Genomic DNA, 55389 nt, shown 5'->3' on the forward strand with positions numbered 1-55389 from the left:
CCCTCGCTCCGGTCCTGCTCCGTGGGCCCGCCGCCATCGGCCATCCATGGCCGGGGGCGGCTAACCCGGCATCCATGCCGGGTTGCCCACTGCGCAGAACCTGCGCTCGGCCTCTCGAGGGGGCGCTTAGATCAAAAGCGGAAGGCGAGCTAACGCTCGGCCTGATGAGTGGTGGGAATCAAAAGCGTATGCGATTCCCTGTAGGAGCGAGGCTTGCCCGCGAAAAACGACCGGACAACGCGTTAATTCAGACAGCACGCGTTATCGTTGACGTCCATCGCCGGCAAGCCAGCTCCTACAAGGGATTGGTGTCATGTCTAGGTAGCCAGTCCGCTTGAGGTGCCGCCCCACCGGGATCGGTGCGCAGTTCAAACTCGATATCACCAGCGCTTTTAAGTTGCATCAACCTTCACGCTCAGTGATGGGGTGGCAAAAAAACACGGGTTACGCTGGTCGTTGCAGCGGGAACTTCAGGCTGCCGGGCAGGTCAGTTGGAGCCCTGTATCGAGTGCTGTGGTCGGTTGTACGATCGTGCCACGAGAGATCAATCGAGTTCGCCCGCTGATGCCAACCAAACGTTTTCTGACAGGTTTCATCCTGGCGTTATGCGCCAGCGCGTCGCTTTATTCGGTGGCTGCTGAGCGAAGAGCGACAGCGCAAAGCAACAGCGCATCAACCACCTTGATCGAAACGGCTTCGCGGCAGTATGAAAATGGCCAGTTGGACCAGGCTGCTGCCACGCTGGAGCGGGCCCTGCATATCCAGCCGAACAATCCCGCGACGCTGCATTACCTCGGTGTGTTGCGTCTTCAGCAGGGGCAGTACCAGCAGGCTGAAACCTTGGCGATGCGCTCGAACATTCGGGTGGGTCGTAACGTCGAGCTACGTAACCGCAACTTGCAATTGATACAGGCTGCGCAGCGGGCCCAGGCTACCGGTATCCCACCCAGTGCCAACGCAGACAGGGTCGCCGTACTGAACAAGCCGGAAGTGGAGACCCAAAGGCGCAGCGAAGAAGAAATCAGCATTGCCGAACAACCTGCACCGAACACTGGGCGCGACGCTGGCAACTTCGCTCGCGCAGAGGCAGCGCCGGTATTGGACTCGCCTATGGTTGGCAGGCCGGGACCCGAAACAAACATGCAAATGGCTTCCACCGAGCCTGCGGGTACAAACGATGCGGTCGAGATTCCCCGCGGCCATTGGCCGCCGCCGGGCAAATGCCGAATCTGGTTCCCGGATCGCCCACCGGGGCATCAGCCCGCACCCGGCAAATGCAAGAAGCTGCGACATCGGGTTCCGCCAGGGGCCTATTTGGTCCGCGGTTGAGCTTCTGGGCGTCTGTATATGGACTCTTGAAGACAGGCGGGTGAGCCATTCACTGCATTTGCCATCACCAATGGAGGGCCAAAACCCTCAATCTCGAATCGCTGAATCCTGGTCGATGGCACGTTGAAAACGCTGCTGCGAACAAACTGAAAATCTGCCTTTCCAGCGCTTGACCTTAAAGTTCAGTTTAACGTTAAGGTGATTTCAAGCCGGCCTCAGAAGCCGGCCCTGGCCGACGCCATCAAGCAGATGCAATCACCTGGAGAGAGACAGATTGAAACTCGCAAGCGCCGTTTTAACAGGATTGCTGTTCAACACGTTCGCCAACCATGCGTTGGCGGGGATGCCTGAAATGCCCAGCCCGACCGACACAACCATGATCGATATCGCCGGTCACCAGGTGCCCGTCGTCAAGGGCGGTTTGTACGATCGCTTTCGCTCCAACCCTCCTTTGTCGGTGATTGCAGCAGAAGTACCAGGCGTTGATTTGAGCTGGTTCAAAGGGTTGGAGAAGAACAAGGTCGACATAGGCTTTGAATCGTTCTCGCCAAACTTTTACTACCAGAACAGTCGCGTAACGGCTGTCTATACGGCAGATCTGGACAAGCTCCGGGCACTGATGCCACCCGAAGTGTTGGCAACCGTCCAGCCTCTGCAAATCTGGCCTGGTCGAGGCCTGATTGCGTTTACCGCGTACACCTATGAACACTGCGATAACGACGCCTATAACGAAGTCGCGGTGTCGATCATCACCAACAAACCGGGCAAAGCCAATCTGGGGCCGGTTACGCTGATTGGCCAGTCGATGTCTGGAGACTTCTGGGGTTATGTACTCAAGTTGCCGGTCAATACAGAGCTTGCGAGGGTTCGTGGTGCCGTCGGTTATAACCTGCCGAAATGGCTGACGGGGATTGACCGCAAAGAAGATGCCCAATCGGTGGTCTATGACATTACCGATAGCGAGACCGGCAAAGTGGACGTGTCCTTCAAAGCGCAGAAGCTCGACGACCTGTCCAGTGACGTCGATATCGTCACCAGCAGTTTCACCAATCTTGATCACCAAGGCCGGTTAGCCTATGGATATGCTGTTTCCCGCCAGCTCAGCCACGGCTCCAGCACGAGCGCGGATTCGGCAACTCTCACGCTGGGCGACGGCAGCCTGTCGAACTACATCCGCTCCTTGAAGCTGGGGAAAATGATGAAGTACGAATACGTGCCAGCGTTCCAAAGTGCGCTCTACGCGCCGAAGCCGTTGGCGGTACTGGCTGACACGCACTGATTTAACGAACAGGCAAATATCTGTCAGGCCTCAAAAGCCTGACAGGTGACGCCTTACTTGGACGATGCGGTATCACGGCCGCGCGGTGCGGCCGCCACACCTTCCTCGCGCAGACGATGCAATAACAACTGCGTGTTGTCCACGCAACCCATGCCTTCCGGCTTGCTTTCAATGCCCTCGATAACCAGAAGAAGTTGTGCCTTATTCTGGGCCAGCCGTTGCTGCAAAACTTCGATTTCCTCAACCTTGCGTTTGAGCCCGCTGAGCAACTCTTCATGCTGCCAACCGTTCGCATTCATCGGCAGCAATTGTCGGATTTCTTCCAATGAAAACCCCGCTGCCTGAGCGCCCGTGATGATCTCCAGAACCCACTCTGTGTCAGGGGCGTAGTCCCGATACCCATTGGCTTTGCGCACGACAGATTTAATCAGGCCGCTCGCTTCGTAGAAACGAATACGTGAAGGCGCCAATCCGCTGATTTTCGCCAGTTCGCCTATTCTCATATTCCCCCCAGAAAACCATTGACCTTAAAGTTGACTTTAAACCTAAAGTGATTTGGTGGCCAAGCGGCGCGGATGTCATGCGTTGCTCAAACGCCATGGAATGCAGGGATAGGCGAAAGCCGGACCAGGACCCGTCTCAGAACCGCCTATGGGGTGGGCTGCACTTGTTCAACAAGGGGCGCGATCAGTACACGATTCTGGTCATGGTCTCCATTTCATTCGGGAGATGCGAACATGGGTTATGTCACTACGCAGGACGGTGTTGAGATCTTTTATAAAGACTGGGGACCACGCGATGCCCCAGTGGTCTTTTTCCATCACGGATGGCCGCTCAGCGCGGACGACTGGGATGCGCAAATGCTATTTTTCCTGGCGAACGGCTACCGGGTGGTTGCACACGACCGACGCGGTCATGGGCGATCCAGCCAGGTCTGGGACGGGCACGACATGGATCACTATGCCGATGACGTCGCGGCCGTAGTCGACCATCTTGGCGTGCAGGGCGCAGCCCATGTGGGGCACTCCACCGGCGGTGGTGAAGTCATTCATTACATTGCTCGCCACGGCGAAGACCGAGTGTCCAAGGCCGCCATCATCAGCGCCGTGCCTCCGCTGATGGTTCAGACCCCGGCTAATCCTGGTGGCTTGCCGAAGTCGGTTTTCGATGACTTGCAGGCACAGCTCAAAGCCAACCGTGCACAGTTCTACCACGACGTTCCAGCGGGACCTTTCTACGGTTATAACCGCCCGGGTGCCAAACCGTCCGAGGGCATCATCCTGAACTGGTGGCGCCAAGGCATGATGGGCAGCGCAAAGGCACATTACGACGGGATCGTAGCCTTTTCCCAGACCGACTTTACCGACGATCTGAAGAGCATCAAGATCCCCGTGCTGGTGATGCATGGTGATGATGATCAGATCGTGCCTTATGAAAAATCCGGGCCCTTGTCAGCCAGACTCTTGCAGAACAGCACGCTGAAAACCTACTCGGGCTACCCACACGGAATGCCTACAACGAACGCCGATACGATCAACGCCGATTTACTCGCTTTCCTGCGAGGTTAGGCAACCGGAGGAGGGCGGGTGAAAATCCTGCCCTTATTTATGTATGGACTCGCCCCCACTGTCTACCAGCTTTATCAAACACTGCTACCCGACCACAAGGCAAACCAATAGGAAATGTCGCCCAGGTTAACGAAATGGATCGTGACGCGCTCTTCAACGCTGAGTTCGTGATAAAACATGGCAACACCCTACCGAAGCGGTCAGGTGTTGCACTCAGTTTTTGCCGCTGCCAACCAATTAAAATCACCGGCCCAGCGCCGGCGTTATCGTCACGCAGCGTACAGCTAGCCCGTCAGGCTCATTGGCCTGGCCGCTATTCACTGCGCAGAGCCGCCACCGGATGCAGGCGGGCCGCCCGCAGTGCCGGAGCCAGGCCGGCGAGAATGCCGAGCACCGCCGCCAGCAGCAGCGCCAGTAGCAGAAACAGCGGCTGCAGCGCCAAGGGCAGGCTCGGCATGGCCAGGTGCAGTAGCCCGAGCAGGAGGCCCATCAACAGCAGACCAAGCAGACCACCGGCCAGGGACAGCAGTGTCGCTTCGGCGAGAAACAGCCCGAGCACCTGCCGCGGACTGGCACCAATCGCCCGCAACAGGCCGATTTCCGCCGTGCGCTCGCCCACAGTGGTAGTCATGATGGTGAGAATGCCGACGGCGCCGACCAACAGGGAAATGCCCCCCAAGGCACCGATGGCCAGGCTCAGGGTGCCGAGAACGCGGTTGAAGCTGCGCAGCATGTCGTCCTGGGTGCTCAGACTGAAGTCCTCCACGCCGTGCCGTTCGCCGAGCACCTGGCGAATCTGCCGACTCAACGCCTGCGAAGTGGTGCCGGCGCCGAACACCACATGGACTTTGACCACCCCGGTGCGGTTGAACAGGCTTTCGGCCCAATCCACCGGGATGTAGGCGATATCGTCGAGGTTGAAGCCGAGCAATTGGCCCTTTTCCGCCATCACGCCTATCACTCGGAAACGCACGCCCCCGACGCGGATCAGCTCGCCCAGCGGATTGCGTTCACCGAACAGCTCGACACGCAACTGATGGCCGAGCACCACATAGGGCGGCGAACGACCGTCACGGGCCACGGGCAGGAACTCGCCCAGGCTCAGTTGCATGCGCCAGGCCTGCGCCAGCTGATGGCCGCCACCGAGAATGTCGCTGCGCCGGCTCAGTTGACCGAACTGGATATCCCCGCTGCCCTGAATGATCGGCACCGCCGCCTCGACATGCGGCAAGCGCCGCAGGGCGTCGGTATCACTGATAGTCAGTGGCCGTACGCTGCCGAGCAGACCGCCGAGGCCGCTGGTCTGGGTCTTGCCCGGGCGCACAGTGATGATCCGCGTACCAAACTGCGAGAAGTTCTCCAGCACATAGCCGCGCACGCCTTCGCCTATGGCCGTGAGCAGCGTCACGGCGGCTATCCCGATCGCTACCCCGAGTAGGGTCAGCAGGCTGCGCAAGGGGCGACAGGTCAGCGCCGAGCTGGTCAGCCGGAAACCATCTTGCCAGCGCATCAGTGCGCTCCCGGCGGGCGTAGCGCCGCCACCGGCTCCAGCGCCGAGGCCCGAGCGGCCGGCAGCCAGGCGAACAGCAGCGCCGTGCCGAGTGCCAGCAGCACTGCGCTAGCCCGCGCCCACCAGGGTGCATAGAGCGGCAGATCGAACGCCAGGCGCCCCAGCCAGAGCAAGGTTTCGGCCAGAAGTAGCCCCGCCAGCGCCCCCGTCAGTGCGAGCAACGCCGCCTCGCCGAGGAACAGCAGGCGCAGCTGCGCCGCCGTCACACCTATGGCTTTGAGCAGGCCGATCTCGGCGCTGCGCTGGCTCACCGCAATCCAGGTCACGTTCATGATCAGGATACCTGCCACCAGCAGGCTGATCGCGGCAATCCCGGCCACTGCCAGGGTCAGCACCCCGAGTATCTCGTCGAAGGCGCTGAGCAGGCTGTCCTGACTGATCAGGGTGATGTCTTCCTTACCCTCGTGGCGCTCCTTGAGCGCGGCGAGTATCAGCCGCTTGCTACGGTCGAGAAAGCTTGGACCACGCACCTCGACAAACACCCGCAACAACCCCTCGCGATTGAACAAGGCCTGGGCACTGGCCACCGGGATGATCAACATCTCGGCGAAATCCATCCCCAGGGATTCGCCCCGCTCACCGAGGATGCCGACCACCCGGAAGCGCCGGTCGCCGGCGCGCAACCATTCACCCAGGGCCGGACGCGCACCGAATAGCTCGCGCCGGAGTTTGCCGCCGATCACGCAGACGGCCTCGGCCTGCTCAGGGTCCAGCGCCGGCAGGGGTTGGCCCTGGACGACCGTCAGTTGGCGAATGGCGAAGAAGTCCCGGGTGGTGCCCAGGGTCAGCACCTCACGATTGCGGTTGCCGACTATCACCTCCATCTGCCCGGCCTGCAGCGGCGCGACCCGGCGGATGCCCGGCAACTGGGTGATGGCCTGGACGTCCTGCAAGGTCAACTCGTGCGGCGTCAGGCCGGTGAGCGGCGGCATGCGCCCCGTGGTTTCCTTGCGGCCCGGGAAAACGATCAGGATGTCGCGCCCGAGCAGCGAGAACTCGTTCAGGACGAAGGCCCGCGCCCCCGCGCCGAGACCGGTGAGCAGATTGACCGCAACCACGCCGATAGAGATGGCCAGCAGCAGCATCAAGCTGCGCGAGCGATGCCCACGCAAGGCGCCGAGCCAGAAGCCCAGGGCATCGGCAGCGCGCATCAGGTCAGCGCCCGCTGCGGCGCAGCAGTGTGGATCCGCCCGTCACGCATGTGTAACTGGCGCTGCGCGCGGGCGCCCAGGCTGGCGTCGTGGGTCACCACTATCAGGGTCAGGCCCTCGCCGTTGAGCTCCTCCAGCAGGCTGAAGACCTCGGCGCCGGCCTGGCTATCGAGATTGCCGGTGGGCTCGTCGGCCAACAACAGCGCCGGTTGCATGACCATCGCCCGGGCGATGGCGACGCGCTGGCGCTGACCACCGGACAGCTCGGCTGGGCGGTGGGCAATGCGTTCGCCCAGCCCCAGGCGCGCCACCAATTGGCTGCTGCGCTTGTGCCGTTGCGCCGCGCCGATGCCAGCGAGGACCATCGGCAGCTCGATGTTTTCCAGCACCGTCAGCCGTGCGATCAGGTGGTAGGACTGGAACACGAAACCTATCAGTTGGCTGCGCAATTGGGCGCGCCGCGCCTCGCTCAGCGTCGCCGTGGCCTCGCCCTGCAGCCAGTATTCGCCGGCGCTCGGCGCATCGAGCAAACCGAGGATGTTCAGCAGGGTCGACTTGCCCGAGCCCGACGGGCCCATCACCGCCATGTAGTCACCGGCGGCGATGTCCAGATCCAGGCCGTCCAGCCCCATCACCTGCTGCTCGCCCAACTGGAAACTGCGGCTACCGCCGCGCAGACGGATCATTGCTCAGTCTCCGCCGCATCCACCGGGATCACCGCCACGTTGTCCTTGAGCCCTTCCTGCTCGAGGCTGGCGACTATACGCGCGTCCTCGTCCAGCCCTGCGAGCACCTCGGTCCAGCGCCAGTTGCTCAACCCGGTTTGCACCTCCACCTCGCGTAACACCCGGGTGGTCGGGTCATATCGCAGCACGTGCTGCCCCTCCAGCAGGGTCTCGGTGGGGATGCGCAAAGCACGTGCGCGCTGCTCCAAGAGGATCTCGACATCGGCGCTATAGCCGGTGAGCAGGACCAGATCGGCCGGCGGCTGGTCGAAGCGCACCTCGACATCGACGGTGCGCGCCTGCTTCTCCAGTTCACGCACATAGGGCGCGATGCGGCTGACGCGGCCGGCGAAATGCTGGCCACGGAAGGCATCCAGGCTGATCCGCACGGCGGTTCCGGGGCGAACCCGGGCAGCGTCCACCTCATCGATCGGCGCCTCGACATACAGGCAGCTGTCGTCGATCAGGTCGATCGCCGGCGGCGTGGGAATACCCGGCGGCGAAGGGGTGACGAACTCGCCGAGTTCGCCGTTGATTTCTGCGACTATGCCGGCGAATGGCGCACGCAGGGTCGTCTGCTCCAGCAGTGAACGCTGCAACTGCAGGCTGGCGTCGGCCTCGCGGATCAGCACGGCAGTGGCACTGCACATCAGCTTCGCCAGGTGAGCCTTGGTCTCGGCCTGATCGAGACGATCGGCGGCAACCAGCTTGCGGTCGGCCAGAAGGCCCAGGCGATCTAGGTCGCGCCGGTCCAGATTAGCCTGCTGGCAGCGCTGTTCGCGGGCGTTGCGTTGGGCCTCCAGCCGCGCCTCGGCCTCCTGCAGCCGGGCCTGTTGCTCGTCCTGTCGCAGGCGCATGAGCACCTGTCCCGGCTGAACCCGCTGGCCCTCGCCGATCAGCAACTCGGCAACCTGGCCGCCGACATTGAAGGACAGATGCGAGCGTCGACAGGACTTCAGCGTACCCGCGCGAGTGTTGGCCACCAGCGTCTCCACCGGCCCCCGCTCAACCTCTAGCAGCCTGACCGGCAACGGCTGTGGTCGACTCAACCAGCCGCCAAGCACCATCAGACAGGCCAGCATCGACGAGCCAATCAATAATTTGCGCATGGACTGCACCTCCTCCCACATGGCTTGAGCCTAGGTCAGGAAGGTAAAAGCTCAACGCGAAGCGCCATTTATCCGACGATTTTCAGACGAGCGTCATAAAAATGGCGAATGAGATTTATTTCTCTCGCAACTGCTATCCCCCAGCCATGCCAACTCACTAAAACTCCTTGCCGCGGCGACGCTACGACGTCGAAATATCCCCGGAAACTGTGCCACGCTTTGCTCATACCCGAATGTCTTCAAGCAGCCCAGGCTGTCGGTCAGCATTGGCTCAAATTGGCCGATAGCTGCGTGTTGGACTCAAGGTCTCAAACTAGTGACGCAGGTCTAGGTAGACCGGGTAGGCGCGACTGGTTTTCGTGCTCGAAGAAAAGCCCCCGCACTCGGCTCAAGTGTGGGGGCTTTCTGGTTGAGCGAAGGGGGATTTTCTCACTTCGGTTCGGGTCGTTACGGGTAACACTGTGGTTCAGTCCGGAGGGCGATCGGCCTCATCCACCGTCAGAGCGTTCCGAGGGGCAACTCCATCGCTACGAAAGCGCTCAACGCCAACATAATCAGCAACGCTATAAACATTAGGCTCAAATGAGCGACCTGCTTATAACGGGGTATCGGCCTATTCGTGATTCGAGCAATTGATTTAACAGTGGAAGACATCACCAATCCTCACTTTTGCGCAGAACACCCAATAGCTCCTGAAGGTGTACATCAGAATCACCGGCAGGATGAACAGTGTGCCAATCAAGACGAACAGCTAACTGGTGGCCGGTGATGTCGCCGCCCACAGGCTGACGGATGGCGGGATGATGTCCGGCCAGCAAAGTCAGCAAGGCATCCGGCGCGGCCTTGGGGGCGGCCGGCGGGTTAGTAGATGCCGAAGGGGCCGTCGGTGGTGGCGGACCGAAATCATCCAGCGGCATGGCGTTGGCGGTGGTCAGGGTAAGGCGCATCGGACAGCGCAGGCTTGACCCGAGCAGCAAGGCGACGGAGCGGCATGGTGGTGTCGCGCGTTTCATTTTTCACCCCTCCTGTCATGCCGAATCTGCCAAGCCCTGTCGTCTGCATGATGTCCGGGACGACAGCTATTGCGGGTACGAGGGGCGGTGCAACTAATGAGCCATTTCAATAGAGCGAAAAAAGTTCAACTTAATTAATAAACTGCTTCCGGGCGTTTCGAGTTAGAGAAAAGGTGAGTGGGGAATAATCCTCAAATCAGGTGGTAAACGCCCGGATGCGTGGGTGTAATTCCCCATTTATGGAGATCGTAGCGACCCTGTTTCACCGGCCGCTTCTGGCCGATTTCTGCCTGTTCCCACAGTCACCTTTGAGTCGATCCAGATCATACAGCCGCCAATCATGCGCCCCGTGAAAAGCTTCGCTGGAAATCTTTTCTGATAGCGCTGAAGGGCGCACGTGTCAGTAAGGCACATGCACGGGCTTTCTCTTGTGGTTCTAACATGACGTCCGGACGACCAGCGTCATATTCGTCGAAGATCAGCGCCGTGGGGAAACCGGGGCCAGACCACCATTATCCTAAATCCCAATCTGGATGGCGGTGGGCTTGCTTGTTTTCGACGGTGGCCGCTATTTGTGGCGCACGCGGCGGTTAGCAGGTAGACAAAATGTGGCGAGGATAAGGCAGATTTAAGGGCATCCCCTGGCTCCTTCATCGCGCATCTTCGTTGAAATCCAGCACCCGCGTGGCACCGACAAAGTCACGCAATCTCGTGCCCAATGGATCAGCAACGGCTCTCAGCCTTCGGAGCCGGTAGCCAGAGGCCAACCGATGCGTGCTGCACGGAGGAGGCTGGCCTTAACAACCAAGCGGTGAAACGGGGCAATAACGAATATGTAGGCCCGGCCTAGACGGTTGTGGCACTGGACCACGGTTGAAAAAACGAGTTGGCGACTGCCTTCTGGCTCTGCCTCTCCAGAACACAGGATCGATATCCGGAAGTCGAGGTGCTTGTCGTCCTCTCCCAACACGATTTCAGTCTGGTTCGAGCTGTAGACCTTGAAGATTTGAATCCGATCAGCAAGCGTTGCCAAATGTCTGGCTGTCTTGATACCAAAACAGGCAACGATAGTGTCTCGGACTTTCATGAGCCATCCGATCCAGGATGGCTGGTGGGAAAGGATGAATCGAGCCAGCACATCTGGATTGCTGGAGGTGCCCGCCGGGAGCCGAATCGCAAAAGCGTCCGCCAGGTTCATCGACTTGTAAAGGTGGGTGATGCCGGACCTCGAGGGTACTGGCACGGACATAATGAGTTCAAATTCTCGGGGCATCGGGGATCTCTCCTGAGTTCCAACTACCAATTAGATGACATGCCATGTCGCGTTTCTTGTTGCGATGGTTTGTCGTATAACGCTCCTTGTCGGATGCTGAGCCCGATCAACGCATCATAGAGCTCTTGCTGCCCAGCTGGCAAAACAGGAAGCAACGTCGCACGGCGCTTGCCGACATCGAACCAGGATTCAACCAGCCATCCCACCAGATAGAGCGCCGAAAGGCATCCGCCAGCCGTTGCAACGTTCCCCTGGCAAACAAGAGGATGGTCCACGGGTTCAAGTCCCAGAGCTTGCAAGCTCGATCGTGCATCCGGATGTGTAGTTGCTTGGCCGCTGAGCAGCCCAAGCCGTTCGAGAATGAACGCTCCGGCGCATATGGAGCCGATTCGCTGGCGTCTGGAGTCAAGTTCAAACGACGGCAGGAAATCCGGGGCGGCAAGTGCAGCGGGTATCCCTTCCTTGCCGCTGACGAACAATACCGCGTCGGCATTATTGGCCTCGGAAAGCGGACCGTGCACCGAAACAGGCAGGCCATGCGCCGATCGCACGATAGCGCTGGAACCCAATATCCGGACGTTCCAGTCCTCAGTGTTGCGACCCAAAATGTCCCACATCAGGAATAGGTCGATATCAGTGAATTGGTCGAAAGCAACCAGAACGATTTTCTTCAAGGCGAGCTCCATGAAAAGTGCTAGCGTGCAAAACGCAACGGCTATCTTTGCTGGTGTTCGCAGCGTATCAATCGGTTGCGCGCCATACACAGTCTGTATGGCGCTAAACATGGAGCGAAATAACGGGTGGGAAAATTAACTCGCAACCATTGGATCGCGGCTGGTTTTGAGGCCCTCGACCAAATAGGACATAGTGGCGTTTCGGCCGAGAGTCTATCGCGTCGATTGAATGTGACCCGCGGATCGTTCTATCACCATTTCCGCAATCGCGAAGACTTTGTCCGCACCTTGCTGGCCGCTTGGGAAGAAGACTACACGGAGCGCATGCTCACTTATGCGGCGCAGGGTCGTAGCGCGGGCGAAATCCTGAAACGCTACTTGAGTATTGCCGCTGAGAAACAACCTGGGCGGGAAGTTTCCATCCGCGCCTGGTCGCTGCACGATCCGTTGGTAGGCGAGTTTCAGCAGCGTGTTGACACAAGACGACTGGACTTCGCGATACGGACGTGCCGCCGCTTGGTCCCTATGCCAGGCGAAGCAGAAGTGATTGGTCGGGTGGCCCATCTGTGCCTGATTGGTGGTCAACAGGCAGGGCTGCGGCGTGATGCCGCTCGCTTCAACAGTTTTCTGAGTCGAGCCTTTTCACTTTTCGAAGGGGCTCTTCCACCGTGGCACACGCGTCAGTAAGACGCGTGCACGGGCTTTCCCTTGTGGTTCTGACATGACGTCCGGACGACCAGCGTCATATTCGAAGATCAGCGCCATGGGCCGGCAGTGCCCAGGCAAGATGCGGGCTTAGTTCACCATCACCTCGTCCAGTGCCTGCTCGAGAGTGCTGACCGTGCGCTCGATATTTTGCAGCTTTTCGAGTCCGAACAGGCCGATACGGAAGGTCTGGAAGTCGGCCGGCTCGTCGCATTGCAACGGCACTCCGGCGGCGATCTGTAGGCCATGGTTGGCAAATTTCTTGCCGTTCTTGATGTCGGCATCATCGGTATAGCTCACCACGACGCCAGGGGCCTGAAAGCCAGCAGCGGCCACGCTTTTGATGCCTTTGCCGGTCAACATGGCGCGCACCCGATCGCCCAGCGCCTGTTGTGCGTCGCGTACCTTGTCGAAACCGTAGGCTTGCGTCTCTTTCATCACTTCGTTGAATCGCGCGAGTGAATCGCTGGGCATGGTCGCATGGTAGGCATGTCCGCCCTGTTCGTAGGCCTGCATGATCTGAAGCCACTTTTTCAGGTCACAGGCGAAGCTGCTGCTCTGCGTCTGCTCGATGCGCTCGAGTGCCAGGGAGCTGAGCATCACCAGGGCGCAGCAAGGGGAAGCGCTCCAGCCTTTCTGCGGTGCGCTGATCAGCAGGTCGACGGCGCATTTGTGCATATCAACCCAAATCGTGCCTGAGGCGATGCAGTCCAGCACGAACAGGCCACCCACCGCATGCACGGCGTCGCCGACGGCGCGCAGGTAGTCGTCGGGCAGGATAATCCCTGATGAGGTTTCAACGTGGGGGGCGAAGACAATCTGCGGCTTCTGCGCCGCAATGGCTGCCAGCACTTCGTCCAGAGGAGGTGGTGCGTAGGCAGCCTGGCGACCCGTTTCGACCGGTCGGGCTTTCAGCACCGTGGTGGCCGCCGGGATGTTGCCCATCTCAAGGATCTGGCTCCAGCGATAACTGAACCAGCCGTTGCGTATCACCAGGCATTGCTGGCCGGTGGCAAACTGTCGAGCCACCGCTTCCATGCCAAATGTGCCGCTACCCGGAACCACCGCAACAGCCTGGGCGTTGTAGACCTGTTTCAGGGTCCTGGAAATGTTCTTCATCACGCCTTGAAATGACTGCGACATGTGGTTGAGCGAGCGGTCGGTGTAGACCACTGAGTACTCGACCAGCCCCTCAGGATCGATACTGGGATATAGCTTTGACATGGAGTGACTCCTTCGGCAGAGATGTCAGTGGTATCGACCCTGCCTTAAGCTTTGGCAAATGACAAGATTGCTCGGGATGGAATGGCGACTTCTGTCGAGCGGCTGGCATCGTCAGGTCGATAACGACCAGTTACGAAGGGCAGCAGCCGACCCATTGCTGCCCTTCATGCAGGGCAGCAATGGGTCATCAGTTGAAAAAGTCGGATTTTCAGCCCGCCAGAACTCAGGCATGACTTCCACGCGTAGCGTGAGAACGATCAACCTCAATCAAAACTGCTTTGATGCGCTGGCAATGCGCTGGTACTTACGCAGCTGTCGGTTAATGTTGCGGATATCCAGAAAAAATATCTCTGCGCTACGCCAGAGCAGCATCCACGCGGTGACGGTAACGACTCCCACGGGGATGGTGCCTTCAATGCCCAGAGCCGTGCCTGCCAGCACCAAGGCCAGTGCCAAGCCCAGGAGTGTCAGCGCTACCAGCCGTTGGGTGCGAATATCCCCTCTGAGTTGTTCGCTCTTTTCCGCAAAGGTATTGCTGATGGCTTGCTGCAGGCGTTCTCGCTCATCTTCCGGGCAGCGAATGTGCAGACACAGTTCGGAGTGGTACCAGGCGCTATCTGACAGGTAGTCCACCAGCTCGGGGCTTAGCTTGGGGTTGTCCGGCGAGGCAAACGGATTGAGGTAATCGTGGGTAATCGTCAGATCGATTTTTTTTGTCATAACGAACCTTCACCTGATTGAGCTGTGGACTGAGATTTTAGTGTCCGAGGTAAAGCTAGTCGCAAGACAGCTGCTCTGCCTGATCGGCAGTTGCACGCGCTGTTGCAAGAGCGGATTTATCCGCGATGCGTTGGTTGAATGTGCGCCGCGACCGTCTGCATCAGCGCTGATTGTTATCACTCTCTCCGTGAGGGACATCAGGCAGCGGGCGGCGCATGCGCGGATAAGGGCTAGAGGCAGCTTTTGGCTGTTTTCTGCCTATGGCGACTGGTTGAAAACGACACATTGCTGCCCTCCGCCAAGGCAGCTAGGGATTGTGAATTCAGCAGGTCGATGCAACACAACTAAATTCTGTGTAAGCGACATGCAGACGGCTTCAGCGATTGAGCCTGGTAATTTTTGAACCCTGCAATCCCAGCCCGGCCATTAAGCCCTTTTGATCAAAGATGAACGCATAGACATCGGATTGAGCCGTTGAGGTAGTCATCGATTTGGCCATGCCTGAATCTACGACCACGATGCTTGGGCCCACGCCGACCTCAAATCCATTAACATTTTTCAGATCATTCATCGCTGAATAGGTCATGAAAAACATCACGTATCCAAACCGCTGCACGCCCGCCTGAAGGCCGTATGAAGCGGCTGTGGTCGCGTAGTATCCCGTCACTTTTCCGTTCTCAATCAATTCGCCTTCGCCATGGTGTGCGCCGGCGATGAGGCCAGCTTTCAGCACATCAGGGAAAACGAGGATACCCTTGGCTCGCTGCGCGAGGGCGCGCGCTTGCGGCGTTTTGGTATACAAACTCTGTAACGCCGCTTTCGCCTCGCGGTCCATTTCCGCGTTAGCAGCCATCACATCAGAGGCGGAAGTTGATTGACCCATTTGGCAGCCCGCCGTGATCGCGAGGATTGAAATCATTGCCATCATTCGAAGGTATTTGATCATGAGCAATACTCCGTTTCTGTAGCTGCCATTGAGGAACCTGCGTGGCGATAGCCGTTGCGGATCAAAGACTGACGGGGTCGATCTTTCCCTTAGACTTTAATCCTAATAAGCAGTTGGTCAAATGCTATGCACATGCATGTTCCTCAGACGAAATCGACAGTCAGCTGTTGGCCGATTGCCGCCTTCCGTGAAGGGCAGCAATCGCCTGAGATCCGCTACTGAGTCTTCAACCAAACAACACCCTGCCGACATCCACCAAGCGTACTCACCTTCGCGGTTCAGCCACCAACAACAACGACTGCGGCACAGGGCTTTGCGGGTGCTGTGGCTCCTGCAGGCTGGTCAGTTGAAAGCCGGCCATGTCCAGCGCATTGAGCCAGCTGGACAAGGTGCGGAAGTACCACGGCATGGGTTGCCACTGCCCCTTGAACCCGGTGAACGTTTCTTGCCGCCAGCCATCCTGATAGTCGCCGGCTGCTGCGCTCCACGGATGCAGCGTCTGGATCACCAGTGCGCCGCCGGGGGCGAGCAGGGCGTTCATGGCGGTGAGCAGGGGGATGATGTCCTGGTGCAGCAGGGCGAAGTTGGCGCAGATCAGGTCGTAGTCGCTGCCGATGTCCACTTTGGCTTGCGCCAACTGTTCATAGTTCGCCAGATGCACCGGCGAAGAACCTGCCGCTCGCGCCGCCTCGACTAGCGTCGCATCGCCATCCACACCGACCCCATTGATCGCCCGTTCAGCCAGCGCCCGCAACAGCCAGCCCTCGCCGCAGCCCAGGTCGAGCACGCGCTCGGGCTGACGGCTTGCCACTGCCAGCAGGATCGCCTGGTCGGTGACCTTGAGGCGGCTTTCGATGGCGCCGGTGCGGATCGCGTCGATCCAGGATTGGGCGTTGTGGTGCCAGCTATCGAGAAGGGTCGATTCGGGGGCGGGCATGTCGATGTCCGGAGTTGTGGGTTGGAGAGAAGGATAGGGCAAGTGCGCGTGCAGCGGACGCTGTTAGTGACGCTGCATTATTTTCTGCATTCTGCCAACACCACCTGGCAGGTATCCGGCGCGCCACCGGAGCGTCCGGCGTAGCGAATGCAATTGTCCATGGATTTCTGGCGGGCCATGTCGAGGGTGGAACCCCAGGCCAGGCCACCCTCGCCGACAGTGGGCAGCGCTTTGGCGTAGCAAGGTGAGCCTGCGTTTGAGGCCCAAGTGCGAGGCGTGGCGGTGTTGCGTGCGCAGCCCGCTGTCAGCGCCAGGTTGATGGCGAGCAGGGCTGGCAAGACCCATGACCCGCATGGGCGCGCGGTTTTTCCGGTCATCCCGTGTTCCCTGTATAAAGAGGCGTGTTTGTATCCTGCAGTTTAGACGTTGTTGCGCCGGCCCTTTGCCCGGTTTGGCGCATTTGGGGGCAGTTGCCGGGAGGGCATTTTTGAACCCGTGCCTGTCCAGAAGAGTAGAAATTTTGGCGTCATGAAATATACGGTTACGCTGCCGATACGCCGCTTGCAAAGTCCCTGCCTTGATCTTTAATAGTTACTGATGGGGAACGCGTAATTCCATCAAATATGTCTTAAATATCAAGGGTTAAGTGAAAGTATCAAGTCCCGCCCGGATCTTTCTCTGATTTCACGACAGATAGCTCAAAGGATGACGAAGAAATGAAAGAGAAGCTGGCGGCCGTTATCCGAAAACTGATTTCTCCTTCATTACGTTATGAAGTCAGGAACGCGGCAACCTGGCTGCGGGACATCCTGGGGCGTGCGTGTTTCTGGAAGTGGGAGATTGCCCGCTTCAAGCTGCAGAAGGACAGTCCTTACGAATTCCTCTACATCGGCAGGAAAAAGCAGCGGGAAATGGCCAAGCTGCTCATCGGCGGGAAGTCCCAGGAGCCGTCCGATACGGTCGACGGCGAACCGGCACCTGCCGCGTCGAATCATGTGGTGGTGGTCAGTGAAGCGCCGTCCCCGGGGGCCTTGAATGTGCCCCTCTACCTGAGTGCCGTCGTACCGCTGGGGCGCCCCATCGAAGACATCACCGCCAAATACGATAGCGAGTTGCGCCGAAACATCCGCAAGAACCGCCCGCGCTACCGGATGGTCCAGACGCTGCTGGATGACGAAATCGAAAAGGCCGACAGGGAAATGCTTCGACCTTATGCCGAAGCACGGCAAGGCATTCACGCTGCGCAGTTTCCCTCTCAGGAAGTCTTGAGAATCGCCAAGACCGTCGGCCGGCTCGACCTGATCATGCTGGAAGACGAGGTGGTTGCCTGCCACCTGGGTTGCGTCGTCACTCGGGGCGGCAAGCGCTACTGGAGCACACTGCGTTTCGGGTATGTCGAGGCGATTTTTTCAGATGCGAAAAAACTGCGCGAGGTCAACTCGATTACCACCTTCATGGCACTTGAATGGGCCATCGACAATGGCTTCGATTATTACGACATCGGTCTTTGCGTGGCCCGCCCGGATGACGGGCTACTGAAATGGAAGAGACGGCGCGGCGGTGATATCGATTCCCTGGGAAACCACGCGTACATGTTCGTCCGGCTGCCCAAGACCGGGAGAGCCAGATTCCTCTGGGACACGCCGCTGTTTGCTGTCGAAGGCAAGGAAATAACCTTGCACCTTGGCCTGCCGGACGGGCCAAGCGATGAGGAAGTCGCCAGCCGTTATCACGAAATGGTGTTTGGCGGGCTGCACAAAATTTACCTGTATTGCGCCAAGAGCTCGGGCGAACAGTTTCTCGACACCTTGCGCAGTCGCTATGCCAATTTGCAGACACAACCCGTCATGGAACGGATTCCATCCAGCTGAGCCATTTCCAGGACTGAATAATGACAGCGCTCGCACCTGACTTTTGACCCTGCCTGCAGGGAGGACTCTTCATGGAAAGCGATCTCTCGCCAATCAGCACGTCGACCGCTGGCAATCAAAAAAAATGGACCCTGGCCGCCTACAAAAACATGGCGAGAAAAAGACTCGCACGCAAAGCCGATATCAACTTGAAAAGCATCGCGCTGAAAAGTTGGGATATTGCGCCGGGCGAGACGACTCATTCTCCGTCGGCGTTCTACCTGCCCGGTCAAATGGACCGCGTGACAGGGTGGGAGGCAAAGCGCTTTTATCCTTTCGAGCATCCCGCGCGCACCATGCAAGGGCTGGGCGACGTAGAGCAAGGCCCGACGCGAGGCTACTTGCTCAAGGACGTCTGGATGATCGATGGCGCGCTCTACAAGGACAACGCCAGTCTGTGGCTGTCGCTCAAGCCAAGTATGTTCCCGCGCATTACCGTGGACACCGAGATCGATCGCGCCGCCGTCTACTGCACGCAAAACGGCAATACCTGGTTTGGAACCTGGTTGATGGAAGACTGCCCGACCTATTCCCTGGCCTGCGATGAAGGCGTGCCGGTGACCACCGCGCCCTCCGCCAGGTTTCCGTTGTTTACCCAGGCTCCCGCTTACGAAGACTGGTTTGGCATGAAACCGGTGCGCCTGCACAGTGCGTTTTTTCGTGAACTCGTGCTGTTCGACGACTTGAGCAACAATCGAAACAGGCATCTGCGTTACCGGGCCATGGGGGAAAAATTGCTGTCGCACGTCAAGCATGAGGCTCATCCCGGCGTGTTCATTCTGCGCGGTGGCGACGGTGACTTGCGCTTTTTGCGCAATGAGCTCGAAGTCGCCGAACACCTGCGCAAGAGCAGGGGGTTCCGCGTTCTCGATCCTTTGAAAACCGATGTGCCGACCATCGTGGCGACCTGCGCCGGGGCGCGGACGGTGGTGGGGGTCGAAGGCAGTCAGCTGGTGCACGGCGTCAATGTGCTCCAGCCGGGCGGTTCGTTGCTGGCACTGCAGCCACCGAACCGTTTCGTCAGCTACTACAAGTTCCTGACGGATCGCGACAGGCAGAATTTCGGCTTCGTGGTCGGAACGCCAGAGGGCGACGGCTTCAAAATCGACATTCAAGAGGTCGAGCGCACACTGGACCTGTTCCCGTCATGACGGCCTGAGGGAACCCCGGCAAAAGACTTTCCGAACGGGTTTACGCCTGATCCCCAAACACCGGCCGGAAAAAACTCCGCTCATAGCTGAGGATGAATTTTTTATCCTCGGCATACTTGAACGCCGCGATGCAGTCCGCGTCGCTCATGGAGTCCTGCCGATAGCGCTCGTACTCGGCAAGGCTCGCAAAGGTGAACATCGCCAACGCAATGTTGTTGGCGCCCTCGGACGGCAGGAAATAGCCGTGGTGCTGGCCACCGAATTTTTCCACCAGTGGAATCCACAACTTTGCGTAGTGTTCGAATGCGCCGATCTGGTACGGGTCCAGCACGTACTTCAGGTAACAAGTGACCATGTGTTCGCTCTCTTCTACGGGAGGGTTAAACCATTCAAAGGCTGTTCAGCCATTCGGCAGTTTCGCAGATCACCTGGCGGCATGGGAGTCTTCACTGAACCCTGTATCCCGTAAATGCGGGCCATCTGTGTCTATCGGCTACATCGCGAGGTTGTTACGTTTGCGCCTCTACCGTATTCGATGAGGTAAAAATGGATCTCACCGCCATCCCGTTCGGGACGACCGACTGGTCGACGATCGAACCTGTCACCCATGCCGGCCAGACCGGAAACGCCTATTGGCGAACCTGTCAGTTTGGTTCGACGCGTGTGCGAATGGTTGAATACAGCCCCGGATACCTCGCCGATCATTGGTGCTGGAGAGGTCATATCCTGTTGTGCCTGGAAGGCGAGTTGCACACGGAACTGGAGGACGGTCGACAATTCACGCTGACGGCCGGCATGAGTTATCAGGTGGGCAACAATGCTGAAGGGCATCGGTCGTTCACCACCACCGGCGCGAAATTGTTCATTGTGGATTAAGCGTCGGATTGAATTTCGCCACTGGCCGTAGCGCTGGGTATCTCTATAGGAGATAGCCGCGATCAGATTAATTCGCTTCTTGAGATATATCCCGCGCGCGTAGTGTCTGCCCTGTCTGAAGTAGAGAAGGGCGGATGATGAACAGGTTGAACACAACGATCGCCAATGCGCAGCCCGCGTTGCGGCCAGCCAGCGCAGGCTGGGCAACGGTGGCAGGCTTTGCTGCAAGCCTGGTCGGCATCGGCCTTGCGCGGTTTGCATATACGCCGTTGCTTCCAGCGATTATCGGCGCCCACTGGTTTGATCCGTCCAAGGCCGCTTACTTGGGTGCCGCCAACCTTGCCGGGTATCTGGGCGGCGCCATTTTCGGCCGTTCCGTGGCGGCGAAAACCTCAACGGTGTTCATGCTCAGAGCAATGATGCTGCTGGCCAGTGTGGCGTTTTTCGCGTGCGCCTATCCCGTGTCGTTCGTGTGGTTCTTCGCGTGGCGATTCCTGTCCGGCAGCGCCGGTGGTGCGTTGATGGTGTTGGCCGCTCCGACCGTTTTGGCCCATGTGCCACCGTCCAGGCGGGGTTTGGTCGCCGGGGTCATATTCATGGGCGTGGGCGTTGGTATTGCCCTTTCCGGAACACTGGTGCCGCTCTTGCTTCAACAGGGCCTGGGCGAAACATGGCTCGGCCTTGGCCTGATATCCCTGCTGCTCACAGCCCTTGCCTGGCGGGGCTGGCCGAAAGAACCCGCGCCGGCCGCCGAAACGACGCACCACCCGCGCCCGGCACGCAACGGAACACTCAAGGCGTTGTACATCGAGTACGCCCTCAACGCTGCCGGCTGGGTGCCGCACATGATTTTCCTGGTGGACTTCGTTGCCCGTGGCAGGGGCGAAGGTCTTCAAGTGGGGGCGCAGTACTGGGTTCTTTTCGGCATTGGCGCGACCGTCGGGCCACTGCTTGCCGGCGCACTGGCGGACCGGATCGGTTTCGGTCGCGCGTTGCGGCTGTCGTTCATCGTCGAGGCCTTCGCCGTCATTATCCCCGTCCTTGGGCTCGGAGCCGGCTGGTTGATGGCCTCCAGCGTTGTCGTCGGGGCGTTTGTGACCGGGACCGTGCCGCTGGTGTTGGGGCGGGTCCATGAAATTCTCGCCCACCATCTCGCACAACACAGTTCGGCCTGGCAAACAGCCACAGTCGGATTTGCCTTGTTCCAAGCGGTCGCCGCCTATGGCTTGTCGTTCCTGTTCTCCTACAGCGACGGGAACTACGGCTTGCTCTTCATCATGGGGACTGCGGCCATGCTGCTTGCGTTTGTGATTGATGTGCTCGCAGGCGCGAAAAGCTCCAGCGATTCCCGGAGCCTTTGACACCGTGAATTACTCCGATAGAAACGTGATGTATTGGCGCCGCAACCTGACCGTTTGTGTGTTCGGCTCGTTCACAACCCTGGTCAGCCTGAGCATGTTGTTGCCCTTTTTACCGTTGTACGTTCAACAACTGGGCGTGACGTCGCAGGCGGACGTGGTGCAATGGTCGGCCGTGGCATTCGGCGCGACTTTTTTCGGCACGGCGATTACCGCGCCGTTGTGGGGGCGCCTGGCTGACCGCTATGGCCGAAAACCTATGCTGGTCAGAGCGGCCATCGGGATGGCCATTGTCATGTCGTTGATCGGGCTGGCCCGGGACGTTACCGACCTGGTTGCACTGCGCCTCATCGCCGGGCTCATCGGTGGCTACGCATCGGCGTCCATCGTCATGATCGGGTCGCAGGTCCCGCGCGAAAGGGCGGGTTGGGCACTCGGCGTCTTGTCCACGGGAGCCTTGTCCGGCAACCTGATCGGGCCACTGGTTGGCGGTTTTTTACCTGAGCTTGTCGGTATTCGCGGCACCTTTTTCGTCGGTGGAGCAATGATTGCGGTCGCCGCCATGACCACCATCCTGTTCGTTCGTGAGGATTTCGACCGAGCGTCGGACGCCAGACAACGGGACAGGAAAAACCGGCCTGAGGGTGCCGGTTCGAAATGGCCGGTCATCGCTGCACTGCTCATGACTGCGATGATGGTGCTGCTGGCCAACATGTCGATTGAGCCGATCATCACCGTCTACATCGGCGACCTCGGCGTACCGGTTGATCATCAGGCGCGGATAGCCGGCGTGGTCATGGCCTGTTCCGCGTTGGGCAGTATCCTGACCGCCGCCAGACTGGGGGCGTTGGCCGACCGGGTGGGTGGCTGGAGCGTAATTGTCGGTTGCCTGTTGTTAACCGCCGTGGTCATGGTGCCCCAGGCGTTCGTCACGCAATGGTGGCAACTGGCGGTATTGCGCGGTGTCATGGGCATGACCATTGCCGGGCTCCTGCCCGCGATTGCCAAGCTGATCCGGCATTCGGTCGAAGAGCACAACACCGGCAAAATCCTCGGTTACCTGCAATCGGCGCAGTTCTCAGGGCAGGTGATAGGCCCCTTGATTGGCGGCCAGATTGGCGCCCATTTCGGCCTGCATCATGTGTTCCTGGTGACGGCGGCATTGCTGGTGTTATGCGCCTTGATGAACGGCTGGGTGAGGAATCGCTACCTGGGCGACACCGTCCAGGCGAACGCTGTCCAGAAAAGTGGATAGCGCGCTGGAAAAATAGCCATCAAGGCGCCTGACGAACACCGTCTCTACATCGGCGATGTCTGGCGCGAGCTCATGCACGTTGACCAACCCCTCGCGCAAAGCGTTCGCCACAACGCCTCGGGGCAACAACGTGACCCCGACGCCCGCCGACACACAGGCAATGATCGCTTCAATCGAACCAAACTCCAGTGGCTCAGGCGCCAGGATGCCCAGGTTGGCCAGCAGGGAATCCAGGCGCTGGCGGTAGGAACAGCCGATTCGAAAGACCACCGTCTTCAGATTGTCGACCGCGGCGACCGCGTCCAGTGTGTCTATGGCACAGGACGTGACCAGCACGAGTTCTTCGCGGAAGGCTTGTTCACTGATCAATTCCGAATGATTGACCGGGCCCACGACAAACGCCCCTTCGAGCTTACAGTCGATGACGCCCTGGATCAGGCTGCAGGTGGTGCCGGTGCGAATCACCGGGCGAACCTCCGGGTAGGCCTTGGCAAATTTTGCGATCAGCCGTGGAAGGCGCAGCGCCAGCGTCGTCTCGAGCGTACCGATCTCGAAGACACCTTTTGGATGCCCATCGTCGCGCGCAGCGCAGGACGCATCGGACAGGAGCCGAGAAAGGCGGGCGGCGAACGGCAGGATCCGCCGTCCAGCCGGCGTGACCTGAACCCCTCTGGCGCTGCGTTGAAACAGCGCCACCCCGAGCTCGTCCTCCAGCGACCGAATCCTCGCGGACACGTTGGACTGCACGGTGTTCAGCTCGCTCGCAGCCTTGTTCATGCTGCCGTGGCGCGCAACCGCATCGACCACCTTCAGATCCGTGACATCCATCGAATTCACCTATCTCTAAAACCAATAACCAACCGCAAATAAACAGCGTTCAGCAGATTAGTTTTCGTGTGCGGCAAAGGCAAGCAATGGCCGACATAGGGAGTAATTAAATTCATCAAAAAAGATCATACGCATCATTAATGATCGTTTTACATGATCTTTGGCCGGGCATAGGTTGAGGGTGCAAATACACCGCAGCCAGTGGCAAATCGAGTCTTCGAATTTGAGGCTGTGGAACAACAATAACTGTCCACTGCTACACGGAGTCAACGTGAACCATGCATCCGAGTCAGCCAGAATTCGCAACCATCCCCGGTACCAGGATTTGGTATCACGGCAGCGAAGATTCGTCGCTTGTCTTACTGCCGCCACCCTTGTCCCGTACTTCACGTTCATCCTCGTCGCGGCGTTCGCGCCCCAGCTTCTAGCGCAGAAACTCTCCGCAACCAGCATCATCAATATCGGTTGGCCGCTGGGCGTCGCCTTCATCGTCGGGGCCTGGTTGTTTACCGGCCTGTACATCCTGCGCGCCAACGGCGAGTTCGATGACCTCACCGCAGAAATTCGCGAGGGGGCCATCGTATGAAACCCATTCTTCGCTACCTCATTCCTTCTCTGTTGGGCGCGGTCGCGACGTGCGCCTCGGCCGCCGATGTCTTGCAGGCGGTGGAAAAACAGCCGCTGAACATCACCGCTATCGCGATGTTTCTGGTCTTCGTGCTGACGACCCTGGGCATCACTTACTGGGCTGCCTCCAAGACCAAATCGATGGACGATTTCTACAACGCCGGCGGCGGCATCACCGGTTTCCAGAACGGTTTGGCACTGGCGGGGGACTACATGTCGGCGGCGGCGTTACTGGGCGTCACCAGCATGATTTTCTTCAACGGTTTTGATGGCGTGCTCTACTCGATCAGCTTCTTCGTCGCCTGGCCGTTGCTGTTGTTCCTGTTCGCCGAGCGCATCCGCAATCTGGGGCGCATCACCATCTCGGACATCGCCTCGTTCCGGCTCGATCAAAACCGGATTCGCACCATGACCGCGTTCGGTTCGTTGACCGTGGTCTGTTTTTATCTGGTGGTGCAGATGGTCGGGGCAGGGCAACTGATCCAGTTGCTGTTCGGTCTTCCCTACAACTACGCGGTGATCGCTGTCGGTCTGTTGATGGCGATCTACGTCACGTTTGGCGGGATGGTCGCCACCACCTGGGTGCAGATCATCAAGGCAGGCTTGCTGCTGGTGGGCGGGACATTGCTCGCAGTGTTGGCGTTGAGCAAGTTCGGTTTTTCGTTCGAGCTGCTGTTCGAAAAAGCGGTTGCCGCCCATCACGATGGCGAGCGGATCCTGCTGCCCAGCAAGCTGGTGGCCGACCCCTTGGCGCTCATCTCGCTGTCGCTGGGGCTGGTCTTCGGTACCGCAGGATTGCCGCATATCCTCATGCGCTTTTTTACCGTGCCGGACGCCAAGCAAGCGCGCAAATCGGTATTCGTCGCGACGGGCTTCATCGGCTTCTTCTACCTGATCGTTGCGGTATTGGGGTTGGCAGCCATCGTGATCGTCGGGCAAGACCCGGCCTTCTACGAGTCCGGCATTGTCGGTGGAAAGCTCATCGGCGGCGGGAACATGCCGGTGATGCATCTGGCAAAAGCCGTCGGCGGCGACCTGCTATTGGGCTTCATCTCCGCCGTCGCGTTTGCCACGATCCTGGCCGTGGTCTCGGGGCTCACCATGGCAGGCACCTCGGCGATTTCACATGACCTCTATGTCCGGGTCTTCCGCAAAAACCGTGCGGATGCGAAAGACGAGCGGCGTGTGTCGAAGATCGCCTCGGTCGGTATCGGCATCGTTGCGGTGGTGCTGGGCATTTTGTTCAAGGACCAGAACATCGCCTTCCTGGTCGCGCTGACCTTTGGCGTGGCGGCGTCGGTCAACTTCCCGATCCTCGTGCTTTCGATGTACTGGAAAGGGCTGACCACACGCGGGGCATTGATCGGTGGCATCGCCGGGCTGGTGAGCTCGGTCAGCCTGGTGATTCTCTCGCCGGCGGTGTGGGTCAAAGTGTTGGGCAATACCGACGCCATCTTCCCCTTCGACTACCCGGCCATCATCTCGATGAACGTGGCGTTCCTGTTTACCTGGCTCGGCTCGGTCACCGACCGCAGTCGCGGCGCAGCGCTTGAACGCGAGCGTTTCGATGATCAGCTCATTCGCGCCCGCACGGGCCTTGGCGCATCGCAAGCGGTCAGCCACTGAGACGCGGCACACCTTCATCGCGATGAGGGTGTGCCAGTCATTTCCATACCCTGATTTGTGCTCTCTGCAAAAGGAGTCAGCCATGCAACTTCGAGACAATGGCTTAAGGTTTTCACCCATCACGGTCGTGCTGCACTGGGTCGTGGCGTTGTCGCTGCTCGCCATCCTCGGCTTGCAGGTGATGATCGGCCAGGCGTCCAGTGAGGCCGGGCGGATGTCGTTGGTACACCTGCAAAACCTCATGGGGCTGATCCTGTTTCTCGTATCGATTTATCGGTTCTGGGCCCGGATCACCGCTTATCACCCGCTGCCGGTGGGCACGCCCAATCCCATTGAAGTGATCATCAGCCGTTCCGTTGCGGTGGCGCTCGCCCTGGCGATGGTGCTGCTGCCGGTCGCGGTGTGGGCCTCGCGGTCGGCGGCCGGTGAGGGAGTGGGGCTGCCCGGAGGCTTTTCGATTCCGGCGCTCTTGCCCACGAATGCAGCACTGAAGCAGGTGGTCGATGTGCTCTTCGATATCGGGGCGTCGGCGTTCCTGGCCGGCCTGGCCTTGCATGTCTTCGGTGCGCTCAAGAATCACTTTCTCCTGAAGAACAACACGCTCAAGCGGATGCTTGGAAAACATGTGGAGCTGTGAGTCATGAACGAAGCCAGATTTGATTTTGCGGGTAACGCCATCACTCAATTGTGTGGCGTGAAATACCCGATTTTTCTCGGCGGGATGGCGGCGATTTCCGGCCCGCCGCTCGTTGCGGCAGTCGCCAACGCCGGAGGCCTGGGCGTGGTGGGCGGTTTGCGCCTGCCGCCATTGACCTTGCGCCGATGGATACAGGAAACCCGAGCGCTGACCGACAAACCCTTTGGCGTGAACCTGGTGCCGCAGTTCGGCGGGCCTGACGTGTTTGAAGCGCAATTCCAGGTCGTCCTCGAAGAAAAACCGCGCCTGCTGTCCTTGTTTTACGCCGAGGCCTATTCCGCCGACATGATTCCCCGGGCCAAAGACGCGGGGCTGGTGGTCATGGTGCAAACGGGCTCGGTGGAGCTGGCGAGAATCGCCATCGCACAAGGCGCTGACATCATCGTGGCGCAAGGCAGTGAAAGTGGCGGTCATTTGAACCGAGGCACCATCGGCATCATGCCTTTGTTGACGTCCATCCTTGCGGTATCCGAGGGGCGACCGGTGCTGGCGGCCGGTGGCATCACCAACGGTGACGACGTTCGGGCGCTGATGTCCCTCGGCGCGTCTGGGGTGGTGGTGGGCACCGCGTTTATTGCCACCGACGAGTCGAACGCTCATCCGCTCTACAAGCAAAAAATTGTCGAGGCGACGACGGATGACACCGAGTACCGGACCGGGTATTCGTTTGGCTGGACCTACGGCACGCCGCACCGGGTGATTCCCAATCGCGACAAGTGGAACCTGCTGCGCTTCATCGGCGGTGGCGCCCGCGCAATCGACAAACCGCGCATGGCCAAGAAGCTGTCGCTGTACGCGGGGCAGGGCGTTGGCAAAATCCACAGCGTCGTCCCCGCAGCAGAGCGTGTGGCGGAGCTTGCCCTTGGCTTGTAGTAAGCCTCTCCTCGATTAACCTGTAGGAGCGAAGCTTGCTCGCGAAGGCGGTAGTGCATTCAGTTTCAATAGTGAATGTCCTGACGCTTTCGCAGGCAAACCGGAATGCCGCCCCGCTCGCAACTACAGTGTCGGTCTGTGTGTTTTACGCCGCCGGCCGGGCAATCTGCTCCTGCGCCAGACCAATGAACGCGCTCATCGCCGAGGTGATCATCGAGTCGTTCCTGCGGATAAACACGGTCGAGACGTTGGCGAATTCGGCCGGTAGCGTGTGGCAGCGAATCGCATGCCGCACGCTGCAATTCTCTGCGATGGCCTTGGGCAGCAAGGTCACGCCCATTCCCGCCGCGACGCATGACAGGATGCCGTCGAGGGTGCCCAGTTCCATGATCTGGTTAGGCACCAGCCCGACTTGGTAGAACCAGTTTTCCAGGGTGGAGCGGTAGAAGCATCCGGTGCGAAAGACCAGCACGGTTTGCTGGGGGATTTTCTCGATGAGCGCCGGCAGTGTCTCGAAGTGGCTGCTGCTGACCAGCACCAGTTCCTCTTGAAACACCTCTTCCTGCGCCAACGCCGGGTTCTGGTGAAATCCGCCGACAAACGCGCCATCGAGTCGATGCGCTTCAATTGCCTTGATCAGCTCGACCGTCGTTCCGGTCAGCAGCGACAGTTGCACTTCGGGGTATTGCTCGCGGTACTTCGTCAGCACCTGCGGCAAGCGAATGGCGGCGGTGGTTTCCATTGAGCCCAGCCGCAGCAGGCCGGTCGGAACACCGGTGTCCGTCAACGCATTGCGACTCTCTTCTGTCAGTTGCAGGATGCGCCGCGCATAACCGAGGAAGGTCTCGCCCGCCGACGTGAGCACCACTCCGGATTTCTTGCGGATGAACAGCTCCCGATTCAGTTCGGCTTCCAGCTCCTTCACCCGCATGGTGACGTTGGACTGCACCGTGTTCACGTTGACGGCGGCTGCGGTGAAGCTGCCGAGTTCGGCAACCGCGCAGAAAATCTTCAGTTGGCGCATTTCCATGATCGTCACCATCCATCATAAAAAGTGATTATGGACATATTTAACGATCACTTTACGGTCATTGTCGGTGGTTAGTAAAGTGGCCGAAACCCGGTAAAAGATGCGGATCGACCCATGACACTCATTTCGAAAATTGATCACGTCTTCGCCGGCGGCCTGGGGCTGTTGAAGCCCGAAGGGCAGCGTACGGGCATCTTCAAACAGCGCCGTTCAGGCCCCGTTCGCGTCGAGCTTCACGGGATTGTCGGTGACCAGCACGGCGACACCAGGGTTCACGGCGGTCCGGAAAAGGCTGTTCATCACTATGCGGCCGAAAACTATCAGCACCTGGCGCAGGCCTTTGCGCAATGCGCCCATGAGCTGCTTCCGGGCAGCCTGGGGGAGAACATTTCTGCGTTCGAACTCTCTGAGCGCAACGTGCACATCGGCGACGTATTCCAGATGGGCAGTGCGGTGTTGCAGGTCTCTCAACCGCGCAGCCCGTGCTGGAAAATCAATCACCGCTTCGACGCTGAGCGCATGTCGATACATGTCGCCAAGGAGCGAATCACCGGTTGGTATTACCGGGTGCTTCAACCGGGCTTCATTGAAGCGGGCGACCGGATCGAGTTGCTGGAAAGGCAAACGGAGCGCTTTTCCATCGATGAATTCTGGCAGGTGCAGTTGTCGCACCGGCCGGTGATCGACGATCTGCTGGCGCTGGCGGCAAGCCGTGGGTTGGCCGATGACTGGAAGCGGCGCCTGTCGGAGCGGGCGAAGTGGCTGCAGAAAGCGCTTCAGGAACAATAGTTGTACGCACTTGCACGTGTGGCGAGGGAGCAAGCGCCCTCGCCACAAACGCTGCGCTTAGCGGTGTTCAGTCTCGCGGATCAATCTGATCCAGCACCCGGTTCGCCGTGATCTCCGCCAGCATGATGCTGTTGGAAATGCCCAGCAGCGCATTGCGCGACCCACCGTCCAGAAGGTCCACCAAGTGATGGACCATCACATCGACCGAGGCCAGCGTCTCGACCAGATAAACCATCAGGGTTTCGGTCGTGAGCGCTGGGTCCACGGTAAACAAAGTGCTGGGTGTGCGCGGCGTGGCTTTGATGTCGGCAGTCGACGGGAAGTGGTAGTCGAGGGCACGCTCGGCGGCCTCGTTGAGTTTGTTTGAATCGGGTTCGTACGGGGATGCTGGATCGGTGTCTGGCGGATTGGGTGAAGGTTTGACCATGGTTCTGTCTCCAAAAACGTGGAGCCGTCACCGAATCGCTGCTAAACGAAGGGTGGCAGCTGTGCGCAGGTTAGCAGACCGGGGAGACACGAATCCGGCGCGCCCAAGGGCGCCCTGCGCACAGCTACCATGAAGTGCAGGCATGAAATGACCTGACTGTTTGGATGCAGATGCGCTTCGTTGTCACCACGGGCTGCTAAACCCGACCACTGATGAGCAGTGGCACGAATCAAGTTACCGGGCACCCCCAAAGCGCACAAGCCGGCGGATTCTGGCGTACCCGTAGGCAACGGCGCAAGGTTTTGTAGCTTTCATCTCGTAACCACGAGCGCGCTTAAACAAGCATTCTCCAGCGCTGTTTAACACCTAAAACACCTTCACCATTTCTGATCCATAAGATCATTAATCATCATTTTACATGATCCTTCTGCTGGCCTACTTTGACCCTGGCAGGCGCGCCATCGGCCGCCTGGCGCTCTCCCGACAACAACAAGAGATGGCTCTTATCCACCACCAGGGGACACCCGCCATGAGCAACCAGCCAGCAGACATCGCACACTACATTCACGGCCGCGTGACGCACGGTACTTCCGGCCGCACGCAGAACGTCACCAACCCTGCCATCGGCTCCGTCATCGGCAAAGTGGCCCTCGCCAATGCCGCTGAAGTCGACGCGGCAGTGAAGTCGGCAGCGGCCGCGTTTCCCGCCTGGTCGGCGCTGCCGCCGCTGCGTCGCGCCCGCATCCTGTTCAAGTTCCTGGCGTTGCTCAATGAACACCGCGACACACTGGCGCGCATGATCACCGCCGAGCACGGCAAAGTCTTCACCGATGCCCAGGGCGAAGTAACGCGTGGCATCGAGGTCGTCGAGTTCGCCTGCGGCATCCCGCAACTGCTCAAGGGTGACTACACCGAACAGGTCTCCACCAACATCGACAACTGGACCATGCGCCAGCCGCTGGGCGTGGTGGCCGGCATCACTCCGTTCAACTTCCCGGTGATGGTGCCGATGTGGATGTTCCCGGTGGCCATCGCCTGCGGCAACACCTTCGTGCTCAAGCCGAGCCCCATCGACCCGTCGCCTTCGCTGCTGATCGCCGAATTGTTCAAGGAAGCCGGGCTGCCGGATGGCGTGTTCAACGTGGTGCAGGGCGACAAGGAAGCGGTGGATGCGCTGATCGATCATCCCGACGTCAAAGCCGTGAGCTTTGTCGGATCGACGCCGATTGCCAACTACATCTACGAGACCGGTGCCCGCCACGGCAAGCGTGTCCAGGCGTTGGGCGGCGCGAAGAATCACATGGTGGTGATGCCCGACGCCGACATCGATCAGGTGGTCGACGCGCTGATCGGCGCGGCGTTCGGCTCTGCCGGCGAGCGTTGCATGGCGATCTCGGTGGCGGTGTTTGTCGGCGACGTCGCCGATAAGGTGATGCCGAAACTGGTGGAACGCACCCGCACACTCAAAGTCCTCGAAGGCACGAACCTGGCCGCCGAGATGGGCCCGATCGTGTCGCAAGTGGCGCTGCAACGCATCACCGGCTACATCGAACAAGGCATTGAGGAGGGCGCAGAACTGCTGGTCGACGGCCGTGGTTTTGACGGCGCCCAGGCTGGCGCGAATTGTGCCGAAGGGTTCTGGCTCGGTGGCACGGTGTTCGACCATGTCACCCCCGAGATGAAAATCTACAAAGAGGAAATCTTCGGTCCGGTGTTGGCGTGCATGCGCGTGAAGGACTTCGCCGAGGCGGTCGATCTGGTCAACTCACACGAGTTCGGCAACGGCACCGCTTGCTATACCCGCGACGGTCACATCGCACGTGAATTCGCAAGCCGCATTCAGGTGGGGATGGTCGGCATCAACGTGCCGATCCCGGTGCCGATGGCGTGGCATGGTTTTGGTGGCTGGAAGCGCTCGCTGTTCGGTGACACACACGCCTACGGCGAAGAGGGCGTGCGCTTCTACACCAAGCAGAAGTCGATCATGCAGCGCTGGCCGAACAGCATCGCCAAGGGCGCGGAATTCGCCATGCCGACCTCCAAGTAAGCACCGCTTTCTGCTCCACGGGTTTGGGGTGGATGACGTGTTGGCGCGGGCTTGCACGGCATCGTTTTTCCCAGGGGGAGCGAACACCTCGCTCCCGGTTTTTTCCGCACAGGTGAACCGCTATGCCGCTGCTCAAGTTCGACATCATTCAGGGGCGCAATGACCAACAACTCAAGACCCTGCTGGACGTGACCCACCAGGCGATGGTCGAGGCCTTTGAAGTGCCCGCCAGTGATCGCTACCAAAGCGTCACGCAACATCGTCCGGGTGAGTTGGTGCTGCACGACACGGGGTTGGGTTACACACGCACGACCAGCGTGGTGTTGTTGACGGTGATTTCGCGACCGCGTTTACAGGCGCAGAAAACCGCGTTCTACCGCTTGCTGGCCGAGAGGCTGCAAGCCGAGTGTGGCCTGTCACCCGATGAGCTGATTGTTTCGCTGGTGGAGAACACCGATGCGGACTGGTCCTTCGGCCGTGGAAGGGCGCAATTTCTGACCGGTGAACTTTAGGGTTCGCCGCGTGGGCCAAAGGGTCCGTTTTTACCTCTGTGCAACTGTCTTTCAGGTGAAGCCATGTCCACTCAACTGCTGTCCCTTTTGAACATTCGACTGCCCGTCCTTCAATCGCCGATGGTGGGGGTTTCCACGCCCCGACTGGCGGCAGCGGTGTCCAGCGCCGGCGGCCTCGGCGCGATTGGCATCGGGGCAAGCAACGTCGAGCAGGCGCGGAACATGATCCGCGAGACGGCCGCGCTGACGGACAAGCCGTTCAATGTGAATGTTTTTTGCCACCAGCCTGCTGTCCACGACAGCGCTCGCGAGACGCAGTGGCTGACATTTCTGGCGCCGTTCTTTGCGCAGTTCGGGGCCGCTGCACCGACGGCGCTGCGTGAGATCTACACCTCTTTTGTCGAAGACCCGGACATGCTGCAGATGCTGCTGGAAGAACGGCCGGCGGTGGTCAGCTTCCATTTCGGGCTGCCGCCACAACCGGCAATCGATGCGCTCAAGGCCGTCGGCATCATCCTGTTGTGTTCCGTGACCAACCTGGCCGAAGCGCAGAGTGCGGAACGCGCCGGCGTACATGCGCTGGTCGCACAAGGTTACGAAGCCGGGGGGCATCGCGGGGTATTCGATCCAAAACAGGATTCGCAAATGGGGACGTTTGCGTTGGTGCGTGTACTGGTGGCGGCTTGCCGACTGCCGGTGATCGCGGCGGGCGGCATCATGGACGGCGCGGGGATCAAGGCCGTCATGCAGTTGGGCGCCGGTGCCGCACAGCTGGGAACGGCGTTTATCCTCTGCCCCGAATCCTCCGCCAACAGCGCCTATCGCGAGGCCTTGAAGGGGCCGCGCGCGCACCAGACTGCCGTCACCAGCGTCATCTCCGGGCGTCCTGCCCGAGGCATGGTCAACCGCAACTTCACCTGCCTGGAGAAGGCTGGCACGGCGCTGCCAGACTATCCGCGCGCCTATGACGCCAACAAAGCGCTCAACGCCGCGGCCACCGCCCAGGCAAACACGGAGTTTGCCGTGCAGTGGGCGGGGCAGGGGGCGCCCCTGATTCGTGAGATGCCGGCCGCTGCGCTGGTGAATGTGCTTGCTGCGGAAATGAACGACTGAGCCAATCGGTCATCGGCGGCGAGCCGACATTTCACCGACTGCGCAAAACGATTCAAACGCGAGCTCTACTTCAACATTAATGGCTCAGGCGCGATGAAAATCCGCCTGGCCCAGTTTCAAAAAACACGACCCCCCATACCTCTGCACGACAACCCTTATCCCTCTACGAAAATTACTTTCGCCTCGTTTGAAAATCACCTCTCGAAATGTTTTATGAGTTTCACAACCCATTCGACGTGACCCTTTCGAGGAGTACCGCATGACCCTGTCCTTCGGCTATTGGCTGCTGGTATATGCCGCCATCGCCATCATCGCGCTGATCGTTCTGATCGCCCGTTACCGGCTTAATCCCTTCATCGTCATCACCCTGGTCTCCATCGGCCTGGCATTGCTCGCCGGCATGCCGCCGTCCGGGGTGGTTGGCGCCTACGAGGCCGGTGTCGGCAAAACTTTGGGGCACATTGCGCTAGTGGTGGCGCTGGGCACGATGCTCGGCAAAATGATGGCCGAGTCCGGCGGCGCCGAGCAGGTGGCGCGCACCTTGATCGACCGTTTCGGCGAGAAGAACGCGCATTGGGCGATGGTGTGCATCGCGTTCCTGGTTGGGCTGCCGTTGTTCTTCGAAGTCGGTTTTGTGTTGCTGGTGCCGATTGCGTTTACCGTGGCGCGCCGGGTCGGCGTGTCGATTCTGATGGTCGGTTTGCCGATGGTCGCCGGGCTGTCGGTGGTGCATGCGCTGGTGCCGCCGCACCCGGCGGCGATGCTGGCGGTGCAGGTGTATCAGGCGTCGGTCGGGCAGACGTTGATGTACGCGATTCTGATCGGCATTCCGACGGCGATCATTGCCGGCCCGCTGTACGCCAAGTTCATCGTGCCGCGCATTCAACTGCCGGCGGAAAACCCGCTGGAACGGCAGTTCCTCGAGCGCGAACCGCGCGACAGCCTGCCGGGTTTCGGCATCACCATGGCGACCATTCTGTTGCCGGTGCTGTTGATGCTGATCGGCGGCTGGGCCAACCTGATCTCCACGCCGGGCAGCGGTTTCAACCAGTTTTTGCTGTTCATCGGCAACTCGGTGATCGCGCTGTTGCTGGCGACCTTGCTGAGCTTCTGGACCCTCGGCCTCGCCCAAGGCTTCAACCGCGAATCGATCCTCAAGTTCACCAACGAATGCCTGGCACCGACCGCCAGCATCACCTTGCTGGTCGGCGCCGGTGGCGGTTTGAACCGGATCCTGGTGGACGCCGGGGTCACCGACCAGATCGTCAGCCTGGCCCACGAATTTCACCTGTCGCCGCTGCTGATGGGCTGGCTGTTCGCCGCGTTGATGCGCATCGCCACCGGTTCCGCCACCGTGGCCATGACCACCGCTTCCGGCATTGTCGCGCCGGTGGCCATCGGTCTGGGTTATCCGCATCCGGAGTTGCTGGTGCTGGCGACGGGCGCGGGGTCGGTGATCTTTTCCCACGTCAACGACGGCGGCTTCTGGTTGATCAAGGAATACTTCAACATGAGCGTCACCCAGACGTTCAAGACCTGGACCGTGCTGGAGACCATTATTTCGCTGGTCGCCTTCGCGCTGACCGTGGGTCTTTCTTACCTCATCTAGCTCGAACACTCCGATCGCTTTCCTCAAGGCTCATGGTCACTCATCGAGCGCGGCATTGTGCGCGCCGCGGTTGAGTGCCCGTGGCGGACAGCGGTCGGCAAAAACTCAAGAAAACATAAAAAATCACCCTGGAGCACCGTATGTTCAAGCGAGCAATCCCCACCGCACTTTTGCTGGCCACCGGTTCGATGTGCGCACAGGCAGCCGATTCTGCCGCGCACGGTTTTCTGGAGGACAGCAAAGCCACGCTGTCGATGCGCACGTTGTATTTCAACAGCGATAACCGCGATGGCACGGCGGACCCGTCGAAAACCGAGGAGGCCGCGCAGGGTTTTGTGCTGCGCTATGAGTCCGGTTTTACCCAGGGCGCGGTCGGGTTCGGGCTGGATGCGCAAGCGTTGCTCGGTGTGACGCTGGACAGCGGCGCGGGTCGCCACGTGGGCAGCGGCATGATCCCGAGTGACGGCGACGGTGCTGCCGACACCTGGAGCAGCTTCGGCCCCACGGCGAAGATGCGCATCTCAAAAACTGAGTTCCGCTACGGCACCCTGCTGCCGAAACTGCCGATCCTGTTGTCGAACGATGCCCGCGTATTGCCGCAGTCGTTCACCGGTGCGCAGGTCACCTCGAATGACATCGATGGCTTGATGCTGACCAGTGGCGTGCTTGAACATGCGGTCGGCCGCGCCTCGACGGACCGGACCGGTTTGTCGGTGCCGGGCGCCACCCAGGACAGCAACAAGTTCTACTTCGCTGGCGGTGACTACTACATCACCAAGGAACTGAAGGCGCAGTACTACTTCGCGCAGATGGAAGACTTCTACAACCAGAACTTTTTCGGTCTGACCCACGTGCTGCCGATCGACAGCAAAAGCTCGTTCACCACCGATCTGCGCTACTTCAACACCACATCGACGGGCGCCAACAGTTCCGCTGCCGGCCGCGCACAAGGCTACCGCACCTCGGGTTATACCGAGGACAACAACGGTGAAATCGACAACAACACCTGGGTGGCGATGATCACCTATGTGAACGGTGGCCACTCGGTGTCGCTTGGGCATCAACAGGTGGGTGACGGCAGCAACTTCGTGCAGCCCAACCAAGGCAGCCTGGTTGATAAAGGGGCGGGTGGTGGCAGTGTTTACCTGCCGACGGACCGCATGATCCAGAGCTTTACACGTGCGGGCGAGCAGACGAACTTCGGTCAATATTCCTATGACTTCGCGCCTTTGGGCGTGCCGGGTCTGAAAGCGTCGATTGCGTATCTGAAAGGGACTGACATCAAGGTTCGCAACGCGGGCGATCAGTCCGAGTGGGAGCGTGATATGACCCTGGACTACGTGCTGCAATCGGGGTCGCTCAAGGGGCTTGGTTTCAGCGTGCGCAACGGCAAGTCGAATACCGATGCCGGGCGTAACGTTGATCAGAATCGCTTTATCATCAACTACACCTTGTCGCTGCTGTAATCGCCCACGGTCTTTGTAGGAGCCGGCTTGCCGGCGATTGGGCCTTGAGGTTTGCGCTGTTTTTGCGGACGTCATCGCCAGCAAGCCGGCTCCTACAGGGTTTGCGTTTTGTCAGTTGCTAAGGTGCCAGGCGAGCACGGTCTTTGTAGGAGCCGGCTTGCCGGCGATTGGGCCTTGAGGTTTGCGCTGTTTTTGCGGACGTCATCGCCGGCAAGCCGGCTCCTACAGGGTATGTGTTGTGTCAGTTGCTAAGGTGCCAGGCGGGCACGGTCTTTGTAGGAGCCGGCTTGCTGGCGATTCAGGCGGCGCGGTGTATCTGTTACGCCGCCATCGCCGGCAAGGTATGCGTTGTTGCTAAGGTGTCAGGCGCTGGGTCAGCAACGGCAATAGTTGTTCGCAGGATGCCTCGATTTTCAGATCGAGGATGTCATCCGCCCGCGTCTTGCCCAGGTTAATCGCTATCAGCGGCTTGCCCTGATCCGCCACCGCCCGGCACAAACGAAACGCCGAATACGCCATCAACGAAGACCCCACCACCAGCAATCCCGCCGCTTTTTCCACCGCAGCCATTGCCTTGGCTGCCGTCACCTGCGCCACGTTCTCGCCAAAGAACACCACGTCCGGTTTCATTCGCTCGCCCGCGCAATGCGGGCAATGCGGTACCTGAAACCGTGCTTCGAACGCCGCGTCGAGCAGCGTGTCGCCGTCCGGTGCCTGCACCGCATCCACGCCAGCCAGGTATGGGTTCTGCGTTTCCATCAACTGCTGGATCGAATCCCGCTCACTGCGCTGCCCGCAATCCAGGCACAGCACCCGGTGCAGGCTGCCATGCAGTTCGATCACGTCGTGGCTGCCGGCCTGGTCGTGCAAGGTGTCGACGTTTTGGGTGATCAGCCCGCTGATCTGCCGGGTGCTTTGCAGGTTGGCGATGGCTTCATGCGCCACATTCGGCTGAGCCTGACGCACCCGCGGCCAGCCGAGCATCGCTCGCGCCCAGTAGCGGCGTCGGGATTCGGGGGCGCTGAGGAATTCCTGATACATCATCGGTTGCCGGCCTCGGCGCACGCCCTGGTGGTCGCGGTAGTCCGGAATGCCCGACGGGGTGCTGATGCCGGCACCGGTCAGGACCACGAACGGCTGGTCGGCCATGAACTGCTGGAGCCGGTCGAGTTGTTCGCGGGTGCGGCTGTCGAGCATGTTCAACACTCCGATGGGCCTGGGGTGTTTGCAGCGTAGCATTTGGTGATTCATTTGTAGGAGCGTGGCTTGCCCGCGAAGACGGCCTGTCAGACAACGACGGTGTGCCTGAGATACCGCCTTCGCGGGCAAGTCGGATCGCCGCACCGCTCGCTCCTACAAGGTCAACGTTTACTTGCGCGCTTCGAGTATCAGGTTGAACGGTGTTTCCGTCGCCCGACGGAATGTGCTGAATCCCGCTTCCGTAAACACTTTGCGCAACCGCGCCTCACCGGCCTGGGCGCCGAGCCCGAGGCCGACTTCCTGAGACAGCGAGTTCGGGGTGCAAATGAACGTCGAGGCGGCGTAGAACAACCGGCCAACCGGGGTAACGTTGTCATCGAGTTTGTCGTTGGCGAACGGTTCCACCAGCAGCACCGTGCCGTCCGGCTTCAGCGACTCATAGGCGTGCCGCGCCGCGCCCACCGGGTCGCCCATGTCATGCAGGCAGTCGAAATAACAGATCAGGTCGTAGTCGTCACCGGGGTAGCTTTTTGCCGTGCCCTGGAAGAACCGCGCCCGCCCGGACACACCGCCTTCCTCGGCACGCTGGGTGGCGACGGTGACGGACGGCGCGTGGTAGTCGAAGCCGACGAACCGCGAGTCCGGGAACGCCTGGGCCATGATCACCGTCGATGCACCATGCCCGCAGCCGATGTCCGCGACCTTGGCGCCAGCCTCCAGTTTGGCGACGACACCTTCAAGGGACGGTAGCCATTCGGCGACCAGGTGCGCCTTGTAGCCGGGCCGGAAGAACCGTTCCGTGCCGCTGAACATGCACGGATGGTGTTCGCCCCAGGGCAGGGCGCCGTTGCCGCGCATGGCTTTGACCAGCTTGTCCTTGTCATGGAAAAACGACGCGACCACCCCGATACCGCCCGCCACGTAGACCGGTGAGTCTTCGATCGCCAATGCCAGGGCTTGTTCTTCGGGCAGGCGGAACTGGCCGTCGCGGTGTTCCATGTAACCGGACGCGGCGTGAGCGCTGAGCCATTCGCGCAGCAGGCGGGGGTTGCAGCCGGTTTTCTCGGCGAGTGTTTCGGGGCTGATCAACTGACTGTCGGCCATCGCCCGGTACAGCCCGAGCTCTTCGCCGAGGATGACGTTGGCGAGCATCGCCGCGCCGCCCATGTCGTTCACCAGTTTGCCCATGAAATCGTTGAGTCTGGCCTCGTCCATCACGTGTGCTCCTTCGGCTGGATCACGGTCCAGGGGCATTCTTTGTCGAGGCATTCACCTCTGGGCAGTGGTCGTGGAAATGATCAGGACGGTGAGTACGTCCTGCGTGCAGTAAGTTTAGTCCGCAGGCCGTGGGCTGCCGGCCGGAGCGACGAAAGCCCGCATTTGCCTGATTCACACACATCCCCTGTAGGAGCGAGGCTTGCCCGCGAAGGCGGTATTTCAGACACATCCTCGTTGACTGTTACGCCGCCTTCGCGGGCAAGCCTCGCTCCTACAGGGGTACGTGTGTATCGGAGTGTATCTAACGTCCTTCTCGATACATTTCCCGCAAAACCGGCTCACTGCCGAACACAGCCCAGATACAAACCTGCGATGAACTGCACAGGCCGCTTGGCACCCTATACACCGTGAAGGGGACAACAATGACCACGCTCCTGCCTGAAACCGACCTGACATCCACCCCCGTCGATCGCCTGCGCGTCGACCAGTACACCAGCGGCCTCATCGGCCCAAGCCAGCCAATGCTCGGCCCGCTGGCCGACGGCGGCACCCTGATTACCGGCACACCGCCGGGCTGCTGGGGGCCGATGATTACGCCGGCCTTCGAGGGCGGCCATGAAGTGACCCAACCAGTGGCCATTGCCGGTGCCGAAGTCGGCGACGCCGTGGCGATCAAGATCAAAAGCATGCGCGTCACCTCGCTGGCCACCTCGTCCGGCGTGATGAGCTTCGTTGAAGGTCGCTACAACGGCGACCCGTTCGTCGCTAAATTCTGTAGCAAATGCGGCACCGAGCACCCGGCCAGCTACGTCGAAGGCATCGGCGAAGATTCGATTCGTTGCAGCAATTGCGGCGCCGAAGTCAGCGCTTTCCGCTTCAGCCACGGGTACGTGATCGTGTTCGATGCGCAGAATCAGGTCAGCCTGACCGTCAATCAGGACATCGCCAATCAACTGGCGGGCAACGCCTCCGAGATGTCGGCACTGCCGGAGTTCGCCGCCCAGCATTCGATCCTGTCCCTGGCCCGCGCCGACATCCCCGGCGTTGCCGCGCACATGCGGCCGTTCCTCGGCAACATCGGCACCACGCCGTCGCGGGACTTGCCGGACTCGCACAACTGCGCCGATTTCGGCCAATACCTGATCGGCGCACCGCACCGTTTCGGCATGACGCGTGAGGAACTGCACGCGGCCAAGACCGACGGTCACATGGACACCAACTCGATCCGTGAAGGCTGCGTATTGATCTGCCCGGTGAAAGTCCCGGGCGCCGGTGTGTACATGGGCGACATGCACGCCCAGCAGGGCAACGGCGAGATCGCCGGGCATGCCACCGACTGCTCCGGGGAAACCGAAGTGCAGGTCGAAGTGATCAAGCACCTGACACTGGAAGGGCCGATCCTCCTGCAAAACCTCGACGATCTGCCGCCGATGGCGCGGCCGATGAATGCCCTGCAACGGCAGAAAGTCCGCGAACTGGGTGAGCGCTGGGGCCAGACCGAGATCGAGCAGAGCGGCCCGATCACCTTCATCGGCAGTGGCGAAAACCTCAACGTGGCGGTGGAAAACGGCCTGAAACGTGCCGCTTCGGTCACGGGCCTGCCGTATGACGAAGTGCTCAACCGCGCGACCATCACCGGCTCCATCGACATCAGCCGCTTGCCCGGCACCGTGCGCGTGACCTTCCTGTGCCCGATGAACGTGCTCGATCGCATCGGCATCGGTCATCTGGTGCGCGAGAAATACGACCTGGCGTAACGCCCACCGGCGGCTCTGTATCAAAGTGTGTACAGACCCGCCGGCGATACAACCGCCGCGATTTTCTGCCGGAACGCAACACAGGCCCGATACACCGTTTCGGTTAACTGTGATTACGTTCTGACAACCTTTGAGATCGACATCATGCAGACTTCCAACACATCAACGAAGGCCACCGTCGGACTTGGCCTGCGTCGCGGTTTAATGAAAGACCTCCAAGCCGCCCGCGTGGGCGATTTCGACTTTCTGGAAGTCGCGCCGGAGAACTGGATCGGCATCGGCGGCGCCCATGGCGCGGCACTGCGGGGCCTGGCCGAGCGCTATCCGCTGTCCTGCCATGGTTTGTCCCTGTCATTGGGCGGGCCGGCGCCGCTGGACGTCGGGTTCCTGCAAGAAGTGCGGGTTTTTCTCGATCAGTACAACGTGCCGCTGTACAGCGAACACCTGAGCTACTGCAGCGATGACGGTCACCTGTACGACCTGTTGCCGCTGCCCTTTACCGAAGAAGCGGTGCACCACGTCGCCGCGCGCATTCGCCAGTCCCAGGACATTCTCGGTCGGCGCCTGGCGGTGGAAAACGTCTCGTATTACGCCGCGCCGCAGCAGGACATGGACGAGCTGACGTTCACCAACGCGGTGCTGCGCGAAGCCGATTGCGACCTGTTGCTGGACGTCAACAATGTGTACGTCAACTCGATCAACCACGATTTTGATCCGCAGGTTTTTCTGGCCGGCATCGATTCGGACCGGGTGGTAGCGATGCACGTGGCCGGGCATTTCGATGAATCCGACACGTTGAAAATCGACACCCACGGCGCCTCGGTGAAACCGGTGGTGTGGTCGTTGCTGGCCCAGGCCTATGCTCGGTTCGGCGCGCAACCGACGTTGCTTGAGCGGGATTTCAATTTCCCTGCATTCGCGGAACTGGTCGCCGAATTGCAGACCATTCGCCGCTTGCAGGCCAAGGGGGTGAACCATGGTTGATTCAGGCCTGTTTCAGCAGCAAAACACCTTGGGGCTTTACCTGCGTGACCCCGATCATTGCGCGCCGCCGGCCGGAATGGACGTGGCGCGGGCACAGGTTTATCGCGACCTTGTTTTCAATAACCTCTCGATCTTGCTCAGCGGTACTTTTCCGGTGCTGATCAAGATTCTTGGCGATGAACGCTGGGGTTCGCTGGTGCGCATCTTCCTGCGGGACCACCGTGCGCAAACTCCGAAATTCGGCGAGATCGCCAGGGAGTTTGTCGACTTTCTCGCGTCAGAACCGCCTGCGTTGCACGAAGGGGCGTGGCCGCCGTTCATGGTGGAACTGGCGCATTACGAATGGATCGAGATGGTGTTGCAACAGTCCGACGCCGAGCCATTGCCGGCGAGTGAAGTCGGGCTGTTGCTGGATCGACCGTTGCAGGTTTCACCGCTGGCCTGGCCGTTGGCGTATGCCTGGCCGGTGCAGTTGGTGGGGCCGGACTATCAGCCTGAAACGCCTCCGGCTCAGCCGACGTTGTTATTGGTTCGTCGGGCGGAGGACTGGAGTGTGAAGTTTTCCGAACTGAGCCCGCTGGCCTGGCGCTTGTTGCAGCGGATCGGCGAGTTTCCTCAATTGAACGGGCGTGAGCAATTGGAAGGATTGGCCGTCGAAGCGGGGGCGGCGGGATCGCAGGATTTCATCGACAGCGGAGCGGCGTTGTTGCGGCAGATGCACGGGGAAGGGGTGGTTGGCCCGGCATAACCCCCTGTAGGAGCCGGCTTGCTGGCGATGGCGTCCGTTCAGGCGATAAATGTGTCGACTGACCTACCGCTATCGCCAGCAAGCCGGCTCCTACAGGGGGGATGCGTTTTTATTGGGCGGAGAAGAAGTACCGCGTCAGGTGAAAGAAGATCGGCGCCGCGAAGCAGATCGAGTCCATCCGGTCGAGCATGCCGCCGTGGCCCTTGATCATGGTGCCCCAGTCCTTGGCGCTGAGGCTGCGCTTGATCGCCGACATCACCAGGCCGCCCAGGAAACCCATCACCACAATCACGAACGACATCATCAGCGACTGCCAGAAACTGAACGGTGTCATCCAGAACATGCAGCCGCCAATCAGCGTGGCTGACAAACCGCCGCCGACCAGGCCTTCCACGGTTTTCGACGGGCTCACCAGCGGCGCAACCTTGTGCTTGCCGAAGAGCTTGCCGAACACGTACTGCAACACGTCACTCAACTGCACGACGAACACCAGGTAGAACAGCAGCAGCGCGTTCTGGCCCTGGAAGCCTTCCAGGTCCAGCAGTAACAGCGCCGGCGCGTGGCTGATGCAGTAGACGCAAATCATCACCCCCCACTGAATTTTGGCTGCCCGTTCCAGGAAGGCGTCGGTGTCCTGGCTCAGCACCGCAATCGCTGGCAACAGCAGGAAGGCGTACACCGGAATCAACAGCGTGAACAGCGAATACCAGTGGGTGCCGATCAGTACGTATTGCAGGGGGATCAGAATGAAAAACGCCGAAAACAGCGCGTTATGGTCGCCAGGCCGGGTCGGTGTCAGGGTGATGAATTCCCGGAGCGCGAACAGGGAAATGAAGCCGAACAGAATGACCGTCGCGTTCCCGCCCAGCAGGTAGGACACGAAGAAAATGATCACCATCCCCCACCAGGCATTTACGCGCTGGTTGAGGTTTTCGATGGTCGAGACCGAGCCCTCTGTCGTAGCCCGCTTGGCCAGTATCCGGCCGATGATCGAAGCGATCGCCAACAGGGCGGCAATGGCGCCGAAGAACCACAAAAACTTTTCATCAAGATTCATTCCGACAACCTCACAATCGCGTCACGCGCCCGATCCAGAAACACCTGTTTTTCCTCACCACTGATCCGTTGCAGCGGATCGCCGATACGGATTGTGCAGATGATGGGCAGGGGGACGTGTTTGCCTTTTGGCATGGAGCGATGCAGGTTTTCCAGGTAGATAGGCACCAGGTCAACCTCAGGGAATGTCTCGGCCAAGCGGAACAGACCCGATTTGAAAGGACCGGGTAACGCCTCGCTGCCGCGCGTGCCTTCCGGAAAGATGATGATCGAATGGCCGGCGCGCACCACGTCGAAAATCGGCTCCAGTACGTTGACGCCGGGCGCGGGGTTGCGATCGATCAGCACCGCATTCAGGCCTTTCTGCGAGATGTATGACAGGAATTTGTTCTTTCCCCAGTAGTCAGCGGCCGCAACCGGTTTCACGTTCACTCGGGCTTCCGGTGGCAGGGCGGCGATGATTGCCAAGGTGTCCATATGGCTGGAGTGATTGGCGAAATAGATACGCTGGCGTGTCAGGTCCGGCGGGCTTTCCCATCGGGCCGTGACGCCGATCACGAATCGAAGAACAGAAATCAGCGCGTTACTGATCCACATGAGGATTCCCCTTCAGTTCGCGCGAGATGGCCAGGGTGCGCGTGACGCAGGTCGCGGCGGAGCCGATGGCGATGATGACCAGCGCAATCAACAGCACGTAGTGAGTGGCATAAACGCTCGCTTCGACGGCATTCAGCAGCAGCCCGACCGTCATGACTGCCATTCGGTGTTGCTTGGCCATCGGGCCGATGAAGCTCTGCTTGAGACCGATCGAGCCGCCAAACACCCTGATGTAAGCCGTCAATGCCGCAGCCAGCGCGGCAAACCAGCCAATGTCAGAGTAGCCGATGGCGTAGCCCAGGCCGACAATCAGCAGGCTGTCGGCAATCCGGTCGGGGAATTCGTTGTAGAGGCTGCCGATGTCGGATTTCTTGCCGCCCTCAATCGCGACCATTCCGTCGAAGAGGTTGCACAACAGGCGCAACTGAATGCCGAGGGCGCAGAGGATCGAGCCGATGACACCCGTGTCGATATTGAGCGCGACGATACCAGCGAGTGCAAAGGCGATGCTGGCCACGGAGATCTGATTGGGGGAGAGGTCCCTTTTCACCAACTGGTCGGTGACGTATTTGGCCCATCCCGCAGAACGCGTCTTGATGGGTCTTCTGTTTTCATCCATGTGCAATGTCCATATCAATGATGAGGTACTGCCGAGTACAGCACAGCGGCGAATCACCGACTGCGCCCGACAATATAAAGGCTTTCCTTGGCCTTGGTTCAGGTTCTGTAGGAGCGAGGCTTGCCCGCGAAGAACGATGACACGGTTTTCAGCTAGAACCGTGTCACCGTTCTTCGCGGGCAAGCCTCGCTCCTACGACGGCCTTGCTGGCAACTTCAGCTCTGCGCAGAGTCCGCCGCCTTCGCGGTTGCTCAGCGTCAACGACCCGCCGAGGGCCAGTGCCAGTTGCTGGGCAATCGCCAGGCCGAGACCGGTGCCGCCGGTGCTGCGGTTGCGCGAATTCTCCACGCGGTAGAACGGCTCCATCACGTGGGCGAGTTCTTCTTCGGCAATCCCGGGGCCGCGATCCATCACCTTCACCGACAAGCTGCCGCCAGGTTTCGATTCCACCTGCAGTTCCGCTGCGCCGGCGAATTTGAGTGCGTTGTCCGTCAGGTTCACCAGCACGCGGCGCAAGGCGTGCGGCCGGGTGTCGATGACGGTGTCACTTTTTCCGCTGAGCTGAACATCCTTGCCCATGTCCTGATAGTCGAACACCAGGCTGTCGAGGAACGAATCCAGATCGGTGCGACGGCTCTCTTCGGTGGCGCCATGGACGCTGCGGGCATAGGCCACGCCTTCGCGCACCAGGTGCTCCATCTCGCCGAGGTCGTTCCACAGTTTGTCTTTTTCGTTGCAGTCGTCCATGAGCTCGGCGCGCAGTTTCATCCGAGTGATGGGGGTTTGCAGGTCGTGGGAAATCGCCGCCAGCAATTGCATGCGTTCTTTGAGGTATGCCGCGATACGCGCCTGCATGGCGTTGAAGGCCATGGCGGCATGGGCGACTTCGGTCGGGCCTGTTTCGTCCAGGTGCACCGGGTGGGTGTTGGGGTCCAGTGTTTCGACGGCCTGTGCGAGGCGGGTGAGGGGGCCAATGGCGATTCTCACCGCCAGCCAGGTGCACAGAATCATCAGCAACAGTTGGCCGAGCAAGACGACCGGCAACCAGGGCGACAACGGCACCATCGACGGACGCACGTCGATGGTGACCGGGCTGCCATCGGCCAGTTTCAGATGGACCTGGAAGTGTTTGACCGGACCGGGAATGTCCGTAACCGTCATCGGGTAATCCTTGCCGATGGCGTCCTTGATCGAGGTCATCGCGATAGGCGTATCGCTCATCGCCGTGCCGGGGGAACCTTCATCCAGCAAATAGCGGTAGTTGCGGCGATCCAGTTGTTGCAGCCAACTCATGCGTTCTTCGGCTGGCAAGCGGTCGAGGATGGCGATGGACGTTGATACGTCGGTTTCCAGATTGCCCAGCATGGTGTTTTTCGCGCTTTCGTAACGCTCGTAGTACTGCGCACCGAAAGACAGGACCTGCGCCAGAATCAGACCGATCAGGAATATCAGCGACAGGCGTGAGGCGAGGGTACGGGGCCACCGCAGGGAAAGGTTCATGCGGGCGCCCCGAGGACTTCCACCGGCAGCGAAAACACATAGCCTTCGCTGCGCACGGTTTTGATGTAGGCCGGTTCCCGTGCGTCGTCGAGCAAGCGCTGACGCAGGCGGCTGACCAGCAAATCGATGGAGCGGTCGAACAGATCGGCATCGCGGCCCTGGGTCAGGTTCAGCAACTGGTCGCGGTTGAGCACCCGTTGCGGATGGTCGAGGAACACCCGCAGCAGTCGATATTCCGCGCCGCTGAGCGCGACCATGGTGCCGTCGTCATCGAGCAGATGGCGGGCCGAGGTGTCCAGGCGCCAGCGACCGAAGGCCAGCAGACGACCGCTTTCGGTGACCACCAGGTTGGGCGGCAGCATCCGCGTGCGCCGCAGCACCGCGTTGATCCGCGCCAGCAGTTCACGGGCGGCGAACGGCTTGACGAGGTAATCGTCGGCGCCCATTTCCAGACCGATGATGCGGTCGGTTTCATCGTTGCGCGCAGTGAGCATCAGCACCGGGGTGGTCTTGTGTTTGCCGGCGCGGATCTCGCGGCACAGCATCAGGCCATCGTCGCCCGGCATCATGATGTCGAGCACGATCAAGTCCACCGGCGTGGTCTCCAGGAACGCGCGCATCTGCCGGCCGTCCGCCACGACGGTGGTGCGCAGGCCGTTCTTCTTCAGGTAGTTGCCTACCAGCTCTCGAATCTCGCGGTCATCGTCCACGATGAGGATGTGATCGACGTGTTCCATGGGGCCAAGCCTCTTCAAATAGGGAATGACGCACAGTCTATCGAGCCTTTGCCCGCTCGCCCGCCACCCTTTGTATTGCAGTGTATCTGGTGTGTCGGCGGATACACATGGACTTAAAAACCCGGAAATCCCGGGGTTTTGTATCGCTGTGTATCGGCAGGCCCCTTTGATACGTACCGATTTACACGCGCCGCTTCTCGACACAGACGAGATACCTCAGGGCCTTCTAATAGGTTCCATCGAGGCAAACCCAACCGCCTCGGCTCAATTGAACGATCTACCCATTGAAGCCTTGAGGACACCACCATGAACACTAAAGCCATCTACGCCGCTTGCCTGTTTGCCGCCCTGAACATCTGCACCCTGTCGGCCCGTGCCGAAGCCGACGTCAGCGCCAGGACCTACAGCTACGGCACGCACCTGGACATCAAGAAAGTGGTGTCGTTGACACAGGACACCACGAACACCTGCGGGATTGTCGATGCCCAGCTGACTTACCTGGACTCCCAGAACAAAACCCAGGTGCTGGACTACCGAAAAATTGCTGACTGCAACGAAGACAACTGAGTCCTTCGCTGACCGATTGCCAATCCCCTTTGATACAGGAAGAACGCCATGAACAACGTAACCCGCTTTTTGACCGCCGCTGCCTTCGCCCTTGCCGGCGCCGCCGCTCACGCCAACGCCGCCGTTGAACAAAGCACCTGCGGTAGCAGCACCTGCTTCCAGCTGACCCCGGTGAACGAGCAGGGCGCCAACGACTTGCTGGTGCAGGACGGTTCGAGCCGTACGCCGCAAGGGCAGATGGTTGCCGAGAACGGTGGCAGCCGCACGCCACAAGGCCAATTGCTGGATGAGCAAACGGCCTGAAGTCACGCAATCCCACTGTAGGAGCCGGCTTGCTGCGGGCGGCGTTCCGACGATGACGGCAGCACATTCGACATTGATGTGACTGACAAATCGCCATCGCCAGCAAGCCGGCTCCTACAGGGGACTCGTTGCCACCCTCTAATGCATTAGGTGATCCCCATGTTTCTCATCGCTTTCCTGGGCGGCATTTTGACCGTCCTCAGTCCCTGCATCCTCCCGGTCGTGCCGTTCCTGTTCGCCGGGGTCGACCGCACTCGCTCCTCGATCCTGCTCACCCTCGGCGGCATGGTCCTGACCTTCGCCCTGATCTCCAGCCTGGCCGTGGTCAGCAGTGAATGGGTGGTGCAAGCCAACAACACCGGTCGCCACGTGGCCCTGATTGTGATGGCGCTGTTTGCCCTGTCGCTGATTTCGGCGCGGGTCGGCGGCTGGCTGGCACGCCCGTTCGTGCTGTTGGGCAATCGCCTCGACCCCGACACCCGCAAAATGTCCGGCCCGTTGGGTTCGGTGATGATCGGTGTCGCCACCGGTCTGCTCTGGGCGCCGTGCGCCGGGCCGATCCTCGGCGTGATCCTCACCGGCGCCATGCTGCAAGGCGCCAACGCGCAAACCAGTCTGTTGCTGGTGGCGTACGGCCTGGGCAGCGCGTTGTCCCTGGGCACCTTGATCTTCGCCGGTCGCGGCCTGGTCAATCGCTTGAAAGCGTCGATTCCGGTGACCGGCTGGTTGCGACGCGGTACCGGGTTTGCGGTACTGGCGGCTGCGGTGGTGATTTCCACCGGCGCCGACAAGACCCTGTTGGCCGGCACGTCTTCCGAGGGCGTCAGCAGTATCGAGAAAGGCGTGCTGGAAAGCGTACCGAAAGTGGTCGATTACCTGGTCAGCAAGGTCAAGGCCGATACAAGCCTGGACAATGCCCAAGGCCCGATGCCGTCGCTGTCCGGCGCCGTCGAATGGATCAACTCGCCAGCACTGACCAATGAGTCGCTCAAAGGCAAAGTGGTGCTGGTGGACTTCTGGACCTACGACTGCATCAACTGCCAGCACACCCTGCCTTATGTGAAGGACTGGGCGAAGAAATACGAGAAGGATGGCCTGGTGGTGATCGGCGTCCACACCCCGGAATACGGCTTCGAACGCATCATTTCCAACGTCAAGGATCAGGTGAAAAAGCTCGGCATCACCTACCCGGTGGCCATCGACAACAACTACGCGATCTGGCGCAACTTCGATAACCAGTACTGGCCCGCTCACTACCTGATCGACGCCAAGGGGCAGGTGCGTTTCACCCACTTCGGTGAAGGTCGCTACGAAACCCAGGAGAAGATGATCCAGCAGTTGCTGGAAGAAGCGAAAGCCCCCGCTGCGTAACCCGTCAACTCAATGGCTCACAGGCTCCGCGCCGTGGGCCATTGTTCGTTTCTCCTGACTGCGCCGCCACGCCGCGGGCGGTGCGCCGAACTCACGCCGAAACGCCCGACTGAATGCTGTGTCGGTCTGGTAACCGACCTCCTCGGCGATGCGCATCAATGAGCTGTTACTGCTGCGTAACAGGTTGGCCGCCAGCAACATGCGCCATTGCGTCAGGTACTGCATCGGCGAAATCCCCACCAGTTGCTGAAAGCGCTCCGCCAATACCGATCTTGAGGTGCCGGCGGTGCGCGCCAGTTCATCCAGTGTCCAGGCATGACAGGGTTTTTTGTGCAGCGCGTTGAGGGCGGCACCGACGATCCGGTCGCCCACACCCGCCAGCCAACCGGTCCGGCCTTCGCCCTGTTCGTGCATGTACAAACGCAGCACTTCGATGAACAACACCTCGGCCAGCTTGGCCAGTACGCCTTCACCGCCAGGCCTTGGCGAGCGCGCTTCGGCCAGCGCATAACGCACCGAAGATTCCAGCCAGATCCCGGCGTTCGAACCCCGCACATTGACCTTTACCACGGCCGGCAACCCCGTCAACAACATGCCCGCCAGCCGCGTATCGCACGCCAGATAACCGCACACCAGGCGCGTGACCGCGCCGCCACCGCCATAACTCAACTGCCGTGGACGGCGCGCGAGCACGACGTCCAGCCGTGCACCGCTGGCCGGCGCGAGACCGGGTTTGGAGCACATGCGATGGGCATCGCCCTGCGGAAACACCACCACATCGCCAGCCGTCAGCAATTGGGGAGGATCATCACCGAGCTCGACATAACACTCGCCTTCGGTGATCAAGTGAAAGATCACCACGCGTTCGGCGCCGGGCTCGAGAAACGGTGCGGCGGTGTCCGCGCTCGGTGACTGATAACACCAGGGGGCAGTGAACCTGGCGTTGATGAAAATCGCGCCGACCAGGCGGACGACGCGCAGGGTCTGGGACAGGGCGTCCATGGTGGTGTTCCCCTGTGGGCGGGCAGTTTTTGATTGTGAGCCTGTGGCGGCACAACGCGAAACCTCCGGACGATCGGGCAAGGTTGGCCGACGATCGGGCAGGACGCCGATGGTCAGCAGCGCGATAGTTGGCACAGGGTCTGCCGACCCTGTCATCAATAACAAAAATGAGAGGTTGCCATGCCGAAGTTCATCATTGAACGCGAGATTCCGGGTGCTGGAACACTGTCAGAAAGGGATTTGAAAGCGGCTTCGCAAAAGTCCTGCCGAGCGTTGCGCGACTTGCCGGAGGTGCAGTGGCAGCAGAGTTATGTCACCGGTGACAAGCTCTACTGCGTGTACCTCTCGCCCAACGAAGAGTTGATCAGGGAGCATGCCAGGCTGAGTGGTTTCCCGGCCAACCGCATTTCCCGGGTCATGACCGTCATCGACCCCACCACGGCGGAATAAGCCGGGGGCGTTTGAACTCGTAACGGAGCGATTTGATGAGTACTCCCATTGATCTCACTGCCTTGAAAAACCGTCAGATGGCCGCCTGGGCCAGTGGCGACTATGCCGTGATCGGCACCACCTTGCAGATTGTCGGCGAGCAGCTCGCCGAAGCCTGCGACCTGCTTTGCGACGAGCGCGTGCTGGACGTCGCCGCCGGCAACGGCAACGCGACACTGGCGGCCGCGCGCCGGGGTGCCCGCGTCACGTCCACCGACTACGTCGCCGCGCTGCTGGAGCGCGGCGAAGACCGGGCCCGGGCGGAACGCCTGGAGGTGACCTTTCAAGTGGCGGATGCCGAGGCGCTGCCGTTCGAGGACGGCAGTTTCGATGCGGTGCTGTCGACCTTCGGCGTGATGTTCGCACCGGACCAGTCCAAGGCTGCCGCCGAGCTCGCGCGGGTCTGTCGTCCGGGCGGCCGGATCGGCCTCGCCAACTGGACGCCTGAAGGTTTCGTCGGCCAGATGTTCAAGACCCTGGGCCGGCACATGCCACCTCCGCCGGGGGCACAACCACCGTCGAACTGGGGTTCCGAGGCCTGGCTGCATAAGCATTTTGATGAGCGCGAGTTTCTGCTTCAGGTGACACGGCGGTTCTTCAATTTCCGCTACCGTTCGGCCGCGCATTTCATCGACACGTTCCGCACCTGGTATGGCCCGGTCCACAAGGCGTTCGCGGCGCTGCCCCCCGAAGGCGCCCAGGCCCTTGAAGGTGACCTGACCGAGCTGATCAACCGCTTGAACCGCACGGGTGAAAAATCGCTGGTGGTGCCGAGTGAATACCTTGAAGTGGTGATCACAAGGCGTTGACCCGGCAACGCCCCCCCCTGTGGGAGCGGGCTTGCTCGCGAAGGCGGAGTGTCAGTCAACAATGATGTCGCCTGACACTCCACCTTCGCGAGCAAGCCCGCTCCCACATTGGGTATGTGGTGTCTGGTCGATTGATTACTCATCCAACCGCTCGCTGTACACCACCCAGACGCTGCACGGCATTTTGTACAGCAGGTGCTCCACCGTGCTGCCGATCAACCTGCCCAGGCCGCGATGGCCGATGCGGCCCATGACGATCACGTCGATGTCGCAGGCATCGGCGTAGCGGGTCAGGACCTTTACCGGGTTGCCCATGATCATGTGCCGTTGCTGCGGCGCGATGCCGTTGCGTTCGGCCAGTTCGTTGAAGGCGGCTTCCTGGTAGTCGAACAGGGTCCTGGCTTTGCCCGACGAGAAAAACGCCGAACCGTTGTCGAAGCCGAATTCATCGGCGCTGATCGATGACAGGTCATAGGCGTAGACCACATCCAGCTCGGCATTACAGGCGCTCGCCAGTTTTGCCGCTTCGTGAAGAATGCGGTCATTGAAGCTTTTGTAGTGATCATCACGATGGAACGGGTCGACCGCCGCGACGATCTTGCGCGGCAAGGCATGCGCGGCATGGCTGACGAAGTGCAACGGCACCGGGCATTCCCGCAGCAAATGCACGTCGAGTGGCGTGAACATCAGCCTTGAGAGCATCGAATGCGGCTCCAGCGCCTTGATCAGCACGTCCATCGGCTGCTCTTTCAGGTGAATCAGGATTTCCTCCAGCGGCCGTTCGACCCACGTCACTTCGGTGGTGACGTGCACCCCGATCTTGCGCAAGGGCCGCGCCTGGTCCTCAAGCCATTGACGGTGTCGATCGACATAGCCCAGGCGCATCTGCTCCAGGGCCTTTTCATTGACCAGACTGGCGGTCGCCAGGCCCTCCAGATAATCGAACGCAACGATGTGCAGCGCCGCGTCTTCGGCCTTGGCCAGCGCTGCGGCCCTGTCGAAGGCGGGGCTGTGTTCCATCAGGGGTGAGGCGACCAGCATGAAACGTGATTGCTCAGACATGACAAACCTCCCGTGGGTAAACGAGCGTCAGGGTCATTCGACAGGCATTCAACCTTTTGAGTATTGACCATGATCAACCTGTCGTCTGGTCAGGCGGGAGTGGGGCGGGGTTATGAGGGTGGCGATTACGCCGTGAACTTCAACCTTGAGAACGACGCGATCCCTTGTAGGAGCCGGCTTGCTGGCGATAGCGTCCGTCCAGTGACCATTAGTTTGACTGACAGAACGCCATCGCCAGCAAGCCGGCTCCTACAGGGGATTTGTGGGGTATTTGAATTTAAATAACCTTGGCGCCGCGTACCTGCAACAGTTCGCGCAATACCGAGCGATGGCAGTGCGCTTCATCTTCGCAATAGCAGCCGACGGCCAGCGAGGTGTGATGGGAGAGGGCCGCCAACAGATCCAGCAACTGGCTGGGCGCAGGCTGATTCATTTCAGCCTTGAACTTGCGCTTGAAGCCCTCCCAGGTTTTTTCATCTGCCGCCGCCTTGGCTTCGGCCACTAATTCAGCACTGGGCGACAGCAGCGGTTGCCACACATCATAAAAATCCCGCTGGGCAAACTCAGCCTTCGGCACGCCACGAGGCGGGCGGCGCACGGTGCCTAACCGAAGGCCTTCATCGGGCAGGCGCGGTGAGCCGAGTCGTACGATATGAATAGGCATGGCTTATGGGTGCCGCGAGCCGTCAAACCATTCCATCGCCGTGCGCCAGATGCAAATCCCCAGAAAGTAGGCCGACATCAGCAACCAGAGCCCCATGACCATCGGGTTGATCACCGGATGGTTGATCACCAGCGACAAGCTGCACAGCAACCAGATGGCCGTCACTGCAATGTTGATCGGCATGAACCGGCGCACGCGAAACGGGTGCAGGAATTTCATCCGGGTCACGGTCAGCAACGCCAGGCCGATGACGGTGAGCAGGGTGATCCACGGCGACGGGGCGATGATGTACAGGCATAGCGCAACCACGTTCCACGCGGCGGGGAAGCCCTGGAAGTAGTTGTCTTTGCTTTTCATGTTGACGTTGCAGAAGCAGAACAGCGACGAGACCAGAATCAGCGACACGGTCAGCAGCAGGGTGTAGTCCGGCAACGGGATGTAACGATAGATAAACAGTGCCGGGATAAACACGTACGTCAGGTAGTCGATGACCAGGTCAAGGATCGAGCCGTCGAAGCTTGGCAACACCGACTGTACGTTGACCTTGCGCGCCAGTGCGCCGTCGAGCCCGTCGACGATCAGTGCGACGCCCAGCCACAGCAGGCAATTGGTGGGCTGGTTTTCCAGCAGGGCGAGGGTGGCGAGGAAGGCTGTGACTACGCCAGTGGCGGTAAAACCATGGGCGCCCCATGCTTTGAGCCTGGCGATGTGTAGGGTGGATATCACGGGGGCGTTCTCCAGAAAGTGAAGCAAGCCAGTCATCACCCTCGTTTATCGGGGGCGGTGGCGAACCGGGTCGGGTTGCAGGTATCGACCGGAAATCCGGGAATAAGGTTCACCGTCTGTAAATCTTAGCTGGGTCGTCAAAAAATACTGTGGTGTTGGGTATGAAATCCTTCACCGAGGGGAATGTCGCTGTCGGACTGCGCTTGCGTCCATTTCAGGGGGATGGCTGACCTGATCTTGCGGATGTACCCGGAACCATTGTGGGAGTGAGACCGGCTTGCCGGCGATGGCTGTGTATCAGGCGACGAATTTTTTAAGGGTGTACATATCCATTCCTGCGGTAACGGCGGCTATTGGTTTCGCTCTTACAGCGAGTCCCTTTTTCAAACGCCAAAAAGGAACCAAAAGGCTTTGCCCCTGACGTACGGTGGCTCGCTAAGGCTCGCCATGCCCTCGCTCCGGTCCTGCTCCGTGGGCCCGCCGCCATCGGCCATCCATGGCCGGGGGCGGCTAACCCGGCATCCTTGCCGGGTTGCCCACTGCGCAGAACCTCCACTCGGCCTTCCGACGGGGCAGATCAAGATCAAAAGCAAAGCAAAGCAAAGCAAAGCAAAGCAAAGCAAAGCAACAGCAGCAGACGCGGTAATTGGCCATGGCACCAATCAACTGTAGGAGCCGGCTTGCTGGCGATAGCGGTGGGTCCGCCAACTTATTTCTCGACTGACCCACCGCCACCGCCATCGCCAGCAAGCCGGCTCCTACAGTTGATCGTATTTATCCAAACACCTATGCATTTCCCATGTAGGAGCCAGCTTGCTGGCGATGGACGTCAACGATAACGCGGACTGTCTGAATGAACGCGTTGCCCCGACGCTTTTCGCCGGCAAGCCGGCTCCTACAGGGATCCTCGTACGCTTTTGATTTTCACCACTCATCAGGCCGAGCGTTAGCTCACGTTCCGCTTTTCGAAAGTGACTCGCCGTAAGGGCGAGATCGCCAGCCGTCATCAGCAAAACAATGGATATACCCCCAAACGCTTGAACACCACAGACAGCGAAGTCAGCCAAACGGTAATGGCGCAACGGCGTACGAGGACTATCGTTGCCTGACTGGATAACTCCAACCGATGAGGACGTCGTCATGAACACCAGCGATTTGCTCGAACAACTCTTGCGAGCCGGCCAGGGCTCGATGACGCAGCAAGGTGGCGGCGCACCTCAAGGCGGTATGGGCGGCGGTCTTGGCGGGTTGCTCGGTGGCCTGTTGGGCGGCGGTGGCGGTGCAAACGCCGGGTTGGGCGGTTTGCTCGGGGGCTTGCTGGGCGGCGGTTCGGGCATGGGCGGCGCGACCCAGACTCGCTCGGGTGGGGGCACCAACTACGCAGCGTTGGCGTCCCTGGGGATGATGGCTTTTCAGGCGTATCAGGCCTGGCAAAGCAGCCAGGCAGCCGCGCCGCAACAGGCGCCGCGCACCGTGGATCTGCTCTCCGGCCCGGAAGTCGAGGACCACAGCCACGCGGTCCTGCGCGCATTGATCGCGGCGGCGAAGGCCGATGGCCGGATC

General features: G+C 60.2%; 55 protein-coding genes and 1 pseudogene (1 of these 56 only partly in view). 28 read left to right on the plus strand and 28 right to left on the minus strand.

Translation table 11 applies throughout. From position 1 onward, the window contains the following. The first annotated feature begins 564 nt into the window (after positions 1 to 564). Together IB245_RS25065 and IB245_RS25070 are read left to right on the plus strand one after the other, a co-directional pair. A complete protein-coding gene (locus tag IB245_RS25065) occupies positions 565 to 1329 on the plus strand; it encodes a tetratricopeptide repeat protein (protein ID WP_192228997.1) in 765 nt (254 codons plus the stop codon). A 274-nt stretch (positions 1330 to 1603) separates the two neighbouring features. Continuing rightward, on the plus strand, positions 1604 to 2608 hold the full coding sequence (locus tag IB245_RS25070; protein WP_192228998.1) for an acetoacetate decarboxylase (ADC): 1005 nt from the start codon (positions 1604 to 1606) through the stop codon (positions 2606 to 2608). A gap of 53 nt (positions 2609 to 2661) precedes the next feature. Here the strand turns inward: IB245_RS25070 and IB245_RS25075 are convergent, their stop codons facing one another. After that, positions 2662 to 3111, minus strand: coding sequence for a MerR family transcriptional regulator (locus tag IB245_RS25075; protein WP_008029448.1), 450 nt, complete (start codon positions 3109 to 3111; stop codon positions 2662 to 2664). Between the two features lie 234 nt (positions 3112 to 3345). Between IB245_RS25075 and IB245_RS25080 the strand changes: the two genes are divergently transcribed. After that, entirely contained in the window at positions 3346 to 4176 is an 831-nt protein-coding gene (locus IB245_RS25080; protein ID WP_192228999.1) for an alpha/beta fold hydrolase, read from the plus strand. A 313-nt stretch (positions 4177 to 4489) separates the two neighbouring features. Here IB245_RS25080 and IB245_RS25085 read toward each other — a convergent pair whose 3' ends face one another. The 7 genes and pseudogenes from IB245_RS25085 to IB245_RS25115 form a co-directional block, all read right to left on the minus strand. Beyond that, the gene (locus tag IB245_RS25085) at positions 4490 to 5686 is read right to left on the minus strand and encodes an ABC transporter permease (RefSeq protein WP_192229000.1); all 1197 of its coding nucleotides are present in this window, start codon (positions 5684 to 5686) and stop codon (positions 4490 to 4492) included. Next, positions 5686 to 6897, minus strand: a complete 1212-nt coding sequence (locus tag IB245_RS25090) for an ABC transporter permease (RefSeq protein WP_192229001.1) — start codon at positions 6895 to 6897, stop codon at positions 5686 to 5688. Before IB245_RS25090 ends, IB245_RS25085 begins: the two co-directional genes overlap by 1 nt. Next, positions 6897 to 7583, minus strand: coding sequence for an ABC transporter ATP-binding protein (locus IB245_RS25095; protein WP_008033381.1), 687 nt, complete (start codon positions 7581 to 7583; stop codon positions 6897 to 6899). The genes IB245_RS25090 and IB245_RS25095 overlap by 1 nt, the downstream gene beginning before the upstream one ends. Beyond that, complete coding sequence (locus tag IB245_RS25100) at positions 7580 to 8731, minus strand: efflux RND transporter periplasmic adaptor subunit (RefSeq protein WP_177318176.1); 1152 nt, start codon at positions 8729 to 8731, stop codon at positions 7580 to 7582. The genes IB245_RS25095 and IB245_RS25100 overlap by 4 nt, the downstream gene beginning before the upstream one ends. A 637-nt stretch (positions 8732 to 9368) precedes the next feature. Continuing rightward, positions 9369 to 9545: pseudogene (locus IB245_RS29130) on the minus strand (ubiquinol oxidase subunit II); the annotation flags it as partial. A gap of 935 nt (positions 9546 to 10480) precedes the next feature. Then, complete coding sequence (locus IB245_RS25110) at positions 10481 to 11017, minus strand: DUF2867 domain-containing protein (RefSeq protein WP_192229002.1); 537 nt, start codon at positions 11015 to 11017, stop codon at positions 10481 to 10483. 23 nt (positions 11018 to 11040) lie between these two features. After that, entirely contained in the window at positions 11041 to 11691 is a 651-nt protein-coding gene (locus IB245_RS25115; RefSeq protein ID WP_192229003.1) for a DJ-1/PfpI family protein, read from the minus strand. 126 nt (positions 11692 to 11817) lie between these two features. Here IB245_RS25115 and IB245_RS25120 point away from each other — a divergent pair, with 126 nt between their 5' ends. Beyond that, positions 11818 to 12378, plus strand: a complete 561-nt coding sequence (locus IB245_RS25120) for a TetR/AcrR family transcriptional regulator (RefSeq protein ID WP_192229004.1) — start codon at positions 11818 to 11820, stop codon at positions 12376 to 12378. A gap of 108 nt (positions 12379 to 12486) precedes the next feature. Here IB245_RS25120 and IB245_RS25125 read toward each other — a convergent pair whose 3' ends face one another. The 5 genes from IB245_RS25125 to IB245_RS25145 all read right to left on the minus strand — a co-directional run bounded on the left by IB245_RS25125 (position 12487) and on the right by IB245_RS25145 (position 16600). Next, complete coding sequence (locus IB245_RS25125; RefSeq protein WP_192229005.1) at positions 12487 to 13620, minus strand: aminotransferase class V-fold PLP-dependent enzyme; 1134 nt, start codon at positions 13618 to 13620, stop codon at positions 12487 to 12489. A 267-nt stretch (positions 13621 to 13887) separates the two neighbouring features. After that, entirely contained in the window at positions 13888 to 14340 is a 453-nt protein-coding gene (locus IB245_RS25130) for a hypothetical protein (protein ID WP_008029433.1), read from the minus strand. A 376-nt stretch (positions 14341 to 14716) separates the two neighbouring features. After that, positions 14717 to 15286, minus strand: coding sequence for a YSC84-related protein (locus tag IB245_RS25135; RefSeq protein WP_192229006.1), 570 nt, complete (start codon positions 15284 to 15286; stop codon positions 14717 to 14719). A gap of 265 nt (positions 15287 to 15551) precedes the next feature. Beyond that, a complete protein-coding gene (locus IB245_RS25140; protein ID WP_192229007.1) occupies positions 15552 to 16223 on the minus strand; it encodes a class I SAM-dependent methyltransferase in 672 nt (223 codons plus the stop codon). A gap of 77 nt (positions 16224 to 16300) precedes the next feature. After that, positions 16301 to 16600, minus strand: coding sequence for a hypothetical protein (locus tag IB245_RS25145; protein ID WP_008039747.1), 300 nt, complete (start codon positions 16598 to 16600; stop codon positions 16301 to 16303). Between the two features lie 339 nt (positions 16601 to 16939). Between IB245_RS25145 and IB245_RS25150 the strand changes: the two genes are divergently transcribed. Together IB245_RS25150 and IB245_RS25155 are read left to right on the plus strand one after the other, a co-directional pair. Continuing rightward, positions 16940 to 18094: a hypothetical protein gene (locus tag IB245_RS25150; RefSeq protein ID WP_192229008.1), complete on the plus strand. Its 1155-nt coding sequence runs from the start codon at positions 16940 to 16942 to the stop codon at positions 18092 to 18094. A 71-nt stretch (positions 18095 to 18165) separates the two neighbouring features. Next, a complete protein-coding gene (locus tag IB245_RS25155; protein WP_192229009.1) occupies positions 18166 to 19284 on the plus strand; it encodes a glycosyltransferase 61 family protein in 1119 nt (372 codons plus the stop codon). Between the two features lie 40 nt (positions 19285 to 19324). On the opposite strand, the gene IB245_RS25160 is transcribed toward IB245_RS25155, so the two are convergent. Then, complete coding sequence (locus IB245_RS25160) at positions 19325 to 19639, minus strand: NIPSNAP family protein (RefSeq protein ID WP_192229010.1); 315 nt, start codon at positions 19637 to 19639, stop codon at positions 19325 to 19327. A gap of 191 nt (positions 19640 to 19830) precedes the next feature. Here IB245_RS25160 and IB245_RS25165 point away from each other — a divergent pair, with 191 nt between their 5' ends. The 3 genes from IB245_RS25165 (at position 19831) to IB245_RS25175 (ending at position 22773) form a co-directional block, all read left to right on the plus strand. Continuing rightward, positions 19831 to 20160: a DHCW motif cupin fold protein gene (locus IB245_RS25165; protein WP_192229011.1), complete on the plus strand. Its 330-nt coding sequence runs from the start codon at positions 19831 to 19833 to the stop codon at positions 20158 to 20160. A gap of 134 nt (positions 20161 to 20294) precedes the next feature. After that, positions 20295 to 21521, plus strand: a complete 1227-nt coding sequence (locus IB245_RS25170; RefSeq protein ID WP_192229012.1) for a YbfB/YjiJ family MFS transporter — start codon at positions 20295 to 20297, stop codon at positions 21519 to 21521. Positions 21522 to 21525: 4 nt separating this feature from the next. Next, positions 21526 to 22773 carry an MFS transporter gene (locus IB245_RS25175; protein ID WP_192229013.1) on the plus strand — a complete coding sequence of 416 codons (1248 nt, stop codon included), beginning with the start codon at positions 21526 to 21528 and terminating at the stop codon, positions 22771 to 22773. On the opposite strand, the gene IB245_RS25180 is transcribed toward IB245_RS25175, so the two are convergent. Further along, positions 22690 to 23601, minus strand: a complete 912-nt coding sequence (locus IB245_RS25180; protein WP_192229014.1) for a LysR family transcriptional regulator — start codon at positions 23599 to 23601, stop codon at positions 22690 to 22692. The genes IB245_RS25175 and IB245_RS25180 overlap by 84 nt on opposite strands. Before the next feature lie 271 nt (positions 23602 to 23872). On the opposite strand from IB245_RS25180, the gene IB245_RS25185 reads away from it, so the two are divergent. From IB245_RS25185 to IB245_RS25200, 4 genes are all read left to right on the plus strand, one after another. After that, positions 23873 to 24187 (plus strand): DUF485 domain-containing protein, encoded by a 315-nt coding sequence (locus IB245_RS25185; RefSeq protein ID WP_008029410.1) that lies wholly within the window; start codon positions 23873 to 23875, stop codon positions 24185 to 24187. After that, on the plus strand, positions 24184 to 25854 hold the full coding sequence (locus tag IB245_RS25190; RefSeq protein ID WP_192229015.1) for a cation acetate symporter: 1671 nt from the start codon (positions 24184 to 24186) through the stop codon (positions 25852 to 25854). The genes IB245_RS25185 and IB245_RS25190 overlap by 4 nt, the downstream gene beginning before the upstream one ends. A gap of 82 nt (positions 25855 to 25936) precedes the next feature. Continuing rightward, positions 25937 to 26491: a cytochrome b gene (locus tag IB245_RS25195; protein WP_192229016.1), complete on the plus strand. Its 555-nt coding sequence runs from the start codon at positions 25937 to 25939 to the stop codon at positions 26489 to 26491. Positions 26492 to 26494: 3 nt separating this feature from the next. Further along, positions 26495 to 27424, plus strand: a complete 930-nt coding sequence (locus IB245_RS25200) for an NAD(P)H-dependent flavin oxidoreductase (RefSeq protein WP_192229017.1) — start codon at positions 26495 to 26497, stop codon at positions 27422 to 27424. 145 nt (positions 27425 to 27569) lie between these two features. Here the strand turns inward: IB245_RS25200 and IB245_RS25205 are convergent, their stop codons facing one another. Continuing rightward, positions 27570 to 28454, minus strand: coding sequence for a LysR family transcriptional regulator (locus IB245_RS25205; protein WP_192229018.1), 885 nt, complete (start codon positions 28452 to 28454; stop codon positions 27570 to 27572). Between the two features lie 114 nt (positions 28455 to 28568). Between IB245_RS25205 and IB245_RS25210 the strand changes: the two genes are divergently transcribed. Continuing rightward, positions 28569 to 29243, plus strand: a complete 675-nt coding sequence (locus IB245_RS25210) for an MOSC domain-containing protein (protein WP_192229019.1) — start codon at positions 28569 to 28571, stop codon at positions 29241 to 29243. Between the two features lie 67 nt (positions 29244 to 29310). Here IB245_RS25210 and IB245_RS25215 read toward each other — a convergent pair whose 3' ends face one another. Then, positions 29311 to 29670: a DUF6124 family protein gene (locus tag IB245_RS25215; RefSeq protein ID WP_192229020.1), complete on the minus strand. Its 360-nt coding sequence runs from the start codon at positions 29668 to 29670 to the stop codon at positions 29311 to 29313. A 529-nt stretch (positions 29671 to 30199) separates the two neighbouring features. Between IB245_RS25215 and IB245_RS25220 the strand changes: the two genes are divergently transcribed. The 5 genes from IB245_RS25220 (at position 30200) to IB245_RS25240 (ending at position 36417) form a co-directional block, all read left to right on the plus strand. Next, positions 30200 to 31717, plus strand: coding sequence for a CoA-acylating methylmalonate-semialdehyde dehydrogenase (locus IB245_RS25220; RefSeq protein ID WP_008039778.1), 1518 nt, complete (start codon positions 30200 to 30202; stop codon positions 31715 to 31717). 122 nt (positions 31718 to 31839) lie between these two features. Then, positions 31840 to 32229 carry a tautomerase family protein gene (locus IB245_RS25225; RefSeq protein ID WP_192229021.1) on the plus strand — a complete coding sequence of 130 codons (390 nt, stop codon included), beginning with the start codon at positions 31840 to 31842 and terminating at the stop codon, positions 32227 to 32229. Positions 32230 to 32292: 63 nt separating this feature from the next. Continuing rightward, entirely contained in the window at positions 32293 to 33342 is a 1050-nt protein-coding gene (locus IB245_RS25230) for an NAD(P)H-dependent flavin oxidoreductase (protein WP_192229022.1), read from the plus strand. 259 nt (positions 33343 to 33601) lie between these two features. Next, a complete protein-coding gene (locus IB245_RS25235; protein WP_192227665.1) occupies positions 33602 to 34951 on the plus strand; it encodes a gluconate:H+ symporter in 1350 nt (449 codons plus the stop codon). 140 nt (positions 34952 to 35091) lie between these two features. Next, positions 35092 to 36417, plus strand: a complete 1326-nt coding sequence (locus IB245_RS25240; RefSeq protein ID WP_192229023.1) for an OprD family porin — start codon at positions 35092 to 35094, stop codon at positions 36415 to 36417. Between the two features lie 354 nt (positions 36418 to 36771). On the opposite strand, the gene IB245_RS25245 is transcribed toward IB245_RS25240, so the two are convergent. Next, positions 36772 to 37614: an NAD-dependent protein deacetylase gene (locus tag IB245_RS25245; RefSeq protein WP_192229024.1), complete on the minus strand. Its 843-nt coding sequence runs from the start codon at positions 37612 to 37614 to the stop codon at positions 36772 to 36774. A gap of 171 nt (positions 37615 to 37785) precedes the next feature. Next, positions 37786 to 38832: a class I SAM-dependent methyltransferase gene (locus IB245_RS25250; RefSeq protein WP_192229025.1), complete on the minus strand. Its 1047-nt coding sequence runs from the start codon at positions 38830 to 38832 to the stop codon at positions 37786 to 37788. 425 nt (positions 38833 to 39257) lie between these two features. Here IB245_RS25250 and IB245_RS25255 point away from each other — a divergent pair, with 425 nt between their 5' ends. The 3 genes from IB245_RS25255 to IB245_RS25265 all read left to right on the plus strand — a co-directional run bounded on the left by IB245_RS25255 (position 39258) and on the right by IB245_RS25265 (position 42324). Beyond that, complete coding sequence (locus IB245_RS25255) at positions 39258 to 40592, plus strand: acetamidase/formamidase family protein (protein WP_008028211.1); 1335 nt, start codon at positions 39258 to 39260, stop codon at positions 40590 to 40592. 144 nt (positions 40593 to 40736) lie between these two features. Then, entirely contained in the window at positions 40737 to 41576 is an 840-nt protein-coding gene (locus IB245_RS25260) for a DUF692 domain-containing protein (RefSeq protein WP_192229026.1), read from the plus strand. After that, positions 41569 to 42324: a DUF2063 domain-containing protein gene (locus IB245_RS25265; RefSeq protein ID WP_192229027.1), complete on the plus strand. Its 756-nt coding sequence runs from the start codon at positions 41569 to 41571 to the stop codon at positions 42322 to 42324. Before IB245_RS25260 ends, IB245_RS25265 begins: the two co-directional genes overlap by 8 nt. Positions 42325 to 42433: 109 nt before the next feature. On the opposite strand, the gene IB245_RS25270 is transcribed toward IB245_RS25265, so the two are convergent. From IB245_RS25270 to IB245_RS25290, 5 genes are all read right to left on the minus strand, one after another. Further along, a complete protein-coding gene (locus IB245_RS25270; protein WP_008043299.1) occupies positions 42434 to 43381 on the minus strand; it encodes a phosphatidate cytidylyltransferase in 948 nt (315 codons plus the stop codon). Next, complete coding sequence (locus tag IB245_RS25275) at positions 43378 to 43977, minus strand: lysophospholipid acyltransferase family protein (protein WP_008028204.1); 600 nt, start codon at positions 43975 to 43977, stop codon at positions 43378 to 43380. The genes IB245_RS25270 and IB245_RS25275 overlap by 4 nt, the downstream gene beginning before the upstream one ends. Then, positions 43964 to 44596, minus strand: coding sequence for a CDP-alcohol phosphatidyltransferase family protein (locus IB245_RS25280; RefSeq protein WP_192229089.1), 633 nt, complete (start codon positions 44594 to 44596; stop codon positions 43964 to 43966). Before IB245_RS25280 ends, IB245_RS25275 begins: the two co-directional genes overlap by 14 nt. A 192-nt stretch (positions 44597 to 44788) precedes the next feature. Then, positions 44789 to 46096 carry a sensor histidine kinase gene (locus tag IB245_RS25285; protein WP_192229028.1) on the minus strand — a complete coding sequence of 436 codons (1308 nt, stop codon included), beginning with the start codon at positions 46094 to 46096 and terminating at the stop codon, positions 44789 to 44791. Continuing rightward, positions 46093 to 46833, minus strand: coding sequence for a response regulator (locus IB245_RS25290; RefSeq protein WP_008028195.1), 741 nt, complete (start codon positions 46831 to 46833; stop codon positions 46093 to 46095). The genes IB245_RS25285 and IB245_RS25290 overlap by 4 nt, the downstream gene beginning before the upstream one ends. Before the next feature lie 306 nt (positions 46834 to 47139). On the opposite strand from IB245_RS25290, the gene IB245_RS25295 reads away from it, so the two are divergent. From IB245_RS25295 to IB245_RS25305, 3 genes are all read left to right on the plus strand, one after another. Continuing rightward, complete coding sequence (locus IB245_RS25295) at positions 47140 to 47400, plus strand: DUF2790 domain-containing protein (protein ID WP_192229029.1); 261 nt, start codon at positions 47140 to 47142, stop codon at positions 47398 to 47400. Positions 47401 to 47448: 48 nt separating this feature from the next. Beyond that, complete coding sequence (locus IB245_RS25300; RefSeq protein ID WP_008043295.1) at positions 47449 to 47703, plus strand: hypothetical protein; 255 nt, start codon at positions 47449 to 47451, stop codon at positions 47701 to 47703. Positions 47704 to 47862: 159 nt separating this feature from the next. Continuing rightward, positions 47863 to 49074, plus strand: coding sequence for a cytochrome c biogenesis protein DipZ (locus tag IB245_RS25305; RefSeq protein ID WP_192229030.1), 1212 nt, complete (start codon positions 47863 to 47865; stop codon positions 49072 to 49074). Positions 49075 to 49083: 9 nt separating this feature from the next. On the opposite strand, the gene IB245_RS25310 is transcribed toward IB245_RS25305, so the two are convergent. Next, complete coding sequence (locus IB245_RS25310) at positions 49084 to 50076, minus strand: AraC family transcriptional regulator (protein ID WP_008028188.1); 993 nt, start codon at positions 50074 to 50076, stop codon at positions 49084 to 49086. A gap of 180 nt (positions 50077 to 50256) precedes the next feature. On the opposite strand from IB245_RS25310, the gene IB245_RS25315 reads away from it, so the two are divergent. Both IB245_RS25315 and IB245_RS25320 read left to right on the plus strand, forming a co-directional pair. Then, positions 50257 to 50526: a DUF4242 domain-containing protein gene (locus IB245_RS25315; RefSeq protein ID WP_008028186.1), complete on the plus strand. Its 270-nt coding sequence runs from the start codon at positions 50257 to 50259 to the stop codon at positions 50524 to 50526. A 35-nt stretch (positions 50527 to 50561) separates the two neighbouring features. Next, a complete protein-coding gene (locus IB245_RS25320) occupies positions 50562 to 51374 on the plus strand; it encodes a class I SAM-dependent methyltransferase (protein WP_192229031.1) in 813 nt (270 codons plus the stop codon). A 135-nt stretch (positions 51375 to 51509) separates the two neighbouring features. On the opposite strand, the gene IB245_RS25325 is transcribed toward IB245_RS25320, so the two are convergent. The 3 genes from IB245_RS25325 to pcsA form a co-directional block, all read right to left on the minus strand. Next, positions 51510 to 52436: a universal stress protein gene (locus IB245_RS25325; protein ID WP_008043281.1), complete on the minus strand. Its 927-nt coding sequence runs from the start codon at positions 52434 to 52436 to the stop codon at positions 51510 to 51512. Between the two features lie 277 nt (positions 52437 to 52713). Continuing rightward, positions 52714 to 53100, minus strand: a complete 387-nt coding sequence (locus tag IB245_RS25330) for a DUF488 domain-containing protein (RefSeq protein WP_192229032.1) — start codon at positions 53098 to 53100, stop codon at positions 52714 to 52716. Positions 53101 to 53103: 3 nt separating this feature from the next. Beyond that, positions 53104 to 53826, minus strand: a complete 723-nt coding sequence (gene pcsA / locus IB245_RS25335; RefSeq protein WP_008028178.1) for a phosphatidylcholine synthase — start codon at positions 53824 to 53826, stop codon at positions 53104 to 53106. A 1140-nt stretch (positions 53827 to 54966) separates the two neighbouring features. Here pcsA and IB245_RS25340 point away from each other — a divergent pair. Next, positions 54967 to 55389: the 5' portion of a tellurite resistance TerB family protein gene (locus IB245_RS25340; protein ID WP_192229033.1), read on the plus strand. 291 nt of this gene lie beyond the right edge of the window; the window shows 423 of its 714 coding nt (coding positions 1-423); it begins with the start codon at positions 54967 to 54969; its stop codon lies off the right edge, out of view.

Origin of the sequence: Pseudomonas sp. PDM02, assembly GCF_014852285.1 — a bacterium.
Classification (GTDB): Bacteria; Pseudomonadota; Gammaproteobacteria; order Pseudomonadales; family Pseudomonadaceae; genus Aquipseudomonas; species Aquipseudomonas migulae.

What these genes read in the sequence shown, in the direction of transcription:
- IB245_RS25265 (WP_192229027.1), top strand. Translation starts at nt 41,569, where the DNA reads ATGGTTGATTCAGGCCTGTTTCAGCAGCAAAACACCTTGGGGCTTTAC.
- IB245_RS25155 (WP_192229009.1), top strand. Translation starts at nt 18,166, where the DNA reads ATGGAAAGCGATCTCTCGCCAATCAGCACGTCGACCGCTGGCAATCAA.
- IB245_RS25200 (WP_192229017.1), top strand. Translation starts at nt 26,495, where the DNA reads ATGAACGAAGCCAGATTTGATTTTGCGGGTAACGCCATCACTCAATTG.
- IB245_RS25095 (WP_008033381.1), bottom strand. Translation starts at nt 7,583, where the DNA reads ATGATCCGTCTGCGCGGCGGTAGCCGCAGTTTCCAGTTGGGCGAGCAG.
- IB245_RS25085 (WP_192229000.1), bottom strand. Translation starts at nt 5,686, where the DNA reads ATGCGCTGGCAAGATGGTTTCCGGCTGACCAGCTCGGCGCTGACCTGT.
- IB245_RS25125 (WP_192229005.1), bottom strand. Translation starts at nt 13,620, where the DNA reads ATGTCAAAGCTATATCCCAGTATCGATCCTGAGGGGCTGGTCGAGTAC.
- IB245_RS25300 (WP_008043295.1), top strand. Translation starts at nt 47,449, where the DNA reads ATGAACAACGTAACCCGCTTTTTGACCGCCGCTGCCTTCGCCCTTGCC.
- IB245_RS25180 (WP_192229014.1), bottom strand. Translation starts at nt 23,601, where the DNA reads ATGGATGTCACGGATCTGAAGGTGGTCGATGCGGTTGCGCGCCACGGC.
- IB245_RS25145 (WP_008039747.1), bottom strand. Translation starts at nt 16,600, where the DNA reads ATGACCGGAAAAACCGCGCGCCCATGCGGGTCATGGGTCTTGCCAGCC.
- IB245_RS25250 (WP_192229025.1), bottom strand. Translation starts at nt 38,832, where the DNA reads ATGGACGAGGCCAGACTCAACGATTTCATGGGCAAACTGGTGAACGAC.
- IB245_RS25165 (WP_192229011.1), top strand. Translation starts at nt 19,831, where the DNA reads ATGGATCTCACCGCCATCCCGTTCGGGACGACCGACTGGTCGACGATC.
- IB245_RS25190 (WP_192229015.1), top strand. Translation starts at nt 24,184, where the DNA reads ATGAAACCCATTCTTCGCTACCTCATTCCTTCTCTGTTGGGCGCGGTC.
- IB245_RS25100 (WP_177318176.1), bottom strand. Translation starts at nt 8,731, where the DNA reads ATGCGCAAATTATTGATTGGCTCGTCGATGCTGGCCTGTCTGATGGTG.
- IB245_RS25205 (WP_192229018.1), bottom strand. Translation starts at nt 28,454, where the DNA reads ATGGAAATGCGCCAACTGAAGATTTTCTGCGCGGTTGCCGAACTCGGC.
- IB245_RS25170 (WP_192229012.1), top strand. Translation starts at nt 20,295, where the DNA reads ATGATGAACAGGTTGAACACAACGATCGCCAATGCGCAGCCCGCGTTG.
- IB245_RS25110 (WP_192229002.1), bottom strand. Translation starts at nt 11,017, where the DNA reads ATGCCCCGAGAATTTGAACTCATTATGTCCGTGCCAGTACCCTCGAGG.
- IB245_RS25255 (WP_008028211.1), top strand. Translation starts at nt 39,258, where the DNA reads ATGACCACGCTCCTGCCTGAAACCGACCTGACATCCACCCCCGTCGAT.
- IB245_RS25320 (WP_192229031.1), top strand. Translation starts at nt 50,562, where the DNA reads ATGAGTACTCCCATTGATCTCACTGCCTTGAAAAACCGTCAGATGGCC.
- IB245_RS25220 (WP_008039778.1), top strand. Translation starts at nt 30,200, where the DNA reads ATGAGCAACCAGCCAGCAGACATCGCACACTACATTCACGGCCGCGTG.
- IB245_RS25195 (WP_192229016.1), top strand. Translation starts at nt 25,937, where the DNA reads ATGCAACTTCGAGACAATGGCTTAAGGTTTTCACCCATCACGGTCGTG.
- IB245_RS25330 (WP_192229032.1), bottom strand. Translation starts at nt 53,100, where the DNA reads ATGCCTATTCATATCGTACGACTCGGCTCACCGCGCCTGCCCGATGAA.
- IB245_RS25240 (WP_192229023.1), top strand. Translation starts at nt 35,092, where the DNA reads ATGTTCAAGCGAGCAATCCCCACCGCACTTTTGCTGGCCACCGGTTCG.
- IB245_RS25130 (WP_008029433.1), bottom strand. Translation starts at nt 14,340, where the DNA reads ATGACAAAAAAAATCGATCTGACGATTACCCACGATTACCTCAATCCG.
- IB245_RS25215 (WP_192229020.1), bottom strand. Translation starts at nt 29,670, where the DNA reads ATGGTCAAACCTTCACCCAATCCGCCAGACACCGATCCAGCATCCCCG.
- IB245_RS25260 (WP_192229026.1), top strand. Translation starts at nt 40,737, where the DNA reads ATGCAGACTTCCAACACATCAACGAAGGCCACCGTCGGACTTGGCCTG.
- IB245_RS25305 (WP_192229030.1), top strand. Translation starts at nt 47,863, where the DNA reads ATGTTTCTCATCGCTTTCCTGGGCGGCATTTTGACCGTCCTCAGTCCC.
- IB245_RS25090 (WP_192229001.1), bottom strand. Translation starts at nt 6,897, where the DNA reads ATGCGCGCTGCCGATGCCCTGGGCTTCTGGCTCGGCGCCTTGCGTGGG.
- IB245_RS25230 (WP_192229022.1), top strand. Translation starts at nt 32,293, where the DNA reads ATGTCCACTCAACTGCTGTCCCTTTTGAACATTCGACTGCCCGTCCTT.
- IB245_RS25280 (WP_192229089.1), bottom strand. Translation starts at nt 44,596, where the DNA reads ATGGATGAAAACAGAAGACCCATCAAGACGCGTTCTGCGGGATGGGCC.
- IB245_RS25075 (WP_008029448.1), bottom strand. Translation starts at nt 3,111, where the DNA reads ATGAGAATAGGCGAACTGGCGAAAATCAGCGGATTGGCGCCTTCACGT.
- IB245_RS25210 (WP_192229019.1), top strand. Translation starts at nt 28,569, where the DNA reads ATGACACTCATTTCGAAAATTGATCACGTCTTCGCCGGCGGCCTGGGG.
- IB245_RS25150 (WP_192229008.1), top strand. Translation starts at nt 16,940, where the DNA reads ATGAAAGAGAAGCTGGCGGCCGTTATCCGAAAACTGATTTCTCCTTCA.
- IB245_RS25295 (WP_192229029.1), top strand. Translation starts at nt 47,140, where the DNA reads ATGAACACTAAAGCCATCTACGCCGCTTGCCTGTTTGCCGCCCTGAAC.
- IB245_RS25160 (WP_192229010.1), bottom strand. Translation starts at nt 19,639, where the DNA reads ATGGTCACTTGTTACCTGAAGTACGTGCTGGACCCGTACCAGATCGGC.
- IB245_RS25325 (WP_008043281.1), bottom strand. Translation starts at nt 52,436, where the DNA reads ATGTCTGAGCAATCACGTTTCATGCTGGTCGCCTCACCCCTGATGGAA.
- IB245_RS25080 (WP_192228999.1), top strand. Translation starts at nt 3,346, where the DNA reads ATGGGTTATGTCACTACGCAGGACGGTGTTGAGATCTTTTATAAAGAC.
- IB245_RS25245 (WP_192229024.1), bottom strand. Translation starts at nt 37,614, where the DNA reads ATGCTCGACAGCCGCACCCGCGAACAACTCGACCGGCTCCAGCAGTTC.
- IB245_RS25065 (WP_192228997.1), top strand. Translation starts at nt 565, where the DNA reads ATGCCAACCAAACGTTTTCTGACAGGTTTCATCCTGGCGTTATGCGCC.
- IB245_RS25310 (WP_008028188.1), bottom strand. Translation starts at nt 50,076, where the DNA reads ATGGACGCCCTGTCCCAGACCCTGCGCGTCGTCCGCCTGGTCGGCGCG.
- IB245_RS25315 (WP_008028186.1), top strand. Translation starts at nt 50,257, where the DNA reads ATGCCGAAGTTCATCATTGAACGCGAGATTCCGGGTGCTGGAACACTG.
- IB245_RS25290 (WP_008028195.1), bottom strand. Translation starts at nt 46,833, where the DNA reads ATGGAACACGTCGATCACATCCTCATCGTGGACGATGACCGCGAGATT.
- IB245_RS25235 (WP_192227665.1), top strand. Translation starts at nt 33,602, where the DNA reads ATGACCCTGTCCTTCGGCTATTGGCTGCTGGTATATGCCGCCATCGCC.
- IB245_RS25225 (WP_192229021.1), top strand. Translation starts at nt 31,840, where the DNA reads ATGCCGCTGCTCAAGTTCGACATCATTCAGGGGCGCAATGACCAACAA.
- IB245_RS25285 (WP_192229028.1), bottom strand. Translation starts at nt 46,096, where the DNA reads ATGAACCTTTCCCTGCGGTGGCCCCGTACCCTCGCCTCACGCCTGTCG.
- IB245_RS25140 (WP_192229007.1), bottom strand. Translation starts at nt 16,223, where the DNA reads ATGCCCGCCCCCGAATCGACCCTTCTCGATAGCTGGCACCACAACGCC.
- IB245_RS25135 (WP_192229006.1), bottom strand. Translation starts at nt 15,286, where the DNA reads ATGATCAAATACCTTCGAATGATGGCAATGATTTCAATCCTCGCGATC.
- IB245_RS25270 (WP_008043299.1), bottom strand. Translation starts at nt 43,381, where the DNA reads ATGAATCTTGATGAAAAGTTTTTGTGGTTCTTCGGCGCCATTGCCGCC.
- IB245_RS25275 (WP_008028204.1), bottom strand. Translation starts at nt 43,977, where the DNA reads ATGTGGATCAGTAACGCGCTGATTTCTGTTCTTCGATTCGTGATCGGC.